The organism is Paraburkholderia sp. A1RI-2L (assembly GCF_048957375.1).
Lineage (GTDB): Bacteria > Pseudomonadota > Gammaproteobacteria > Burkholderiales > Burkholderiaceae > Paraburkholderia.
The window spans coordinates 1-56,451 of sequence record NZ_JARBTA010000007.1 but is presented as its reverse complement, the minus strand read 5'-3'; the positions used below and the strand labels follow the sequence as shown (position 1 = coordinate 56,451).

The following is a 56,451-nucleotide window of genomic DNA, read 5'->3' as shown; positions in this document are numbered from 1 at the left end:
CGCTTCGCGCCGGAAACGCTGACTACCCTCTACCTCAATGGCGGACCAGCCTTTCGACTTCGCGAGTTCCAGGCCAGCCATGAACGTGTCCATCTGCTTGTCTGTGAGAACAATCTCGTTGTTCTCATCGCGCAGCGAAATCGCCTTTTCACCGGGACGACGATAGTTGCCGTTTTCGTCACCGATGAAGCGACCTCCGAGCAGGGTCTTTGCGGCTGGCTTTTGCTGCTCAGGCGTCTGTTGCTCGCCGGCCGGTCGAATCCTGAGCGGTGTCGAATTGTCGTCCGTGCTGGCCGCTGCCGTCGCTTCCAGCGTCTTCAACTGCGGATTCACTTGCCGGATGACGTTGCGGGTTTCTTCTTCGACAAGCTCGCCGGGTGTTGTGATCGGACGAGCGGGCTTGTCTTCGACCGGCTCCGCGTCGCCGCGCGACGCGGCGAGATACGCGCTTTTCGCAGAGTAGTCAGCTTCGGGGGCCGCTGCCGCCTGAACCTGCTGGCGAGCATCAGCTTCGCGGATAACAGACTGCGGTTCGGAATCCGAAACGGGAGCCGCTGCGACCGAAGCGACGGTTGGACTAACGGGCTTCGAGAAGTGCTCGATCAGGTCTTGCGCAGACTGCCCGTTACGCATGCGCGCGTCGATATTCGCGCCGGCACCCAGAAGCTTGTCCACGATTTCGGGATTCATCGAACCAGAATGAAGCGGTGTTCTGCCATCAGCGTCGCGCGCGTTCGGATCAGCACCGGCTGAAAGCAGGAGGTCTACCATTGCCGCATCGCCGCTTCGGGCCGCTGTGTGCAGCGCCGTCGTCCCTTTCGCAAGCTCGATGCCTTCTTTTTTCCAGCCTACGTTGACGTCTGCTCCTGCATCTATGAGCAGCTTCGCAGTGGATGCATTGAGCGCCATATGAATGGGGGCCAACGTGCCGTCATGCATGTTCACGTTGCCGCCCCGGCGAATCAGCTCCGCGAGCAGAGCATCCTTGCCCGTGCGTGCCGCCAGTGCGAGTGCGGTTGCGCCACCGCCAAGCCGTTCCCGCAAGTCGGGATCGAAATTGTGTTCGTTGAGAAGATCAATTGCGCGTTGCTCGCTGCCGCTTTCAATCGCCTCGAAATAATTTTCCCGGAGTCCCATATCGCCTCAAATGTAAAAGATTTATTTCATTCTACGATACAACAAGCGCGCTGGGATCAGCGCGAGATACCACCCCGCGATTGCGTTCGCGTCTGTTCTGACACCAGTGCTGGCCGGAACGGTTCGCGCGGATAACGAATAGCCAGTTCAGCGCCCAGATTCGGGACACGTTCCAGCTTTGCAAGTTCATGGATTACGAGTTGACCACGGCCAACGTTCTGCACCAGATGCATCTCGGTCTGCGCTACTGACGTGCCGACGTATTCCATACCAGGTTCGGCAGCGCTAAGGACGGTCGCCTCCGCACCCATCCGTTCGCGGGCAGTCTGCACCGCGAGCGTGTAACTCGCGCTCAACGATTTTTCGACCGCATCGACACTGCTGGTCATGATCTTATTTGCGCGCCACTCCCGCTCCGCTTCCACGATCTTTTTCGTGGTGCGGGAAACGTGCGCGGGCAACGCTCCGGTCTTTGCCGCTGCTTCGCCAGGTCGAATGCCATCGACAAGCACCATGCGCGCTGCTTCGATTGAGGACGGTGCGAAACGCTTGCCGCCTACCACGGCCTCAAATGTCTTGGCGTCCATTAGCGCTGCCACGATTCCCCCTTTGATAACCGGCCAATTTTAACAGGTATTGGTGTTAACAAAAGTGTTAAATGTGGCTGCGGCGGATCGTTTTCACCAGTGAAAATCCCGGCACGCGGGCCGGGATGGATTTTTTCTTTGAAAGCCAAACGAAACGCCTACATCTCGGACAGTGCCTTTGCGGCCTCGCTCCGTACGTGTTCCAGCCAGGGAAGAACTACGGCAATCGTGAATGAAGCAGCCTGCATGGAAGGAGGAACGTCGGCGGTTTCAAGTCCTACAGCCGCAAGGTCAGTCTGGGAGAAGGCCGTCTTTGCCTGCGCCATCTGCGGCCCTACTGCAACCACACTCGTAATTGCCGCAACCTTCACAACCGATGCTTTCACAACTTGAACCGCACTCATCATGGCCTCTCTCTCGATACCCGTAATGCAACAGAGTATCGTCTCGCATTAACACTACGTCAACACATTTTTAACATCGTTTTAACACGCGCCGTTGGCTCTTGCGCCTTCCGCCGTTTCTGCGCCCCATGAGAAGTTATCGGCACCTCTCGTTACATACTTAAACACAAGTCACAATTAGAAACAGTATACCTGTTGCACAAGTGATAGTGCCAAATGTGCATAAATTGTGGTTGATTTTCACATAAAAAAAAGGCGGGCATCTAGCCCGCCACGCCATCAACCCCGCCGTCTTACTTCGCGGCGATAACCAGATCTTGCGCTACCTTCGTCAGCGTGAGCGTCAGCATTGCTGTCGGCAGCTCGGCTGCGTTCTCACCCAGCGCAGTCAGCACAGCGCGGAGCAACGACTCATCGGCGCGAAACTCAACCGCCAAACTGCGCATCCGCGCGCCCAGTTCCTCAGATTGCAAGGCATGCTGTACGGCAAGCAACTGATCCAGGGATACACGGCCCGAAACGGTCGACGTCGCCGCGGAGTGCATGCGGTGCATGTTGCCGATGCGCTCGTGCCCGCTCAGATCGCTGTTCGGATCGTCGTTCATGTAACTGAGCGGCGACTCAAAACCATTGGCCCCGGCCGGAGTCTGCCGCAGCGACGCAAGCTCGCTTGCGTCCGGGCGATACCCATCATCGTCGTCTGCCGATGCGGCATCACCAAGCAAGGCAGTCAGGGCGGGAGACGGTGCGCTGGCCGCTGCCGGCGAGCCTTTACCCTCTGCTTTCCGGGAGCGTCCAGAAGTGCCCGTGTCAACTTCGGGAGCCGCAGCGCGCTCCGCCGCTTCCTGAGCCGCTGCCTCCTTCATGCGCTTGAACCGGGCTTCAAGTGGCTTCACGTCGTCCGAATCCAGCGGCGTGCCCCGCGCTTTGGCGATTTCGAGTGCTTCATCTTGCAGTTCTTCCGGCAATCGCGTCAGCGCATAAAGAACCCAAGCCTTCGCGACGTAACCCGGCTGGACCCATTTTGCCTGCATGATTGGATCTGCGAACGCCAGATAGCGCGTTACCCACGACGCGGGCTTGTTGAACATCTTGGCAAGGTTCTGCTTGGAGACTTCCCCGGTCTGCACGATCTTGTGGATGAACTGCGCCAGATCATTTTCTTCGAGGTTCGACCGCTGAACGTTCTCTGAAAGCTGGTAAAGGTCCAGATTCACGCCGTCCAGATCATTGCGAATCTTCGCCTCAATGGCGTCGCGGTTGAGAAGCTGGAACGCGCGGGTCCGACGCTCCCCACTCACAACCTCATATTCCCCCTCACCGACTTCGCGAACTGTGATCGGGTGCATGAGGCCGCGTTCTGCAATGTCGTCCGCAAGCTGCTGTAGTTCTTCCTGCACCTTTGGAGCTACCTGCCCGTCAATGGCGTGGAAATCCTTGCGCGGCTGATTCGGGTTGAAACGAATCTTGGACAGCGGAATCATCGGGTACGCGCCTGCGGAAACTTCCGGCTCGGTCCTGTTCACCGTGCCCTTCATGCGTTCGAGCATGCTCTTTTTCATTACATTGTCCTTTTCAGTATTCGGTAAGCGAGGCGTTAGGCGAGTACCTTTTTGCAGAAGTCGAGCCATTCCGCGCGCAGCGCGCCTGGCGATCCACGGTACTGCCAGACAGCCTGCGGCATGTCGTTGTCACGCGAGTCAGCGACGGGAACTCGATCACCGAGTTCGGCAATCAATTCTTTGCGATATTCGTCACGCACGAAGGTAATCGCCTCTTTGTGCGATTTGGACGACTTCTTGATCTTGTTGAGGACGGTTACCCACTTGACGCCCTTGTTGACGTTCGCCGCAATTTTGAGTGCGGCGACAGTATCAGCCGCGCCGATCAGCGAATCAGAATCGGGAATCATCGGAATCACGACCTTGCTGGCCCAGTAGAGCGGTGCCATGTGGCGCAGACCAATTGCGGGCGGCGTATCAACAATAATGACGTCATACGGCAACTTGCGAAGACGGTCCCGTAGCTCCGTTGTCAACACGACGCGATCATTGATTTCATCATCGTGGTCGATTCGGTCGATCTGCGCGTGTCCGTGAAACAGATCGATGCCATGAGTAGTCTTGTGCGGTTCAGGAAATGCGCCCGTGCCAAATAGCTCGTCTGCGCCATTCGTGTAGCAGTGCTTGATACTTTCGTCGCCCATCAGAGACATGCTGACGTTGGCCTGTCCATCGAGGTCAATGACCGCTGTGCGCAGCTTGAGCACGTCGGCAGCAGCCTTTGCGAGATTGAATGAGAGCGTGGTTTTTCCAACGCCGCCCTTCTGCGTTACGACCGGAATAATCTTCAATTTTTTGTCCTCTGCGTCGTTACGGGATGGTCAGGAAGTACCGCCCAGTACGGTCCTGCCCGGTATGATTACTTGGTTTCCGGCTTGCCCAGTTCTGCCACTGCTGCCGGATGCTGCGCGAGCCAATCACGCATCACGTCCTGTGCAGTACGGGCACCGCCTTGTGCAAGGCTTTCTTCCGCAGCGAGTTTCACAAACACGCGCTTTAACTTCGGGTCCATCCGGACCGTTACCCCTTCGGTCGCTTTTTGTTTGGGTGCCATGCGGCCCTCCGTTGACGTCATGCCATCATGATATCATGCCATCAAGCTCACAACAATAAATGTTGCACACAAATTTTCACTGGTGAAAAGCGGTGGGAGGCGGGTGCAAGTCGTCGTCGGGGGCCACGCCGCCTGGAATTGGGCGAGCGAGGTATCAGAGGTTCGCTCGTTGCAGGAGGTCCGATGGGAGGCAATTTAGCGCCAACGCAATGCGTAGCACGTTGAGGATCGTCACATTCCTCTCCCCGCGCTCTATCCTGCCCATATGGCTTCGATCAACGCCCGCGAGGTGAGCCAATGTCTCCTGCGAAATTTCTTTTTCTTTTCTTACCGCCCTGATTGCGGCGCCAAGGCGGCTCAGGTCTGCTGCGAAGTCTGCGGTGGTGGAAGATACCCTTTGCATACGGGCATCCTCGCTTCATCATGCATTTATAGCCACGGCTTTTATGACCCAGTAACAAGGTGCCACACTGCCGGCACGACTAGATGCATGCGCGTCTTGCCGGATGCGAACAACCTAGGCGCGGGTCATTTCGGCGGATATATGTAGGCGACCCACCAATAGATCGCTGTGTAGACAAACGAGGACGCGGATACGTCCAGCTCGCTGGAAAGCCGCATGATTTGCTCTTTCATTGCAGGCGATACCTGGACATTGAAGGTCTTCCAGCCCGTTTGGGAGATCGCCTCGCCGCTTGTCGTCTGGGCGGCGCGCGGCTTTCTCCAGTTCAAAGGCGGAGTTTTCGCCCACGGCTCACTTGCAATGAACTTCTTCAACAAGTCATCATGCATCTGAAGGAGCGTCCCATACTTGAGCATGGCGAGCGACTTCAAATACGTAATGATCTGTGCTGGGCACCGCGTCTGAACGAAGTCAGATTTTTCTGTCTGGGTCATATTTGTAGGGGCGGCGAATGCGAATACAAACCGTTTCGGGGTTCGAACCCATATAGTCAAAAGCGAGCAAGTTATGCGTAATGAATGAGTATACCCACACAGTTACACCACCACATAGTGTGACGTGTGGGTATGGCCCTTACAAGCTTTAACTTCAAGAACCCGGAGTCTCGCATCCGTCCCCGCCCTACTCTTGCCCCTCCGTCTCATTCCACGCCCAGGGCTGCGGAAAAACCATATCTTTTGTCACGAGGATATTGAATCGCGTACCCGGATCGGTCGTGACGGTCGGCTGGATATTCAGGTAGCGCGAAAAGAGTTGCGTGCCGGCCTGCCCCAGTTGCTGCCCGAGTGCCGCCGCGAGAGTCGAGCCTGCCGTTGGCGCCCCGTAGCTGCCGTTCGTGGTCGTCTGAGGGGTTTGCGATAGCTGCGCCGCCGCACTGACGACCGACATAAACACCGCCGCCTTGATGATCGGCCACATGTGATTGTTGACGTCGCCGGTCAGGCCAGCGAAGCCCTGTTCGTCCGCACCGGGCATGCCCTGGAGGTTCAGGCTCGATCCATCGGGAAAGATGACGCGGGACCACACGACGAGCACACGCGACTGCCCAAAGGAAACCTGCGAATCGTATGTCCCGACGAGCGTGGAGCCACGCGGGATCAATGTGTATTGCCCCGTTACCGTATCTTTCACGTTCTCACGCACCTGCGCGCGCAACTGTCCGGGTAAGTCCGAGTTCATCCCGCTGACCATGATCGCCGGAATCAGCCAACCCGCGTTAATCGTGTATTGCGATATCGGCCTGGTTACAGGCTGGAGCAACACATTGTTTATCTGCGCAGCGGCCTGTGCGTCCTTGAGAAACTGCTCCTTGCGCACCTGCTTGTTAGGGTCATCCGACGACGCTTGAACAGGCGCAGGCTGACCAGCGCCGACTCCGCCCGCACCACCGCCAAGCGACGTCAACCGGTCCGCCACTTTCTGAAGCGCAGGCGACAAGCCACCGCCTGCTGACTGATCCTGTCCCGAGAGCGATGAGTCCGCGCCACGCTGGAGCGCTTCCGTCCGGAGATTCTCTGCCCGCTCTGCCGCCATTTGCGCAGGGCTTTTCTCGCGCGGCGTGCCGCGATCCGGGTATCCCCCGGACAACCCTGGCACCTGCCCAGCACCAGCGCCCGCAAGCGGATCACGACCGCCGATGCCAGGTACCCCGGAACTGGCGAGCGCTGCCGATGCCGCACTGGCCGGTAACGGCATTCCCGCAGGCGCACTCGCATCCGGGAAAGCGGTGCCCGATGCGCTCGGCACGCCGTCCGGTGCTTCCGCGACAGCCTTGGGTGTCGTGCCGGTCATCGTCATAGGTACGGATTTTTCATCCTGCTTCTTCTCCGCCTTGGCGGGATTGTCGTTGATGCTCATGATCGCGAACAGGATCAACGCAGCGATCCCCGCACCACCGAAGATGATGGCGTTCTTCACCTTCGGATTCAGCCGTTTATAGTTCGCGGGCTTCGCCTTGAGCGAACCGCTAATCGCGCCTGCGCGCTGCGGCGCGGCGTCGAACGACGGTTCCTGCTTGTTCTCGTTATCGCTCACAGTCGCCCCTTACCAGTTCCAGTGCTTGGTCTTGTCCCAGACGATGGTGACTTTCGTAACGTCCTTGCCGCTGCCAAGGACCAGCACGGCACGACTGAACAGCTTGTCCACGATGAAGTAATTCTCCTTCACACGATAGTTGACCATCGTCGCCGTGCCCGAGTCGTCCAGAACGAGCAAGGTCGGCGTTTCCGTTTTGTCCATCAGCTCCGGTGTCTGGATGAACACCTGCGTGCCATCGTTGAAAACCCGCTCGGGTCGCAGGCGCGAATCGTCACCGCGGATCGTGTAACCGAAGTCCAGCTTGTTCACGTCCATAGCAGGCAGACGCGCAATCGTGCGCGCATCGTCGGCATGTTTGACCGCCGCCGCCTTGTCGCTCGCTTCGTCCCAGTCGTGAACCAGCTTGTTCGGATAGAAGAAGCCGATACGATTCATGTAGTTCGATTCGGTGTCCGACGAGACCAGTTTTAGATCGTAGACCCGTCGATTCGTGTAGAGGATCGCGTTCGACTCGATACCCGTGAGCTTTGGCTTGAAAACGATGTGCTGGACAACCTTGGACGGGTCGCTATCGTCGCCCGACGTCGCCTTGTCGATGGTCCAGTTTGCTGTATCTCCACGGGTGTCATGCAAGAGACGTTCGCCCGGTTCCAGTGTCACGTCACAGGCGCGACGGATGCCACATACAAGGCGCGGCTGATATTCGCCATACGGATAGAGCAAGGTGCCGTCGTCGCTCATGATCGGGCTGATGTTGCCCGTCTTCTGCCACGCTTTCACCGAGTCCATGATCGCCGCGTCGAGGTCTTCGTACTTCTTCGCGCTCGCAGCCTGCACCGCCGTTCCACTAGCCATGACAACAAGGGCAACAACACCCACCATGCGCCGAATCTTCACTTCCACGTTCCTCGATAGATGCGTCACTTAAAGCTCCTTCGTCCAGCTAAGTGTCATGACGTAGAAGCCGGCCGGATTCATCCGAAGCGATTTCTCGTCGCTCACGACAATGATCTTGTCACCCAGATGCCCCTTGAAACGCACAGGGTTGCCGCGTGGTTTGCCGTCGAATCCGATTGCCTGTTCGGTCCATTCGACTTCCCAGTTGCCTTCGGACAGCTTGAGCGCATTCACCACCGTGACGTCGACCGAATAATTCTTGTTGATGACCAGCGGATTGTTGTCGCCCGACATGTGAGCATCAACGAACGCACGCGCTGGCGAATCGTTCGGCAGGCGCATGTATGCGCGCCCCAGGGACTTCTTCTGTGCGTTGTTGTCTGCGATTACCGTGCGCAGGTTTTCGATGAAGTCGTTGACCTCCCGATACTCCTGCGAGGCTCGCGTCGTCGCCTGATCGCTCGTCGCATCGCTCACGACGGTCGAGCGTCCCAGATGGTCAACGGCAATCGGCACCGGGAAGACTTTCGGAAGCGTCGCGCAGTAAATCATTCCCAGAACTGCGAGGCCCGTGACCGGCAACTGGAAAAAGAAAGCGCGTCGCCAGTTCGCCGCGTGCGCCGACAACCGCATCATCCGGTCGTCCCACTGCATCCGCGCGATGGTCCAGGGCGACTGCGCACCGGCATGCCTAGCACGCTCCTCGCCTCCCAACGCTCCTTTGGTCGATTCGACCAACACAGCAAGAGCCCCGTCTATCGCCCCGTCCGACGCGCCCTGTTTTGCTCGTTTCTTAAACATCGCTCTGTATTTTCACCAGTGAAAACAACAAGAAATATTGTACGCATAATAGTAGACGGACGCGCCGTCTACTGCAATAACTATTGCGTAATTAGTCTTGCATGTTGATGTGCATCGAGCCGCTGTTATGCGCGTCCGGGACGAAGCTCTTGGCTCTGTCGAAGTGCTGACCCGTCTGGGCCAGAAGGTCTCGCGCCCTTTGAGTGACGGTCGGTTTATTGTCCGTGTTTCCGCCGTTCTGGTTCGGGCTGTCCATGCCCGGTGCGCTGGGTTGACCGCCGATTGCCGCATTGCTTGCATCGCCGCTCGGTGTTGGCGTCGGGGCACCGCTAGAGGCCGCTTCGCCTCCGCTACCACTCTGGGCTGCGCCCGCAGAAGCCGCGCCCGACGACGCCCCTGCCGAACCAGCGCCGGTCGCGTCACGGGCCGCTTTCGCTGCCTCGATATTGCCTGAGAGGTCGATGGGCGAACGACCACCCGCGCCGGCGGCGGGAAGGTTCATCAGAGCCTTGGACTGGGGCGTAGCTGGGGACATGCCAGAAGGCATATCGCCTCCAACACGCTTGGCTGTCTCCATCGCTGAGCCCCCTGCGCCTCCGCCTGCGCTCGAGAGCGATTCCTTCATTGAGCCGCCGCTCGATGTGGCTTGACCAAGCGCATTGCCGATGTTGCCTGCCAGGCTTGACAGCGCGCCCATGCCTTGCGAACCCTTCCCGAGAAGATTGCCAGCCATCTGTGCGCCACCGAGTACCGCACCGGCACCCATCGCAGCAGCACCACCGACCGAGGCACCGAAAGCCGCCATTTCATTCGCGCTCATGGAACTGGTACCGCCCATGATCGCAGACGCCACGCTTGGCGCAAAAAACCCGAGAAACAGAGTCAGGACACCTGCTGCCATCATGGCCAGGAGCGGCCCCATATTCCCCGTCGTGGAATCGTTGATAGACGCCTGAAGCTGAGGAACAAACGATGACACCACGCCCGCAATCACATAGATGACGAAGATTTTTACCCCCGTGGCCACTGCACCCTGAAACTGCTTGATCGCCCAGTCCCGCGTAAAGGACAGGGCACCGCCTGCGAGAAGGATCGGCGCACATGCCAACAGCAGGTAGTAGTGCAGCAAGGCAGCGAACATCTGCAAACCCAGCACTGCGAACCCCATCACGATAAGCAACTCCGTGACCACCACTGCAATACCGATTGCAGGGTCACCGATCATCGTCCAGGCGGAAGTCCCGTTACTGATCTGGACAGCAATGTCGACGCCAGCGCCGATCATTTGCGACGGGTTCAATGTACCCAGTCCGCTCGCTTTCCCGCCCAGCGTTTCAAAGCCGTGGATGATATTTCCCAGCACAAAGTCTGGCTTCTGGATTGCCCACAGAAAAAAGCCCCATGTCATCATCGACGTAAGCAGAATTCCAATAATCCTGATCGGACCTTCTTCCCCACCGGACAGGACAACTTTCCGCATCTTCATGAACAACTCGACCAGTGCGAGCGTTCCAAAGACATTCAACGCTGCCGATTGCGTGGCTGTCACCCAGTCCTTGCCGGAAGACTGCATCTTGTCCAGCAGGCTCTGCATGATCTGCAACTGCTGTGTCCCGTCGGTCGTCGCGTGTGCGAGTCCGGGCAGAAGCAGCGCAAGCGCCACAAATAGCAATAGGTTTTTTTTCAAGATCGTCACCCGTCGATGTACGCTGTTCTTATTGCGAAGTATTCATGCCCCGCCCCTGAAAGTTCATCAGGGTCGATGTACGGAATTGCTGGGCTGCACCGGCCTGCTGATCCTGCCTGGCCTGCTGCCCGAGCAAGTACGCGTTGTGCGCCTGATCCTGCGCGGCCATCAACTGCGTCAGACGTTGAAGCTGCTCCACCTGATTGACTGCGATCGCATTTCCGACCTGCAACGCATCCATCTGGCCGACCGCGTTCTGCCCTTTTTGCCGCAATGTGTCAATCAACGCACCTTCGCTCTGAATCTGGCTCACGGTCATGCCGCCCGCGTTCAGCGCGTTCTGGATCGACGACTTGGTTGTCGTCCCCCAGTTGACGAGATTGTTCAACAGGCCCGCGCCGTTCGTTTTTGCATATGACGGGTAAAGCGACTGAAACTTCTGCTCGATGTTCGTGGCGTCATAGCCGAGAGCCTGGCCCGTATTCACAACGTCGCGCAGATCGGACAGCATGCTCATCGCTTGCGCCCAAGGGGTATTCGGATCGGTCACAGCATTCTGAATTTCAATTTCAAGCTGCTTCGCCTGTTGGGCTGTCTGCTGCACCAGCTCCAGATTGTTCATAAGCTGCGTGACTTCGGTAGACCCACCCGTACCTGCCACTGACCCGGCATCACAGACCGAACCCATGATCCCGAACAGAAGAACTCCAAATGTGAGACGGTAAGCAAGATTCATCTTGTTGTTCATGTGAGTCTCCTAGTGGTTCGAGCCTGAGCCTGGAGGCGTGCAGTTCACGTAAGGAATGGACAGCACATCGGCGTACTTGCTGTTATCCGTCATGTCTTTCTGGACGAGCGTCCATTTAATTTCGTCGTCGCTGTCATACGCTGGGTTCCAGGTTCCAGCCGCAACGCGCGACGGCTTTAGCGCGTTTAACGTGGCTCGCCGCAGCGCGACCTGGCTTTGTGCCAGCGGGGTGTAGACGCCATGCCCTTCGTAGACTTGCCAACCGACAAACGCGTCGGTTGATCCGAAACTGGCACCGGGAGGCAACGGCACATCGAGATTCATCGTTGCAGGTAGCCCGTTATCGTAGCGGCCAGCAGGCGAGTAAAGCCCGCCGTTGTACGCATCCCAACCGCCCTGGAGGTTCAGAAGGTAAGCAGCGGTCTTGTCCGGGTTGTGCATGCCAACCCACACCAATCCCGGTTGCCCAGGCTCACTGATGATGACGGTATCCCGAAGATGAATCGACCCATCGCCCATGCAAACCAGTTGCGCGGCGGCGTTAGCGGTCCCTACAACCGCCAATGACATCGCAGATGCACAGAGCACACTTCTTATGATCCGGTTCTTCATTCTGTTTCTCCTTGCCTTGTCAGGCCGCGTACTTTTCGAGAATGTATTGGCTATGATTCGATGCAAACTGGTCGTACTGTTCCAGCAGAGAGTCAGAAACACCACGTTCCTTCATCCACTCACGCACCCAGCGACGACCATACTTGTTCCTGAGGTTCTTTGCGTGCTCCATCGACTCAATCCCGGCAGTCGCCACAAGCGAAAGCGCAACCTGTCCCAACTGCAATTCGAACAGGCGTCGCCCGTTGGGCGAAAGGAAGTAGTAGTGCCGCTTCGGTGTGGCCTTTGAGATAAGGAAAATCTGGCGACCGTTCAAACCGAGCGACCGGTAATAGTCGATCTGGGTCTCAGTGTCGGCATCACGGTTCGGTAGCAGGATTTTGGTCATGCAAGCCGAATAGATGGTGTCGCGGATGGGCGACGTATGAACGTCGCCAATTTCCTGGGTCGCAAACACAACCGAAGCATTCGACTTGCGCAATACCTTCAGCCATTCACGGATCTTCTGCTGAAACAGTTCATGTCCCAACATACGCCAGGCCTCATCGAGAACGATCAGCACTGGCGAGCCGTCGAGTTGACGCTCAATGCAACGGAACAGATAGGTCATCACCGGCACAAGGTGCTTGTCGCCCATCGACATGAGTTCGCCCAGTTCAAACACCATAAAATGCGTGGACGCAATGGTGTCTTCTTCCGAATTCAACAGGCCCTTCGCGCCCGAGCCGGTCGTATAGTCTTCGATGATTTCCGAAATTTCCCGGATCTGGCATTCAGCAGCGAAGTTTTGCAACGTGCGCTGTCGCTTGTTTTCGTAAGCGGCCAGCGCCTGAATAGTGCGACGCACTTCCTTTCTGATTTCCGCCGTGATCGTCTGCTTGTTGAGCACCAGAATTTCTTCAATCCATGACTCCGCCCACACACGCTCGCTAAGCTTGTCCACGTTCGCAAGCGGCGCAAATCCGATGGACATGTCTTCGCCGCGAACGTCGTAGTGGACGCCTCCCATTGCCTGATTGAGAACGAACGACGAATAGCCAACATCGAAGCAGAACACCTTGGCGCGCGGATAACGGAACCACTGCGCCATGATGAAGCCGAGCGCCGTTGACTTGCCCGCACCCGTAGGGCCGATCACCAGCGTATGCCCGACGTCGCCAACGTGCAGACAGCCCCGGAACGGCGTACTTCCCGCACTCGCTGCGTAAAACAGCGGCGGAACCTTTCGCTTCTTCGGCGGGTAGCAGTCTCCGATCAGCGGATTCGGGTTTTCTTCCGGGCCTTGCCAGATTGCGGTTGTCGGGAACAGATCGGCAAGATTGAGCGTATGAATCGGCGTGCGCCGAAGGTTTTCGTAGCCGTGACCTGGCAGCGTGCCAAGAAATGCCTCCACCGCATTCATTTCCTCATCGCGCACGACGAAGGACTTTTCACGCAGCGCTTTCACCACAATGTCCGCATACTTGGCCAGCAGGTGCGGATCTTCGTTGTAGAGCACGACCGCCGACGAATACAGCCCGAATCGAACTTGATCGCTATTGCATTCCTGCATGGCAATCTCAGCGTCCTGCGCCATAGCGACAGAATCGAGGTTGATCGGGCCGTTGGGATTGTTTGTGAACTGAGCGACGAAGCCGCGAACGGACTGCCGCCACTTCTTGCGCTTGCTCTCCATCATGGCAAGAGCTTCTTCCTTGCTGAGATAGATGAAACGCGTCGACCACCGGTATTCCACCGGCAGCGTGTTCATGATGTGCAGAATGCCCGCATGCGTACCTGCGGGAGGCATCTCGATACAGATGGTCTTGATGAACTTCTTGCCCACGCGAGGCATCACGCCACCCGAGAAATCCTGATGACCGATGTACACGTCCAGTCCCATCGCGCCGTCCTGCGGCACGATAACGTGTTGCCTGATCCCCGTAGCACACCACAACATGAACGCAGCCTGCGGATCGAGCATGGCATCCCGATTGGTTGCCGTGTTGTGGACCATCACCGGTTCAAGCATCGACATGGATTCCATCTCGATGCGAAGCTCGTTCACAATATCCGCAACGGTCTTTTTAAAATGTGTCAGGTGTTGCCGTCCGATAGGACCAGCCTTCTCCTTGATGTCATCGCTTTCTTCGAAAAGCATGCTTTTCGCCCGCGTCTCCATCAACGTCGGCGGAAGATACGTGAATGTGAAGATGTACTCGCCTTCGAAGTGCATGCCTTCTTCGTTGTACTGACGGCGGCGCTCTTCGTCAATGAATCTGCTGACAGGATCGGGGAAGTAGCCCTCATCCGCGTAGCCCGAACTCTCGATGCGGTGGCCGTTGCAATGGATCATCCAACCCGCGCTCAGGCGCAGCAGCGCCGAGTTGATCCGCTGTGAGATTCCCTCCAGCTCATGCAGCGTTGCTGACTCGGTGTCTTTTCCGCGATACATGAACGACGACATGAGTTCTCCGCCCTTGCCCAGCACAACTCCTGCGTCGATGATCCCCGCATACCGCAACAGGTCGGAGTAACCGAACAGTTTGTCTCGAAACTCGCTCTGAAAAAACATGCTTCCCTCGCATTGAAAAGGCCGGCGTTGCCGGCCCCTTGATTCATTTGAAGTCGTAGACCTGCGGTGTAATCGAATGAATCCGGGCGTGCGCGGGGTAGTAGCTCTGATACTTGAAGTGCCGCCGCAGAATCTTCGACATGTTCGGGTCCGCGTCGCCCATCCGCTTTGCGACAAACAGAAGCGCGACGGTCAGGACAATCCCGATAATCAGCCCAGGCACAATGCCGAAGCCGCCGATGCAGGCGAAGCCCGTACCAATGCCGAGCAGATACGCGGACAAGGTGAGTTCGCGCTCACCCCCCTGCATCATCTGGGGACGAGCGAGTGACCTGTGAACGGGCCTGACGGGTAGCTCGTCCATCAGCACGAAATGGCGGACGGGTTAATCATCTTCACCACCGACGCACCACCGATCAGCAGCGAAATCGCCATCACGATGGACAGCAACGTCTTGGTCATGCCAGTGAGTTCTTCGCCCCAGACCATCTTTGCTCCCGCGCCGAAGAACGAAGCCACAGCAATGGCAAACGCGGCCTTGCCGGTCAGGGCCGTAGCGATGGAACACATTGGCGAATCCCACGGCATGGTGACGCCGGTAGCGAATGACGAGGCCGCGTAGGCGTAAAGGCCGATGAGCAGAGTAATCTGGAGTTTTGCGATACGACTGATGGAAAAGCGGTTCATTTTGCGTGATCCTTGAATAGTTCAATTAATATTGTTAATGCGTTAAACAAAGCGGCGTCGAGTCGTTGCCACCCCCTTTTTAATCGCTACCCGGATCGGCGCGCGCCAGCGCACAATCGAGAACATCACCACCGAAGCAAAGACGGCGGAAATGCCAAACATGCGGGCAATATTGGCCCCGACCGCGGGCGTACAAACCAGTTGGACCATATGGACTCCTAGCAAAGTTTTTCGACGTTAAAACGATCCCGCCCGCTGTCATAGCCGTGGATTCTGGACACGGCAGTGACCTTGCGACCGAACCCGAACTTCTCGATATTGATCACCATGTGAACAGCATCGCCAATCAACGCTCGTTGAGGTAGGGTTGATGCCTCCTGCACCAGGACGTCCAGCCGCGTAAGCGCATCCTCCGGTCTTCCGTCCGAGTGCAGCGTACCCAGACCGCCCGAGTGGCCCGTATTCCACGCCTTCAATAAAGTGAAAGCTGCGCCGTCTCGCACTTCCCCCACGCAAATTCGATCCGGGGTATGTCGCAACGTGGCCTTGAGAAGATCGAGCATCGATGTGAAGTCCGACGTTCGCATGAAGACCACTTCATCAATGGCGCACTGCAATTCCTCGGTATCTTGAAGAATGACCACGCGATCATTGGGCGTTTCTTCTTCAATGGCCTTCATAACCGCGTTCAAGAGCGTCGTTTTCCCCGAGGCCGTTCCGCCCGCCACCAGAATGTTCTTGTGCTCACGCACTCCGACGCGGATTGCCTCTGCCTGTTCGAACGTCATGACGTTCGCTCGCACGTAGTCTGTGAGGCTCATCAGCACGCCCGCTTTCTTGCGCAGCGAGACGAGTGGGCGTGCAACGACAGGCGGGAGCATCCCAGAGAACCGCGAGCCATCGAGCGGAAACTCACATTCCAGCACCGGGTCTTGCGCACTCACGGTCGTACCGACAAAGCTCGCCACGACGCGAATCAGTGACGCGACTTGCTGTGGCTTCAAGACCATCGGCAACTTGACCTTCTCCTGGCCCGCGCGACGCCACCAGATTGACGAATCCGGGTTGATGTTCAATTCCTGCGTCAGCGGATCGTTGAATTTCTCGAGTAGTTCCGCGCCAAGCGTCTGCGCAATGGTCTCTTTCAAACGCCGGTCGCGGGTCTTTTCGGACTCGCTCATTCCGGACAGATCGACTGCGGTATCGGGCGTCGACAGATCGCTCATGCCGCCGCCTTTGCTTTTCGCTTGCGCGACTTCACCGGCCGATCCTTCTCAAGATGCCGTCTGATGAAGCTACTGACGGTAGGCACCGTCGAGTGAATGCCGTTCGATTGCAGGAAAGTGACGATCTGCTGGAGGCTGTACCCGCGCCCGCGCAAAGTCTTGATCTGATCCTCGAACGGGCGCAAAGGCGACGGCTTTCCCCGGCTCTTGGCCGGCGTCTGCTTCATAAATTCATCTACAGAAACTGTCATGGTCTCTTTTATCGTCTGGACACGGGCGTAGCGCACATCGACCGAACACCCGCCCGCGTTTTCACTGGTGAAAATGCATACAACCAGAAGCGAAAGTACGCGAGCGACACAACCTGTCGAGAAATTATGCAATATATGTTGAAGTCGCACAAGGAGCGCTGCATAATTCGTGCGTAATGCAACGGCTAGTCAGCGGTGCATACAATGAATGTTGTTGTCTGTACCACTGGCAACTTAACCAATAAGGTGTGTGCAATGAGGAATCTCGTATTTGCGCTCGCGCTGTGTCCTGCCGTGAGCCACGCTGCGCTCCTGATGGACGGCGGGGTGCAGAAGGATACGACGGCTCCGCCCATCGCGGGCAAAGCCGTCATTGTTCCGGACGCGCCCCACGCGGCCATTACTCCCGCTCCCGCCGCGACCAGCTCGGCGCCTCCGCTGCTGACGCCTCACCCGGCAGCGGCAAGCGCATCCACGAAGCTGGCTGCTGTGATAACCGAGGCTCCCCCTGCCATCGGTCCCGCCATCGAGCCAACTCCAACTCCGGAGATCCAGTTTCAGCTTCGCGCAGGGCAGTCCCTTGAAATCCAGTTGATGCAATGGGCCAAGCAGGCCGGATGGACTCTCACATGGAACACGCCGGATGACTGGATTGTCCCCGGCGACAAGACGTTCGGCTCGGACTTTGTTCAAGCCGCTCAGAGCGTGTTCGAGAACTTGGGGAATAACGGGGCGGATATTCGCGCTGACTTCTGGGTTGGCAACCGCTCCATCGTCGTTGACCAGGCGGGAGCCATTGAATGAAGACCACCTATCGAAATGCCACCGCATTGACCATCATCGCCTCGATGCTCTCTGCTTGCGGCGTTCCGGAGATTTATCACCAACAGTCGGCGCTCACCTCACAGGCGAAAGACAGCATTGCGACCACGCCTCGCAGCCGTCCTATCGTCGTGATTCACGAAGGCTCTCTCCTGATGGGTGAAAAGGTTCGCGCGAGCAAGGCACAGCCTGAAATCTTCGATAACCCTGTCGAATTCCGCGAAAAGCGCGCTCTCACCCTCTCCGAAATTGCCGCCTGGATCGCGCAAACCGTTCACGTCCGTGCGGAAGTGGACCCCTCGGTGCAATCCACCACGCCAGCGGGCACGAACACCCCCATTGCCGCGACAACCGTGTCGAATGGTCCGCTGCCATCCAGCGGTTTCAACGGCGTTCCTGCGCTATCTACCGCGCTTCCCGGCATTGCACCTTCCGCACCCACCGCATCGTTCGCGCCGGCACCGAAATCGTTCCGGTATTCGGGCGACTTCGCCGGTTTCCTCAAGACGGTCGAAGCGCAGTTCAACGTCTACTCGCGATACCGCGACGGCGTTGTGACGTTCTTCCGAACCGAGACCCGAACCTTTACTGTGCCGACCCTCGATGACACGGCCACGATGGGTGGTTCAATCACGACAGGCGACAGCCAGGGCGCATCAACCACCCAAGGGCCGCCGGGGGGCTCGACTACACCATCAACGGCGGGTAGCGGCAGCTCATCAGGCAGCGGTGGACAAACGATGACCCTGCACCTTCAGGCTTCGCCGTGGCTCACCCTGCAAGCCACGGGTCAAGCAATCGCCGGTAATGGCGCAACCGTCGTTGCAGACAAGAATCTCGGCATCCTAACCGTCAATGGCACGCCTCCACAGTGCGATCGCGTTGAAGCGTGGATGAAAAGCCTCACAGCCCAGTACGGCAAACAGGTTTCCATCTCGGTCGACGTCTATCAGGTCCAGGAAACGCACGAAGAAAACTACGGCATGAACCTCAAGGTTGCATACCTGAGCAAGAACGGGCACACGGGCATCACGCTGACCGGCGCGCAGGCACCAACTGTGACGAGCAGCACGACACCCATGACCTTCGGCGCGACCATTCTCGGTGGCACCCTTAGCGGCACGAGCGCGACGATTCAGGCGCTATCGTCACTTGGCAACGTAACGCAGCTTGTCTCGCGTGCCGGTGTGACCCAGAACGGCAAAATGCTCGCACTGCAAGTCGCGAAGAGCCAAGGCTACGTGCAATCGACCTCGACCACGCTTGCAGCGAGTGTCGGCTCATCGACGTCGATCCAGACTGGAACGCTCGTTCCCGGCTTCACCAGCAGCTTTATCCCGAAGGTTATCGACGGACGAATCCTGATCGACTTCGACATGACCCTCTCGGACCTCATCAGGCTTGACACCTTTACGTCCGGAAGCGGCACAAGCCAGTCCAGCGTGCAGTTGCCGCTGGAACAGATCACGCGATTCCAACAGTCCATTGGCTTGAAGCCCGGTGAATCGCTCGTTCTGACCGGCATGCGGCAGCAGAACACAAGCACGACCAACAACGGCGTCGGAAGCGCCTGGAATCCGCTTGCCGGTGGCGGCGTCGATGCTACTTCGGGCAACACCATCATCGCTGTCGTTATCACCGCAAAACTTCTGTAAGAGGCTACACGCCATGAAAAAAGCAATTGTCATTGCCATTGCCGCTCTCTTGCCCCTCATCACCGAGGCAGCAGCGCCGTTGGTAGCTACGCCCGCCACCCTGCCCGCGAGTGCCACACCGACAACCGCCGCTACCGCCATGCCGGTAGCAGCCCCGCCCGCGATGCCGGTTGCAGCCGCGACCGTCGCGCCGACGACCATGACAAACGGCGCTGTAGCGGAACCCTCCGTCGATACCGGAAGCGACCGCCTTTCAGACCTGCAGAAGCGCATTCCGCTGTTGAAGGCGCAGGCCGAAATCGCAGAACTGGAAGCACGAATCCGCACAGCAACCGCGGTGAATCCTGGGGCCACGGCTCCTGCAACGTCGCCCTCCCCAATTGTCGTCACTAGATCACCGAACGCGTCGATGTCTTCCGGCATCGACCTTCTTTCTGTTCGCGGATACAAAGGTCAATACACGGCATCGCTAGTAATCAACGGCGATGTGGTTCAGGTCTCGCCGGGTGACTCGGTAGACGGCGGCTGGATTGTGTCGGCCATTACCGGGTCGGAAGTCCGACTGACGCGCAAAGGCGCAACTCGCGTCGTGAGGATGTAACGTGACCGACACCGTAACCCTTCCAGGAGTCAAACACACCTTCGCGGTCGGTATGACGTGGCGTCACGAAGATGCCATACCGAAGGAAAAGCAGTTGCGCGCCTTGTCTGCCGAAGAAGGCCAATGGGGAATCGTTCGCACAACGAGCACGGGAGCGATTCAGGTAGCTTTTTGCGAGCCTGTCTCGGGCATGCGCGCGCACAATCTGAAGTCGCTCGCAGCCGTCGTCGCAGATCACCACCCGCAACCGTGGATGGGTCTGTATAAGCTCGCAGACGACCGATACTGGTACATCGCAGTGCGGGACGGTCAAGCCGTCATCCCTGGCGGGGATCGTATCGGTACATTCCAGGAAATGGCGCGCGTGCGTGATGCTCACGTATCCGCGCATGGCGAATGGAAAGAAATCGAAGGTACAGCAGCCGACCTCGCAGAAATGGCGCAGATGACGCCCAGCGCGAAGCCGCTAAGGGATATGCAGTCGTCTGCATTGGCCCTGTACGCAAAGGTCGGCTTAGGCACTTTCCTGATTGGCGGTCTCGGCCTCGCCAGCTTCCTTGCATACCAGCATTTTTCCGACGAGACGAACGGCAATACCGGCGCACTGAATACCTCGCGGCCACAGGCGCAGACTGTCAACGTGCAACCGCCCTGGTTGCACGCGCCGATGCCTTCGGCCGTTTTCGAGAACTGCCATCATGCCTGGAGTCGGCAAGACCTCGCGCGAAAGGGCTGGACGCTCACGGGTTGGACATGCACGTCCGCATCCAATGCCGTCTCCATCGCCACAACGTGGGGCCGCAGTGGCGGTCTGGCTGTTGACGCGCCTGGCATACTCTCCACGGATGGTGAAAGCTCGACTGATACAACTACCGAGCCAGCCACCTACGGCGCGCCATCGCCCCAGACCACCCTTGAACCCGCCGCGCGTCGCATCATCTGGTCGCTTGCACAAAGTCTCGGTCTGACTCTCAATCTGTCCGCGCAAACTCCGACCGCTGCGACGCTGCCGGGAGCAGCCCAGCAAGTGCCGCAAGTGCCCTGGATCACCATTCCCGCGAAATTCACATCGGTCGCGCCACCCTGGAGCGAATCACCCAGCGCCTTTGATGCTGCCGATGGCCTGCGCATCAGCAGCGTTGCATGGGATTCGACTTCGCGCGTTTGGGCGCTGGGCGGCACGCTCTACGCGTCCCGTCCCGTGCCCGTGCCCGCGCCTCGTCCACAACAGCGACCGGCAGCAAAAACGGCAGGAGCCTGACAAAAATGAGCGTTCTTAAAATTCGCGGAAAAGAGCCCTTGTTTCAAGACGATACGGCGGAAAAAGTCGCATCACGCGCTGTAAAGCCAATCACGGTCCCGGAGCTTCCGCGAGACCTGCAGCAGCATGTCGTCTATCGGCGCACGATGGGGCGTGCGTTCGGTGAAGTAGCGGTTGACCTTGGCCTGCTCACGGCTGCTCAGGTAAAAGAACTTCTGTTCCATCAGCAGGACGACGGCGGCAAGATTGGGGAAATCGCCAAATCCCTCGACATGCTCAACGACGAGCAGATCGAGCAGGTTCTTGGCGCGCAGGCGATGACGGTTCACGTTGACAGTCGCCACAGTTCGTCGCCGTCTTTCCTTACCTGGATCAACGACGTTTCGAAGTGCGGTGCCGCGCCGAATATCGTAAAGCACACGGCGCAGGAACTCGAAGCGCTCCGTCAGGAGAACGCAGCCAGCGCAGATGAGGGTGACACCGATCTTGCTACGCTCAATCTCGGAAAGCGCATCATCCACGACGCGGCGGCGATGAACGTGTCCGATCTTACGGTACTCATCCGCGAGACCCATGCGGAAATACAGATGCGAGTCAAAGGCGACAACAAGCTCGCGCCGTCGTACACGATGCGCCGTGAGGAAGGGCAGGCACTCATTCGATCCATCTACAACGGCCTGACAACGACGAAGGCAAGTTTCATCCCTAACGAGTTTCAGGATGCCAATATCCACGGTGACGCATTTCCGGGCACAGGCCTTTCGAGCATTCGTATCATTCGCGGTCCTGCATATCCGGTCGATAGCGGCGGTGGTTTTCTAATTGCGCGTCTTCAATATCGGAAGCATGCGAGCCGCTCGACAACGCCCACACGGCCAGTCGCACTCAAAACTCCGCACAAGCCTGCTGGTAAGTTCCATGTACCGGGCTTCACTCCTTTGCAATACCGACTGGTTGAAGAACTCGTTCGCGTTCCGATGGGCGTCATTGCTGTCACCGGTCCGACCGGTAGCGGCAAGACCACGACGATTTACGAAATCATGAAGTATCAGGCGCAGACCGCGCCAGAAAAACGCCAGATCACCATCGAGAACCCGCCAGAGTATCCCTATGACTGGGCGATCCAGCTCGCGGCCGGCGACGATGATTTTCGTGAATTCCTCCGCTACGCGCTTCGTATGGACCCTGACACGATTCTGATGGGCGAAGTGCGAAAGGCCGACGAAGGTGTCGCGGCAATGCAAGCCGCGCTTACCGGCCATACTGTCCTGATGACTGTCCACGTCACCGACCCATACAAGACGCTCACACGGCTGGAGGGACTGGACAAGGATCGTTTGTCGATGGCGACCATCTGCGATCATGAACTGATCGTCGGTTTGATGGCGCAGCGAGTCGTGCCAATTCTCTGTCCTGAGTGCGCACCAAGCCTGCATGAGCGCGACGGATACCTCCCGCAGTACCTGATGAACACGCTGGCTACGTGGGGCGATCTCAAGAAGGTAAGGGTGCGCGGACCCGGCTGTCCCACCTGCAACCATGACGGCATCGTCAGTCGCGAAGCCGTCGCGGAAATCGTACTCACGACTGAGGAATTCATGGCAGATGTGGTCAACCACGGCCTGCTCGCCGCACGCCGCAATCAACGTATGCGCCCTGGGGCTGACAAGTCCATGCTGGGTAATGCAATGGACCGCGTTTTCGCTGGTGAAATTGATCCGGCCGATGTTCAGAAAGAGATGCGAATCGTAGAAAAAGGAGATGGTGTATGAACGGGCTTTTGGGGGGATTCATAAAGCGTGCGGAGAAAAAGCCGACCGCAATGCGCGCAAAGACTGCCCAGACAAAGGCCCCAAAGCTTTCTTGGGGATTGCGCAAGCGTCTGTATCGTCAGACTGCAAGCCAGCTTGAAAACGACGGCGTTTTGCCGAAAGTGCTTGAAGACTTCAGGGACCGACAAACTCGCCGGAACCGCAAGCAAGCTGCCGCAGCGGTCCACCATATCTATCGCCAGGTGAGAGACGGCGCAACGCTCGTTGCCGCTATGGACAGCAACCTCACCGACCTTGAGCGCACGCTGCTGGGTTCGGGAGAGACGGCCGGCAAACTCGCGGAGTCCATGAATCTGATCCTGCGCACTCGCGACATGACCGACCGCATGACGCGCGCGCTGGCCGGGAGCCTTTTCTCGCCGGTCACCTACGCCCTCGCCCTTTACGCCACGCTGGTCTTGTTCGGAGACTACATCGTCCCGCAGTTCGCCTCGACGGCACCGGTCAGCAAATGGACGGGCTGGGCATACGCGATGTACCTGCTCGGCCAGATTGCAGTCGGATGGACAGGCCCGATCCTGCTGGTTCTACTGGTTGCCGCAGTGGGCTTCACGTTGTGGGCTATGCCGCGCTGGACAGGACGCGGACGAACCTTCTGTGACCGGTATGTGTTTCCGTTCACGATCTACCGCGAGATTGCTGGATTTTCATGGCTCGTTGCATTCGCGACGCTAATCAGTGCAGGAGTACCTAACGTCGACGCGCTTGAGACGCAGCTCGCGACCGCATCTCCCTGGCTTCGATCCCGACTACTTCCGATCAAGGCGGGCTTGCGCAACGGTCTGAACATGGGCGCAGCCATGCGTATGTCGGGGTACAACTTTCCGTCGCTCGATCTGATTGACGAGGTAGCCGCATACGTCGATTACGCCGACTTCCCCGTCAAGATCAAGAACGTGTGCGACACGTATGCCGTGACGCTTGAACGCATGCTTCTGTTCAAGGGCATGGTCCTCTCCGCAATCTTCACGGCCATGATGTTCGCCATGATGGCCGTCTTGCAGTTAGGCGCGAACGAGCTTTCCAGTATTCTCTCGACCTCCTACGGCAGCTTCTAGGACGGCAGGCATATAGGCCACATCAAGTCTCGCAATCGTTTGCCGTAAACCTAAACGATGCAGAGGATTTTCAGATGGGAAGCCCTCTTACCAAGCCGCACAAACAACAAATTGTTCAATATTTGTTGCAAGGTGCGTATAACGCACCTACAATACAGTTATGGTGAATGCACTGCTCCACCCTGTTTTGAGCAAGGCGCACCGATCTGAAGTGACGAAGGATTCCCAACCGGAGAAGATAGCGTGAACAAAGAAGTAAACAAGTCCATTAACGCAGCGAAGTTCCTGACCTCCATCGCGTTCTGCGCTGCCCTCGCGGCCTGCGGTGGTGGCGGTGGTAGTGGTGGAAGTAGCTCGCCCGCCTCGACAGCACCCGCAAGCGCGCCGGGTGCGGCTAGTTCGCCTGCACCGGCCAGTTCGCCGGTGACGGGCACTCAAACGACGCCGCAATACGCAGCTAACACCGCGCCACTTGCGATGTTTAATCAGGTGAACGCCTACCGGCAGCAATGCGGTTTCCCGGCAGTCCAGCAAAACACGGTTCTCGATCAAGCTGCACAGGCGCACGCGATGTACCTCGGTCTGAACAGTGTCGTATCGGATACGGAAACGGCTGGACAGCAAGGATTCACGGGTGTCAGTTACCTTGATCGTGCTGTTCATTTCGGATTTCCGTCTGCCGCGATTGGCGGTGGCGTGAGCGCGAATTACTACACCAATTCGACGCTCTCGGAAACGCAGTACGGACAGAATCTGGTGTACGCATGGATCGCGGGCGTGTACCACGCGCCGGTTCTGTTGACCCCGGTTACGACGATGGGTGTTGGCGAATATGAGACGGCGATCGGCGGCTTCCCGGCTGCATGGGGATCGTTGAGCCTTCTGAATCCTTCGATGCAGCAAGTAACGACAAGCGGACCCCTGACATTCCCGTGCCAGGGCACGACCGGCGTTCCGTACAAGGATGCCGCTGAATCCCCGACGCCGCCGAATACATCGGGCGCATGGGGCACCCCTGTCGTGGTAATGGGCAACGCTACCGATACGATTGTGCTGCAATCCGGCACGATGACGGACCCCTCTGGCAACGTCATCAACCTGCAACTGCTCGATTCGGCCAACGACCCGAACAAGCTGATTCAGCCGTATGAGGCCGTGGCTTATCCGGCTACGCCTTTAGCTCCGAACACCACGTACACGGTAAACGTGACCGGCACGATGAACGGCAACACCTTCACCAAGCCGCCTTTCACGTTCACGACCGGGAACATCGTCGGGTAACGAAACCGATCATCCAGCCAAAGGAAAAGCCCCACATTCGCATGTGGGGCTTTTTTGTTTGGTTCCGCAGTCAACAATATCTTTTTCTGCGTAATCCCGTTGGTCACTCACGCGACTGCCCGCGAAAACGCCCCACGCGCTTTGCGCGCGTTGGTTGGGGCGTTTCTCAGTTTGCGCTGTAATTTGATGGATACGACGGTGTTAGCTGCACTCCATCGACACTTCCGGTAGGGCTTAACGCACAGGCACCAAAATAAGTGTTGTAGAGCGTTCCATTAATATCAAACTGCGGGCCTGTGTAAGTACCGAAATACCAGGAGTCCACCGTGTCGGCTGATAGCGGTAGCCCCATACCTACCCGTGCATTATTTATATCGGTGTTCCCAAATGGATCATCGACCGCCATCGTCGGCCAATTCCAGTAGTGGTCGGTATTTGGACCCCACACTATTTGGGAAAAATTCTGGTACTGAGTAAACTGTGAACCGGCCACACCATGCTGGGTACTAAAACCATTGCCAGAAACTGTGACCGTCCCGCTTGCGGCAGCAGCGGTACAAATCGCGGCTGGAGTCTGCTGCGGCTGCGCATTACAGGAATAAACCCACGCGCTACCGTTCCAGGTGGGACCGCTCGCAAAGCCGTACTGACAGGTATTCGGTCCTGGCGCAGGGGGTATCTGGCAGGATAGACCGACCCACGCACTACCGTTCCATGAGGGACCCGTTATCTCCTGCCAGCCGTTCGGGCATGACGGCGGCGCTTGATAGTTGCACTGCGGCGAAGTCCATTTAGACCCGATCCACTGCGACCATGCAATGGTTGTCCAACCAGGGGCGCTTGAGCACATTGGTTGCGGCTGTGGCGCTGCCACGATGGCGGGCGTGCAGGTAGCGTCCTGATAGCCATACGAGCACCGAACTGGCTGCGCGAACGCCGGATGAATTGCGCAGATTAGCACGGCCCCAACCACCAGTTGCCTTGGCATCCTAATCATTTGTTTTGCTTTCCTCTTAATTATCTTAACTAGTAGGAACAATAAGTCGTTGCCACGCCCCACCCCCCCACGCCATTGCCGCTTCCGTCGGTGAAATAAACAGTCCACGGCCCCGCTCCCGCCACCGAAATGTTTGCGGCTGCGGTAGGGTCGATATAGATACTCTGATAGTCGACAAGAATCTGAGGCGTCCCGCCACCCGAGCACGTAGGCGCTGGCACGCCCCAACCGTTCGCTACCGTGTAATAGCCGTAGCGCAGCGCGGTTCCGCCAACCGGGAGCCACACACCACGCTGGCAGGACAGGATCAGTCCGGAGCCGTCAGCATCCCCCGCGATGCCAGTACCCGAGCACGCGGCTCGTGGCCAAGCGACATTGCCAGGCTGCACCGTGCCGTTGGCTACCACGTTGCCGCTCTGGTCCACAGAGAAAAGCTGCGCGTTCCACGGGCTGTTGACGAGGCGGAAAGTGCCGTTGAGGCTTTCGAGGTAAATGGTTGACCCATTTGCACCTGTCAGACCGAGCACGCCACCCTCGCCAACCTGATTGAACGAGACGACCGTCCCGTTCGCGAGCGTTACCGATGGCGCGGCTTTCGAGCCATTAGAGAGCGCCTGTAGCGACTGCGTACTGATCTGGTTCGCGCCGGTGATGTTGTGAGCCGTGCCGCCTACATCTGTCATCCCCAGATCGGTCTGCATGTTGTTCAGTTGGGGCTGACCCGGCACGCTTACCCGATAGAGGTAACTGTTGTTATTTGTCGCGTTCGTATAGGCAAGCAAAGATGCCAGATGACCACTACCGGGGTTTGTGTACCCTGCCAGCGGCACCTGCCACCCTCCGAACGCTCCATAAGCCGAGGTCACGTTGAACGCGGAACCAAGCTGCGTGGCGTAGGGAACGAAGCCGCCCTGTGCTCCCGCCTGCGCCGCAATCTGCACGAGCTGCTTGACGTCCGAAATTGCCGTGCCTCCCTGCGACGTCACAAGTGCCTGCAACTTCCCGGCTACCGGCTGGAGTACCTGCAACTGCCATGTCTGCCCATAGGGATTGGTCGTCCCATAGTTGGCTGGAAGGTAGCCCGCTGCGACGAGCATTGCTGTGGTGATCGTCACTGGCGTGGACGCGGTAGCGACGGCAGCGATGGCCGTTGCATTGTCCTGGGTGTACTGTGAAGCCGCCTTGCTGTAAGTAGAAAGCTGTTGGGCTGTCGCCGCGATCTTGACGTTTGAGACACCCATCTTCGCGTAGTTGAAAAACCCAATCGTGCCGAGCATCGAGAGAGTAAGCGCGACCAGATAACCGTAGATTGCGTCCATTGTTCTTTACTCAGTTTTTGGTCTGGACCCACTCAAGCAGCGACGCCACCGGAATGGACTGCGGGACCGTTGTGACCGAGCCGGTCAAAGCATTAACGGCCTGACCAGCGACGAGAACCTGATACCAGGCCGCGTTGCCGCCGCTATCGCCGCTTACCTGTGAAATCGCACCCGGGGAATTTGGCGCGTAGGCATAGACGTATCGTCCACCGGGCGGTCCCGCTGTCGTAATGCAGCCGCTTCCAGTCGGCGCGATTACGCCAGCAGGCAGCACAACCGGCAGGTTTGCCGAAATCACGCCCGGAGCCGCATACGCCGCTTCAACGCAAGCAGCCGCATACGTCTCAACAGTCTGCGCGTGGGCCAGTGCAGCCGTCTCCCTTGCCCCCGAGAAGCCAGCACCCGGACCCGAGTTGGTCATTTGCTGCATCTGCATCGTCAAACCGACGAAGAACAGCGACGTGAAGATCGGCAGCAGCATGTAGCCCATCAGATTTTCCCCGGGACGTCCGAATTGACTACACGCTTTTGCCTCACAATTTCTGAGGATAACTGTGCATATTCAGCAACACGCAGATTGTTCCGGATCGCCGTCTCGCTAATCGATCCGGAGATAATCAGAGGCTCAACAGTAAGTACCGTCTTCTCCGTCGTGCCGAACTTCGAGCTTGACTTGCTTTGATGGACTACGGCGGATAGCGACTCCCCGATCAGACTTTCATCAAGCCCCGCCTTGCGAACCATGTTTTTCAGGCGTTCAAGCGACGATATGACGTCGTTTCCGTGCAGTGTGGCTGTGACGATATGACCGCTCATACCGGCGAGTACGGCTTCCGCAGCAGCATCTTTGGTGCGGATTTCGCCAAGCATGATGATGGTCGGCGCGGCACGAAGAAGATTGTTGATGGCCGGACCAATATCAGCCTCAGACTGCACTTCTGTCTGATACAACGTACCAACGACATCGCCATTTTTGTAGACGCCTTGCAACATCATCTCGATGGGCTTCTCGATGGTGACTGCCGTACCGCCGAAGCGCTTGAGCCTTGCGACCACCCACGCGCTTTGTGACATGGACTTACCGGCCGCCGTGCCGCCCGTAAATAAATTCAGCCCGCCCTTCATAAAGCTCTCTGACAACAACGCCTCTTGCAACCGTGCTGGAATGCCGAGCAGTTCGAAGGGAATGGGTTCATCGAGCAGGCGACGGCATACGAACAGATCGCCAGATACCGTCTCCAGCCGTGTCGTGCGCAGCGAAACACCCATCCACTCCTGTCGGAAGTCGATACCCGTTCGATGCTGCGCCAGCTCACGTCGCAGCGCGCTTACTTCGCGCTGGCCTTCCGGCTCGATCTCTCGCCTACGCCTGTCCGATGGACTGACCTTGAACCATGCGTCTCCATCAGGTTCCAGATAGAGGTCCGAGAACGGCAAGTCTTTCAGATCCCTGTGCATGCTCTTTGCCTTCGTGAGCGAGGCCGAACCGCGCTGTGCTGTCGCAAGCCGGTAACGGCCTGCGCGTCTTACTGGAATGCAACCGTAATGGTCAACGACGTGCCACATGCAGCGCCTGCGCTGTTTGCGTCAGGTTGATTCGTCGGCGTGAATACCGTTCCGCCAACAGTGAGCGTCACGTAGTCATGAAGTGTGCTGACGACGCTTGCGCACGACTTAGCGGTCTCCGATCCGCCACCGCCGAACGTCACCGTACCGATGGTTGCATTGTTCGAATTGCCGAGCGTCACAGGGTTGCCCCAAGCATCGACCACGGCACCCGCGCGAACCATCGTGTTAGGGAAAATGCCCGCCGTAATCAAAGACGCTTCGTTCGCCGTCGTGAAGTTGGTATAGCCGTTCGCGCTTTGAACGAAGCCGCCGCGCGCGTTCGTCACCAGTTGCGAAATATCACTGCTCACGCGGCTGGCCTTGTCGCCGCCGAACGCGCCGCTGGCGACCGCCGTGACGCCTGCCAGTGCAAGCAAACCCAGAATGACCGCGACCACCGCACCAAAAATTCGCTCCATGACACCCTCTTAATATGAAAATAAAGTTTGAAAATTCTGCCGGTCAGCGGGCTTGCGCCGCTGTAGCTGGATCAATGGCCAACAGCCTGCTGTACACCTTCTGCACGTATGCCACACGCTTGCCAGGCGTTACGGCGTTGTATGCGCCGACTGCCTCCCATGAATTGCCCAACTTCGCGATGTTCTGCGCGAGAATCCATGTGCCCACATATGCGTTCGTGCAGGCATCAAAGAGGTTCGCTTCTGAGACACCGTACTGGGCAAGTTTTGGAAGCCATGCTGAGTTGATTTGCATGAGTCCAATGTCACGCGTCCCGTTGCGGTTGCGGCCCACCCGCGTTGGATTCATGCCCGATTCCTGCACGGCAATGGCCCTCACCAGTGAAGCGTTGACGTGATGAAACGCCGCCGCATTGTCGATGCAATCCGCGTTCACGCCCGCCACGTATAGACACGCGATCACCCCGACAGCCGCATGTATTTTCACGGGACCGAACGCCATATCAATGCACCGCGTCCATTACCGTAATCTCGCGCGTCGCCGTATTCACCCGGAAATCCAGCCCCGGAACCAGATCGGACACCGTGCGAATTGCGCCCATGAAGTCCCCGTTCAGGCTTTGCCCCTGCGCGATCAGATACGGGTTCGATGCGGTCCACTTCGGCTCTTTCCACCCGGCAGTGCGCGCCCAATCGGTCAGCGTTTCCTTGAGCGTCCGATTCGCCGTGAGGGGATAGGCCATCGGCATTGCCGTAATCTGCGCGGTAACAGGTGCCGGCATGATTGCCGCAGCCACAGGCTTCGGAGTTGATGCGGCCGGATCGCTGTCTCTCATCAACTGGTCGATCATCGCAACCGCGTTGTCGCCCGTGATGACCTTTGCTCGCGCCATGTCGAGCACCCGTGCAATCATCTTCATCTGCTCGATTCGTTCCGCCTGCGCCGTAACCTGCGGCTGCACAGGCGGCGGCGCAGGCTGATCGAGCGCGTTACTCGCGTTCGACTGCACTAACTGCGCGTACGCAGCAGGAGTGCCACGGGCGGGCGTGCCCAGGGTCAGACGAACAACACACGAAAAACCCTTCGGACTTTTCATTACCTTACCGTCAGCCGAGGTTGTGACGACGCTTCCGTCGACCCCGTTGTCCAGCAGCCATGCCTTGACGTTCGCCGCGCGCCGGTACGCAATTGAGTCGCTACTATCGCCCGCGTCCCCGCAAGCGGTGATTGTGATTCGGGTTGCGTTCTGCGCGTTGTCGAGCATGTTCGACAGGGCGCGCAGCGCGTCACGCGAAAAGCCGGCGCTGCGACGCACGAATGGGACCGTGACCTGTTGTGTTTCGCTCTGCATGGCCGACATATCGGGCATGGTGCGGATCAGCGCACTGACCGGAGCGGGAGGCGGATTGTCGACCACGTAGTACGAGGCGTGCGCCAAGGACGCGAAGGACGTCAACGTGGCGAGAGCCAGAGGCTTGCGCATCTTCATTCCCTCAAAAGAAATCTTGAATCGGTGCGTAATAATACAATATTTCATGCACAGCGCACGCACACCTTTTACATGCGCGATGAATTTTCACCAGTGAAAACGACTACTCAGCAGATAGAGCAACCACACATGGCCCGCGTACCCGATATAGAGGCTATACCGGGGCAGAAAGCGCGGGATTCCGGCCCCCAATCCGACGATGCCGGAGAACAACACCAGCACTATCAGGATGGGCACAACCATGAAGACGTGCGGAAGGAGACACAGCACGAGCAGGAAGGCACAGCCGACCGCGTACAGTACCCCACCCGTTCTGAACAGACCCACGCAGCACAGAATCAGTCCGATCCCCTGCCAGGCGTAAGAGCCATCGAAGCAAAGCAGCCCACCCGCTCCGAACAGCACGTAAATGCTCATCTCGGCCAGCCTGGCCTTGTGGCTCGACAGCCGATTGATGGCAAACGCAAACAGAAAAGCCGCCAGGATATTCAACGATCCCAGGCGCAACTGCCCCGGAGTGTGATGGATCAACACCTGATAGAACGGCCATTGCGTGAGCAGTCCGAACAGCAGACACGTCGCGACGAATCGCTTCCCATTACGCAGATGGTGGACGAAGCTGTAGGCAAAACACCACGCAAACAGAGGAAACGCGAAGCGCCCGAGCAGCTCCATCGCCGGATACGCCTCATGAAGCAAGGCTTTGTTGACGTGATCCGTCAACATCGACAGGAACGCGAGCAGCTTGAGCAAATCAAGCTGTCCTGGGCTGACCGCCACCGGCTGGACCCGGAACCGATAACGCGTGATAAACGTCGACAAAAGCATGCACTCCCGAACGCAACACAAGTACAATGATTGTACATACTTTATTGCATAAGGACGACAAATTGAAAAAGGCGCTACTCGTCGTTGAATCACCCAAGAAAGCCCGCACAATCCAGCAGATTCTTGGCGAGCAGGATTTCGAGGTCATTGCATCGGTGGGCCACGTCTGCGACTTACCGGCGGATGAAGTTGGCGTCGACACCAACTCGTTTGAATTGACCTATGTGCTAACGCAGCGGGGAAAGGAAGTTTTGGCGCGGATCAAGTCCGCGGCATCCCGGTCGAGTGAAGTCATCCTGGCAACTGACCCGGATCGCGAGGGCGAAGCGATTGCATGGCACATCGCCAACCTCTTGAAGCTCAAGAATGCCCGTCGTGCGATGTTCAACGAAATCACCGCCACCGCGCTAAAAAAGGCACTCCAGACGAGCGGAAAGATCAACGACAACCTGGTGAATGCACGGCAGGCTCGTCGCGGCACCGACCGTCTGATTGGCTATTCCGTAAGCAAACCGCTATCCAATCTCCTGAGCCGCCGAGGCTTGTCCACGGGACGCGTACAAAGCGCTGCCATTGCCTTGCTCGTCGAGCAGGAACGACTGATCCGAAACCACATCTCGCGCGACCACTATACGGTCACCCTCTCGTTTGGTGACGAGTCGGTTTGGGAGGCACGCTGGATCATTCCCGATGACGCCACCGAAACGGCTACACTTCGCGGCAACGCACTCATGAATTACGAGCGCAGCGCCCCTATCTGCATGGACCTCGAAGCAGCGAGCGCAGCCGCCGACGTCGCCACTGTCGTCGTAAAGCAGTTCGTGATGCGCCCTGGAAAGCGCATCCCGCCGCCACCGCTCATCACTTCGACCATGCAGCAGCAGGCCGCCAATCGCTGGGGTTACGATCCAGAAGAAGCGATGACGGCCGCACAAAGCCTTTTTGAAAGCGGGCTCATTTCGTATCACCGCACTGACAATCCGAACCTTTCACAGGAAGGATCTGACGCAATCAGGGCATTTGCAGTCACACAGGGGCTTCCCGTTGCCGTCGATCGCAACAAGTGGCCCTCGCCACCGGGCGCACAGGAGGGGCACGAAGCCATTCGACCTAGCAACATCGAAGTCGAAGAAGCAGGCGAAAACGGTGCCGAGAAAAACCTCTATCGGCTTATCCGATTGCGCGCGATTCAGTCGCAGCTCGCCCCTGCGGAATATTCGGTGTGCGAAATCACGCTGACAGACGAAGCCGGGAAGTATGAATATCGCGCAAGCGCTCGAGAACTTGTCAGCGAAGGGTTTCTGAAATTCGCCACGCTGTCAGGTGCAGGCGAACCGGACAATCCAGATGAGGAACAGCCGGAAGACACCTACATCGCCCTGCCGACCCTGACCAACGGCATGCGCTTGAATGTGATGGACAGCGAAGTCAAAAAGCACCGCACCGCCCTTCCCCGTCGATACACAGTCGCGAGCCTGATGCGAAAGCTCGAAGTGCTCGGCATCGGCCGACCATCGACTTACGCAACCACCTTCGCAACGCTGTCCAGCCGTGGATACGCTGAAAAATCGGACAAGCAACTGACGCCCACGACGGTATGCGAGTTGATTTACGACGCGCTGTATCCGACGTTCTCATACTCAGACCTTGAGTACACCCGCAAGATGGAGGAATCACTCGATGCTGTTGCAGGCGGACGTATGCGCCACGTGGACCTCATGCGCGAGACATGGCGAACGCTCAATGAGGAGTTGAGTAGTTTTGGTTCGGGTTCGCTGCCGCGCCCTGACGCACCAGATACCGTCCCGGAGCCGGTCAAATCATGTCCAAAGTGCGGCAGGCTGATGCGCCTGGGCAAAGGTCGCTTCGGAGAGTTCTGGTCCTGTAGCGGATATTTCGAGAACAAAGCCTGTACCTATACCGAGAGTGTACGTTGATACACAGCACAGACAGCGAGAAACGAATGTCACAGGTTCTGATCGGCAACGACTTCTGGAAACAGCGAAAAGATAACGTGGTTCAGCCTATCTATTGGCGAGAATCCGAAGTCTCGAATCACCACGTAGGTGTAGCAGGCACCTCCGGTGCAGGCAAAACACACTGGATACGGCAGTTCGTCACCAACATGCCGGATGACGTCGAAATCGACATTTTTGACAGCCACGGCGACATTGAAATTCCAGGTGCACAGAGCGTGCTATTTAGCGAAGCCACTCGCTACGGGTTCAACCCTCTCGTCCTCAACCCCGATCCGCATTATGGTGGAGTGCGTCGTGCCGTCAATGACGTCATTGAAGCCATCAACAGCACGTCACGTCGCCTCGGGGAAAATCAGGAAGGTCTGCTACGTCATCTTCTGACTGATACATACATCGCGAGGGGTATCAATCCCGAAAATCCGCGGACGTGGGTAAGGCGTGAAGCGACCCAGGCTGAAATACGCCAGATGATCGAAGCCCAGGACTGGGAATCGTATGGCGGCATCTACCCGACCTTACCCGACGTCATCCGCCTCGCCAAACGGAAACTGAAGGCGCTGTGGATGGGTATTGATGACCAGGACAAGGGAAGCTATGCCCTGAGCGCATTCGATGATTTTTGCCGCTCGATGAACGCCATCACTCAGCTTCGAACGAAACTCGCCAAGAGCAAGGCAAAGGATGACGGCGATCTGGATGCCCTTCAGAAACAGATGAGAGCCGCAAAGACGAAGGCTCTCGAAACTCATGCCACGTTCCTGAACAGCATCGAGACCGGTCGGGAGTTTGAAGACGCCATCAAGTACAGCAGCAAGGACGTACTGTTGAGCGTCATTACCAGATTGGACAACCTGAACGCGACCGGCGCATTCAACCCGAACCCGCCACCCTTTGGAAATGCCCGCATCCGTCGCTACGTCCTGAAGCCGCTGGCCCAGTCCGAGGACGAGCTGAAGATGTTCGTGCGCTTCCGCATGCGCGCCATCATTCGAGAAATGATGCAGCGCGGAGAATCCGGTGGAAAACTTCGACGCCTGATCGTGCTCGATGAGTCGAAGAAGTTCAATGACGAAGACGGCAGCAATCCCATCAATGTGATCGTCACCGAAATGCGCAAATTCGGTCTGGCAATCCTGCTCGCGGGTCAGTCTCCAGCGCACTTCAGTTCCGACTTCATCAAGAACACCGGCACCCTCTTGTTACTCAATCTCGCAACGGATGACTGGAACGAAGCGGCACGCAAACTAAAGATCGAAGTCGATGACCTGAAATATCTGAAGCCGTTGGAAACAGGCGCTGTTCGCATGCTGGAAAAGGGAAAGGCTGCGGCGTTCAGACGGGTCCAGTTCCGATAGCAATTGAAGACGCAATAAAGGGCTGCACAGCCAGCAGTCCTTTTTTATCTTCATGCGGTTTTCGATTCCTGCAATACGCGTCGTGCCGAGCCTTTGCAAGACGACAATCGCGTCGTGGGCTTTCACCAGTGAAAAATTCCTAGCATCGCAACATAGTGCAATATTACTTGCTATACGGTTCATACAAGACGCCGCCGCAACTGAGGCAGTGCGTCACCCATGCACCGTCAACCGCGAAATCGAATGGAACGCGCGGACCAGACAGAATCGCATCCAGCGCCGCTCCTTCGGCTTCAAAACGCACCGGCAGATGCCAACCGGCATCATCGGCCGACGCCATCATTGAGCCGGGACCATTAGCGATGCTCCAGCCTCCATCACGCATCTTCACGCCCCACAGGTCATCGTCCATCAAGGACGCTTCGCGATAATCGTTAGAACACTTCTCTGTCATTTCTTTCTCCCTGGTTTTGCTTCGTCCACCTTCGGCCGAGGGGGGATCGGTTCTGGCACTACAGAGCCGTCTTGAATAAAGCGGCCATCGAGCTTTCCCTTCAATGCCAGTGCAGCCCCTTGCGGCAACAGCAGCGGCCCCCAATCGACAATCCGGTAACACGCCTTCACCTGCTCAACATGCACACCTGCCTGCATCGTCGCCAAGCGGAGCGAAGAAAAGACCGTCTTCTTGTCCAGCCCGGTCGCATCAACAAGCCGAAGGAGCGACGCCCCTTGGTCATCGTCCTGGAGGTTCTGGACAGCAGCCAGGACCATCAAGACCTTTCTGAAATCGCCCTTCCCGTATTGCGGAGGCGACATCTTTACGCTTTTACTCTGAGTCATGATCGGTTTATCGGCTTTGATTGATGGCGACTTTATAACGCGCCATATCAGCCGTGTCGAGGCAACCGCGCAGGAATGGCCTCCCGGCCACTCCACGCGCGCCGATGAGTGATCTACGCGTCGTAGTAGACGTTGGAGGTCAGGTTACGCGCCTGTTCCCCAGCTTCCTCCAGCGACGCAGCGCTGAACAACCTACCGCTCGATGCGCCACGACGCTTGCCGTCTGTCGACGCCCACTGCGACAACACCAACACATACGGCCTGCCGATCTTGTCGAGGCTCACGTATGCTGCCACTGCGCGTGCGATCTGCTGATTCATCATCCACCTCCTTGTTCAAATTGGCCGCGCCCCGCACGGCCCGATTGGACCGCTTACAGCGCCGCTTTCAGATGGAGAGGTTCCACCTTGTTATACACGCAACCGTACTTGAAAAGACGCTCCACGATGCCCGCAATATCCGAGTCAGAAAGTCCCACAAACTCTCCCCCTCGCATCCGAATGTCATCGCCATATCGGATGATCTTCGAACCGTTATAGGACACCGTGAACTCACCCTGAGTAGTAGAAAAACGGTGCCGCTCGATACCTACCTTTGCAGCGTCAAACAAAGCGCAGACAGGGCCAACTTGAGCGTCTTCGCCCGAACCGATTCCCACTGCGAGCACTTCTCTCAGACGCTCTGCGGCATACAGTGGCGACATTGCGCACGGGCCGATTCCGCGCAGGCCTGCGACCTGTACAGAGCGGATAAACCCCCGAGGATCGCGCGCAGTGGAATCCCCGTCATACGTCACATTGACAACCGCTCCCGTGGCGCGTACACGCTCAATAAGAACGTAAAGCTCGTTATCGCTCACCATCTTCTGCACCATCCTTTTTTGGGGCTGTCCGAGTTGTTATGTTAGGTGCGTTGTGCGCACCTAGTCAAGCAATTTATTTTGCACTCCTACATTGACAAGGTGCGCACAACGCACCTAACATGCTTTTAATTGATCAGCAACGGGGGAAACAACGACGATGAAGACCTGCTACTGGCACGGCGACCTCGCCCGCTACACCGGCAAGACGCTCACTATTCATGGTGGTCTGTTCTTCGAGATTGAATTGCTCGAAGGCCACATGAAGGGCCAATTGAAAGTCACACAGCGCGCACCGGACTAACCCAAATGCCCCGCTTCGGCGGGTCAATCTGACAAAGCAGGACGTACCGCAACATGGAAATCATCAGCGTGACCAAAGAAAGCGACGGTAGCGCATGGACTGCCTGCGTGAAGCTGCGCGGCGTGCTGTTCATCGCAGCATACGTTGACAATCGGTTGACCGTGCGCCTCGGCCCTTATAAGCATACGCCGCGCCGACCACGCTGGCTCGAAGGCGCCGTGCGCGAGTGGGCAGAGAAGCAGGTTGCAGGGATCGAACCTGAGTGGATGGACAAACACCGCGTGCTGTACGCAGCCTGACAACAACGCCACTGATTGAGCCGAACACATTGAACCGAAACCCGAGCTTTGACGGGGTAGCAAAAAGGAGAACCACAGAATGAAGCAGAACCATCACCGCTCGAAATGCGCGGTCGAGATTTTGTGCGCCGCCGCTCTCGGCATGCTGGTTGCCGTGCCGCTCATTGTCGCGACCGACGCCCACGCAGAATCTCCTGTCGCGCCGGGAAGTCACCCCGTTACCGTCGTGACCCTTCACAGCGAAGTACGGCCCGCACCTGGCATTGACCAGAAAAGCGCAAAGCCCCAACACCCGCCGATCCAGATCGTAGGTAGAGGCGTCAAGAATGCAGGCGATTCGTGTTGGGAACTCAAGAGTGCAGGCGATTCGAGTTGGGAACTGAATGACAAAGGCCAGATCACGCCGTTATCGGGAGACTGTTACATTCTCCGTTCCGCTGCACCGGGCGAGCGTCCCCCGTCGCTCTAACAGGCATAGCGAGGCAGGGATTCGCACGCCGAACGGCACGCGCGAGAAGTCCTGAATCCGCAGATGACGTACCGTTGCACCGCGTTGGATCGGAAGCGCGATTCCCGCAAATGACTACGGCCTCTGCTGATACAATGACGCGTCTTTTGCGTCAACCGTTCACCCGAACGGAAGAAAACCCCGGAGCGCCCAATTCTCCGGGGTTTTTTGTTTCACGCAGTATTTTCGATCACGGACACTGCGCGTCGCTTATGTCGCCGCTTAGGCTGCATTGAGCCAGAAGCCACCCGCAGAGACGACACTCCCACCTTGGTTCAATCGAAGCGGGATCGGAAGGGCATCCGCACCGAGGACACGTCTTAGCCTCGATACACGCGCAAGGGTGCACACAATCTTTCGAAACGTCATAGTCACCCCCAGCGCCGTGGCACGTTCGACAGTGAGCAGGCCAGCGAGTCAGCCAGGCAGCGCGCGCGTTGAGGACTGCCGCCTCAAGTTCTGCTTCTTCCTCATCCCACACGCGACCTTCGGAGTAGTAGCTCATTGCGGAGGTCTCAGTCGTTCACGGCCAGCACGACCGGAAGATTGAACAACCGTCCCCACGCCGCGAGCGTCGCTTTCTGGATGCCGGGAATGCTCGTCCCATTCGCCCACCACAGGTTAGACGCACCCACAAGCGCCTGCGGATGCAGCATCGCGCTACGCAGCACCGGCCACACCAGCAGTTGCTCATAGCAGATCAGGTAGAGCGTATCGACGCCATCAAGACGGCGAACGCCGGTTCCCGTGAAATCAGCAACGATGTGCCGCGTTTTCGAAAAAGGATTCCACATACCCAGAGGCACCGGAGCGCGATCCGGCCATTCCTGCCCACCTTCCGCCCCTACGGTGTAAAGGGCATTGACCCTACGACGGCTATCCAGTGCGCGATCCGCGCCCAGAACGACCGTCACATCGTTCTTCCGCAGCTCGAAAGCTATGGTGGCCCAGTAGAGCTTGTTCAGATCCCAATCGCCTCCGACCGCTTCCGGCAAAACAATGATGCGAGGCTTGTCTTTCATGGCGACACCGACAGCATCCTGAACGCTTTCAAGCGCTTCCCATCCGTCCGTTCGGCTCAGGTGAGTCTGCACCCCTACCCAGCCACGCGGAGCCGGTGGAGCGGCCCACAACGCGTTAGACAGGACCACTGCCATCATCGCACCCACGATTACCACAATCGACTTATCGAACCTGACTCCAGACGTCGCAACGATTGATCCCCAGCGGACCATAGCGAGCATGGTTGCAGCCATCAACAACAAGCCAAACCAGCCCATGCCGGGGAACCAAAAACCGGCCGACGAAAGCGGATTGGCCCATCCAATCTGCCCGACTGGTGGAATGCTGACCAACAGCAGCGCGATGGATGCTCCGACACAAAGACGTCGCACGGACCAGCATAGCCCCCATACAGTCGCGAGCAGGATTGACGGGGCCAGCCAAACAAAGCCCCCCCACATCATCGACTCAGCCTCCCGAGTGTCGACACCAGCAAAGAAAACGCCGCCACCATGAAATAGGCCGCGGCCCGCTGCGGCGTAATACGCAAGCCCGATCAGGAAGGCATGCCGACGCCCGGTAGACATGCCCCACGCCAAAGCGAATAGTGGCGCTACAGCCATCCATGCGCCGACCCCGGAGTAACCGACATATCCAGCCAGCAGCGCGAGTGCCACCGGCCCAATCCGCCGTATCTGGGCGGTGTTAAGGCGCATTGACGGATAGGCTAGTAGCGCAGTCCACATTATCGGGTCGCCTCCAGGTCCGACACGCGGGCAGCAACGGCCTGCGTATCGTTCGATGCCTTGAAAACCTCGCGCATGATCGTCGTGAAGGTGCTTCCCATAGCGTCGATCGCTTTCTGTTGCTCGACCGTCAGATTGCTTGCGGGTGCAGTCTCATCGACTTGTGCCGATTGACTTTGCGCACGTCCATCAGGCTTTGTCAGCTCTGCTGCCTGGCTGGAATTATCCGGAGACTGGTCGACGTGCTCGCGCGCGCTTGCGCCTATGGCTTCATCGAGTCGAGCCACGACGTTTTGTGCGTCAGCCACACGCAAGTCAGCAGGCGTGAGTGATCCCGGAACCCGTTGCGCAAGTAGTGTTCCGACAAGCGACGGAACTGCCTGCCATACGCGCTCGATTCGCCCACCAAGACGGTTCAGCAGCGTCTCAACCCAATCTGGGCCAGCAAGGTCTTTCGTGAACACAAGAAACGCCCCATCGACCGTCACACCATATTCCTCGTTGGTGTACGCGTTGTAGACGCGCTCGAAGCCGAGCAATTCGAGCTTTGACGTTGACGGCGCGTAAAGATGCGCAATCAGAATCGCATCGTGCGGAAGCACGGCAGCCGCGAACTGGCTCATGCTCTGACCAAGCAGCATTTGCTTGATGATTTCGTGAAGGTTCTCAATCTCCCGTTCGCGAACCATCAAAAGCCGTTCAAGGTCCAGCGACGAAAGATCATCGTCGCTTTTCTGGCGAGGCGTATGCGGTTCCGCGTGGCTGACCCGATGCGGAACTGTAGCGGGTGCCGGTGCCGGTTGACGCTGCTCGCGTGCGACGGGCGCTGCTTCGAGAACGACCGGCTCATCATCGTGATTTCGCACGGACGCTTCATCATCGACAATTTGCCCCCAACGCTCGCGGCTCGATTGATCAACTGGTGGTTCGTCTTCGGTAAGGCTTCCGATCATGAAGCCCGGTTCTGCCTGCGCCACAGGCGAAGCCGCTATGCTGGCCCGCAAGTCCGCGACCTCTGCGCTTGATGGTTCTGGCATCGCTGCTGTCAATGCGAAGTCCGAATACGAAGCCGGTATGCGTCCTGCCATTTCGCGCAGCACTTCTTCCGCGTCACCAGCGCAATACAAAACAGCCGACGACCATTGCATGCGTTGCAGCGCAATGAAAACGTCCCCGTACATCAACGGCATCGGCGCATAGTTGCCGTTCGACGGATGATAGAAAACGACCGTATCGCCATCACAGGCGAGCGTCAGCTTGGTCTCGTCGTGAGTGAAAGGCACGCCTTCATCGCCAGCATCCTCATCGGTGAAACCCGACGATGCGAAAGCACGCGTAATGAAACGCTCGTCTTTTGGCTGTGCCGAGTCCGTTCTCGCCAGAACAGCGAAATAGTCGGCGTGGTTTTCGATAAGTGGGTGTGTCATGAATTCACCGAATAAAGAAATGCGTTGCGAACGTCCCTGCTACCGCAGCCGCAAAGCTGCACGCAGCGACGGCCAAAATCATCTTGCTGGACAGGCTAGGGATAGTCCCCGGCGCACTTCCCTTGCCCGCTTCATTGACTGCCTTGACAAACATCGGTGTCAGTTTCTCCAGCAGCCCCTTTGCGACAATCGTTGCCTGATCTTCGAGCGTGGTGCGATGGATGGTTATTGCCCGCTCCGTTGCTTCGCTGATCTTGGCTGGAAGATCGTTGAACAGGTGTTGATGCACGGCGAGCAGAACAACGACCATCACCAGCGGATCATCGTCGGAGATTCCATAGGTGTCCTGGATTCGTTGCCAGTAGATCGCTTCATCTTTCGACAAAGCCCGCCCTACGAGCTTTTCGACTGCTTGAATGAGACCGCTAGACGGCGTTAGTGCCTCGTCGCCAGCGGAAGTAGCTTCTGCTGTCATACGGATATGCCTTGTTTCAGGTTAGATGTGTCGTCATACATGGGCGTGCTGAAAGTGTCGTTGGCGGCAGCAAGCCAATCCTGGACACGCTTGCGCGATAGCAGCTTTGGGGTAACGACGTCCCGAGCATCTGGAGACCACCGCAGATTCACGAAGTCTTGGGGCAGAAGCCGGAAGCGCTTCAACCGGTCATACTCAAACGCACCCAATGCCGGGAAGTCCAGGATGTTGTTAAAGTCCGAAGCAAATTCCGCATTGAAAGTCTTGAAGCGTTCGGGAGGACCGAAGAACAGGTTGCGAACCGGATAGAGCATCTGGAACCGGGAAGAAAGCTGGCGAAGGTAGTCCAACCCATCGTCCCCGGCGTTCATCACATAGAGAAACTTGAACTGCACATCTATGTCGTCATCGGACTTGGAAAGGCTTTCGGTACATTGAAGCGTCGAATCGAACCAGCCCATCAACTGATCGTCCGCCCCGTCTGGCGTGTTAATGACAACGTGATCGGAAATGCGGAGTTTCCGGTAAAGCTCGTTGAAATAGTCGTCCTCAACCATGCTTTGTGCGCTGTCCGGACGTAAGCGACGAAAATCAAGAACCTTCGCCGGAATACGTCGAAGGCACACTCGATGTACATCAGGAGTCCTGCCGTCTCCGTCGATGACGGAGACACTGTGCTCGCCGCACGCAGTCAGCAGGGTTTGCGTGAGTGCAATCGCCACAGCGCTCTTTCCGACGTTCCCCTTGTTTCCGGACACCATCCAGACAGTGGGCATATTTTCACCAGTGAAAGTGATTAGAGACCCACGAACTCGCGCACATGGTCAAGCGGCGCTTTCGCGTCCACTGTGGTCCACGTTTCGAGCTTGAATTGCTCGCTGTGACTCAAATCGAACGCGGCAGGAAATTTCATGGCCTTCGAGAACGGCATCACGCCATCGAGCGCCGCGAACAACTTCGAGGTGACACGCAGATGCAGCGCCGGAAGCGACACCGTAGTACAGACGCCCTTGCCTTCGAGTTCTGCGCGCAGCGGCGATTCGTCCCACATGAAAAACATCTTTTCTTCGCCGAAAACGAGATTTCGCACGACGACCACCTTCGAGATATGCTGGCCGACGTCATTCAGGCTTTCGCGCAGGAGGTTCACACTGTCCGCAAAGAGATTGATCACCCAGAACATCACGACCTTCGGCGCGCCTGGCACCTTTGTGTTCAGGAACCGGCAGAAGTCAACGAATTCCTTCTGCATGTCTTCACCGATGCCGGCCGGGAGAGAAATGGCGACATGCTTGTCCGGATGAGCCTTGATGAAGTCGATCACGTCCATCCAACCGTCGTCGCGCCGAAGGTTGATCTTCTGGCAGACGGTAGCGCCTGCATACATGCGGTCGACGTCGGGATTGCGTGTATCCGCGTCAATAACCGCCATCGGGATTCCAGCCGCGAGTGCATAGTCAACGAATGACTGCATCCAGAACGACTTCCCTACCCCGCCCTTGTCGCCATGCGCGAGAAAAACTGTTTGACTGAACGGCTTGGAATCGATCTTCGCAACAGCGTCGATCACTTCAGCAGCAGCGGCTTTGGCCATTTATTACCTCAATGAAATAGTTAATAATTTGATGCACAGATTTTCACTGGTGAAAACCCACTTTTCCTACTCGTGTCGGCGCAAGATGCTGGCAATTTCGCTGTTCGCACCCTGCGCAATGAGACCTATCAGTGCGTAGGTCCAGTACGGTTCTACTTCTGCCGATTTGCAGCGCGTAATGATTCGGTTTCGGTGTACCCCCATAAGCTCCGCGAACCTTGTCTGGGAAAACCCGGCTCGCTTCAATGCCTCTTTGAACTCAGCACCCGTCATATCAAACCTCGCTACGCCATGCGACTTGCTGTTCAGCAGGCGCCACTTCGGAGGACACCAGCTCGCGGAGATGACGAACACGCAGTAACGATTCGCTGTCGTCGGCGCTCATTCGTTTAAGCGCTTGGATGACGTCAGTACTAAGACTCGAGAGCAGTACAGCAATGGATGCCTCCGAAACCGGCCGTTCATAGAAGGCCCTGTCGCGTTGTCTCGGCTTCGGCGCAACAGCAAGAATGAACAGGACACCGACGACAGCGAACGTCACGAGAACGCCCGCAGCGCGCCATTGAAGGTAGTGGCCTATCGCGGCAGCAACGAAAACGCCAGCGTCCGCAGCGAGGATGGATTTGTGGGTAGTGCTCCATGCCGGCATCTGTTCCTGCGCAATGGCCTGTTTCAGGACCACCAGATCGCTCTGTCGTATTGGCATAACAATAAATGTTGTGGTTTGTAGCACACCGGGCCGATTCTAGTGGCGATTTGATGCACCCGCAAGTGTTGTGTGTCGGGATTCGGCTTTTTATCTCGGTAAGGCAAGCGGCTTTGCCGCGCGTCAGGCCCGAAGGGCAAAGCTCGCGGGGAGTCGGTGTGCAACGCCGGAACCGCGTCAGCGGCTATCCACACGCCAGTGTGGATAGCGGAGTTGTACACGGACGGGCGCGGGTTTTCCGCTTGCCTCAGATGCCCGGTCGATTGTTAAAGCGTTATAAGAAGTAAACGTTAAAACGCGCGCGCGTGTTACGGCTGTGGATAGGACGAATTTATGTAGACGAATCAGCGCCTTGTAAACACTGCGTGTGGGCGATACCCCGAAAAAGGCGTGGGCGATACCCCGTGAGCCGCGTGGACGATGCCCCGATAAAGACGTGGACGATACCCGAGACTATCCACAGATGCTCATACCGAAGGGACCCCAAAATGACCGGAAAATGGGACCGTGGGCGATACCCCGACCCGATGCAACCCTTATGGGGCTCTAGAAATAGGCCGGATCGCGCTCCCGTGAGCTTTGCAGGCGGCCGATGGCTAGCCAATTCGTCCTGATATATTCCCTTTTTATTGCATGTGATATTGGAGTATTACGCATTTTCACCCCAAAGATTAACCGGCAGAGGACGTCAAGTGTGGACGATACCCCGGTAGCCCGTCAGGAAGCGTGGACGATACCCCGGTAGCCCGTCAGGAAGCGTGGACGATACCCCGATAGGCCCGTCAGGAAGCGTGGACGATACCCCGATAGGGGAACGCTACCCCGAGCATCGGAATACTATCTGGCCCTTGCAAATACGCTCAATGCGCGTATATTGCGCACACTAGTGGAGGGTCAACTCAAGTGGATGGAACCAAGAATCAGGCCGAGCATGGCTTATCGAAGAAAGGCCCGGAGCCTGCGGACATTCGGGCACAAAGAAAGGCGATTGGGCTTTCTCAGACCGCTGCGGCAAGGGTCGTACATAGTGGACTGCGCACCTGGCAACAGTGGGAAGCGGGCGAGCGCGGCATGCATCCAGCGTTCTGGGAGCTATTCCAGTTGAAGACGTCCGCTGTTGAGGCTTCACGCGAAAAGAAAACGGGTCAACCTTCGGAAGACTTATGAGCGAACAACCAGAATTGCCAGAACTTTCCCTGCCTGCTGTCGAGGATAGCGAAGTAGCGAAAGACCATCCCGTAGCGAAATATAGGTCCGCGTCGAACGCCCACCAGGCGGATAAATACGCGCAACTGGATTTCTTCGCTGCCGATTTCTATGACGTGTCGGTTAAAGACGATCGACATACGATGGAGCATCCGTTTTTTAGCCTGAAAACGCAGAAAGACACGGCTATCCGGCACTACACGCATAAGGGAATAGAAATCACCGTCACTCCGAGCGTCGCAGGCATTGCGACGATCTGGGACAAGGACCTGCTGATCTTCGCGACGAGCCAGCTCGTTGAAGGTATCAACCGGCAACGCGGGGACATTCGAAATCGTAAGGTGCGCTTCAGCGCCTACTCGTATCTTCTCGCGACCGGCAAGCAAACGGGGGGAAAGGACTACGCAGCCATCCTGAAATCACTTTCTCGTTTGAAGGGAACGGTTATCGAGACCAACATTCAGGTCGGCGGGAAGATTCTGCGCAAGGGATTCGGACTGATCGAGGATTGGGAGACTGTCGAGGACGCGAACGGGAGCGGCATGGGGTCCATCGAAATTACCCTTTCTGCGTGGCTCTTTGAGGCTGTGCAAGCACTCGAAGTGCTCACGATCAATCGCGCCTATTTCAAGATTCGCGGAGGGGTTGAAAAGCGGCTCTATGAAATCGCACGTAAGCATTGCGGCCGACAAGCTACCTGGTCAATTGGCGAGGAAGAACTGTTCAAGAAAACCGGGTCGACTGGAAGCATTCGCGATTTCAGGCGCATTCTGAGAGAGGTCGTCAAGACGGACTCTTTGCCCGATTACCGTGTGCGGTACGACGAGAATCTTCGCAAGGTGACTTTCTACACGAAGAACATGAAAGCGCTTGGCATGGAGGCGCTTGAAAAGATCGTTGCTGCGGCGTGACCTCGGCGGCTTCCGGCCTTCGGGGTAGCGTTCCCCTATCGGGGTATCGTCCACGCTTCCTGACGGGCCATCGGGGCATCACCCACGTTCGGCGCAGTCGGAAACCTGCCACTTCCGCCGTTCTTCGCAATATGCGTTGTGGATTGTCGATAAAACGGCGCAAAACTAGCACGCACAGCCCATCAATTAGGCAAAGGCCGAACGATAGACGCTGAAAAATGGCGGATATGCCCAGTTTTATATCTATCGGGGTATCGTCCACGCGGCGGCGTCGGGAATCGTCCACGCTCTCGTTTTCACTGGTGAAAATTTTTCGACCGAACCGTCGCACTACTACCACTACGCCCTTCCGCCACCGTCACGATTTTCGACGGCGACCAATGATGCTGGTATCGAGTTCGACAAAATCACCGCTAGTCCTGCCGACCGAAGTAGGCACTGCCTGCTTCCACTCCCTGCGATTCATCATTTCAGTGCCCTTCTCTACTGATTCGACTCCAGCGGCGCTTCTGTATTCCAGTCTGCCGACATAGAGGCGCTGATTGCGCGTGAGCAGCAATCCAGGGATCGCCGGGTGTTCCAGCACTGTATCTCCCAGCACCTCGGGCGGAAGTCCGGCGACCATTTCTATCTGTTCATCTGTGGGGTTTGTGAGGCAATAAGCCGAGCCAGTCGCCGTTGTCGCCTCGAGCGACGACGGCGACTGCGTAGCAGCCGTGACGCGCGAAGGCGCGGCGTTGGCTGCTACGACCGGCGCAACCAGCGCCGGCGACGTTTTTTGCGGGCGCGATAGCGCCTCAGAATTCGCTGACGTCGCAGGCGTCGCCTGCGACGTCAGCGTTCCCGATCCCATCAAGGGATCGGGCGGCGCAAAACTCCGCGAGGACGTTCCTTTATCGGTCTCTGAATTTCCCGACCCGTCACTGCTTTCATCCCCTTCGGTTGATGCTTCCGAGGGCGGCGCACTCACAGCGGATTTTGCGTCTAGGGTAGGTGCTGGCAATCCTGGGGCGTTACCGATTGACGGTACTGCTGAGAACGCGTTGATTGCCGTCGCCGCGCGACGGTCCCCCTCTGCCGATACCGCCGAGCGAATAGCCTGCTTGGTCGCCTGTATATCGCGAGTCCGGTCTACTTCAACCGTCGTTTTCTCTGCAACGTCGATAACACGCTCCATGCGCTTCAAGTATTTCTGGCATTCGTCCAGCATATCGAGCAGGCATTCGTTGTAGTACGTCCGAACCGTCGCCAGTGCGATTGGGAAGCCCGCCTGATTGAGTACCCGGTGGAGTTGGGCGAAAGACATGCCGCGCTGTCGCATCACGTATAGCTTGGGCATCATCTCCTTGAAAACCGTCCGATAGCTGTATTCGTCGGGATCAACCGCCACGGCAGCTACTTCGAGGCTCACGCCGATAGCGTGCTTATCTACGATGCCGATCTTGCGATTCGGCTTCTGAATGACTGTCATTCAAGCCCCCTGCTTTGTTGTCTGCTGTCGCTCGGCGTCGAGCTTTTCGAATGTTTTGCGAAGCATGGTCAATTCGATTTCGACTCCGCCTGCCGCGAAGATTCGCTGGATTTTCGCGAACGTCACGCCTGCTTTTCGCATCGTCGCTATCTGATCCAGCACCACACCAACAGCGGCTTCCGCGTCAGCAATCTGTCTTTCCTTTCGCGTCAGGATTCGTAGCGAAGTGATCCGCTCCTTGTCTTCTAAGCTAATGCTTTTGGTCCGCACGCGGCTTACGTCACTTCCCAGCTTGGCCTTCATGCTTTCTCAAGTCGTTGTCGACTGCCTGAAACTTTGATGGCTGCAACATACCATTTGCGCCCAATTTAGTCCAAAAAAACAGCAACAACTAATGCAAGTTCCGTCACACTGGCGTACATTTCTTCCTCAGCGGTTCGCCTCGAAGGCGTCGAAAAAGTGTCGGCAACCTACGGTTGCCGAATAGCAAAGCCGACTACCTTTCGCCGCTATCGCGTCCCAATTTCGTCTTCAAATCATCTTCAAACCATGTGAATCCGCAAAACGAATTCTGGGACAGGATGCCAGGTGTGGCCACAAACTGAAGTTTGCGGCCCCAACGGGGTAATGGCTAGGTCGCTTCGCGCCCGTCGCCATTACCCCTCCTGGGGATGCTCAGGGCTTCGCCCCGAGACCCCGCTTCGCGAAAACTGCAAGCCGCCGCGGCAGCGCAGCGGATGGAGAACACTAGATGGGTTTCAGACAGAAGGACGGGCCGAATGCGACCGTCACAAAGAAATTTCGCGTCACGCCGGAAGACGCGATAGAGATTGAAGCGAAGGCTCGCAAGAGCGGCCTCACGTTTTCCGAGTACGTCCGACGTTGTGCGCTCGGGCGGCGTACTGCCGCGCGTTACGACGCCGACGCAGTTGAGGCAATCACGCGACTGGCCGAGGCGGTTGGACAACTGCGCAACGCCGTTGCCAGCGGCGACGCGCAGTTCGACGGCGAGAATTTCCGGCTGATTGGAGCCGAGTGCGTCAAGACTTTGGAACGGATGGTCTGACCGTGATTGCAAAGCAAATCGCAAACCGACATGACGGGCATTCCGATTTCGGCACGCTGGCGAAGTACATCACCAGTGGGATGACCGACGCGCAGTTGAGCCAATTGGCAACGGATCTTCCGGGTTTCGGACAGCTCACGCAGTATGTTGCGCAGGAGACGGATGACGCAGGTAAGGAAAAATGCGTCGCCGTCAGCATGAACCGCCTTTTGTCGGTCGGAGCCGCGCCGGTCCAGTTCTTCCAGACCGCCAATAGAAACCCGAGCGTGAAGAATCCGGTAATCCACCTGGTTGTGAGTTGGCCGGAACACGAACGCCCGTCCTACGATGCGGTCTTTGCCGCGAGCCGGGACGTGCTCAAGTCGTTGAACCTGCATGAGCACCAGTGGCTCATGGCGATTCACAATGACACCGACAATCTGCACTGCCACATCGAGGTCAGCCGAATCCATCCGGAAACCTTCAAATCGCAGCATTTGCCGTGGATGCATAAAACGTTGCATCGTGCAGCGCGAGAAATCGAAATCAAACATGGCTGGTCCCACGACAACGGACTATTCGTTGTGCGTGAATTGCCCGATGGCAGGAAATTCGTTGTTCCGAATGACGCCTACAAGGAAACCAAAGGCATCAAGCACGAAGCCTATGTTCAACGACTCGACCGTATGGAAGCGTGGTCGGACGAGCGCTCCCTTGTCGACCATTGCAGGGACGTTGTTACCAACGAACTGGTCTCGACAATCGCGGCCGGCAAAGACTGGGACGCTGTTCATAGCGTCTTCGAAAAGCACGGCATGCGAATCGAAAAGGCGGGGAGTGCTGCATTCCGGCTTGAGGCGATGACGCCCGATGGCGAGATCGTGAAACTACCTGTGAGTAAGGCATTGCGAGCCGTAAAGTTTGGTGAGGTCGAAAGCGTAATCGGTCCATTCAAACCCAGCGGAAAGCCTCTCCAACCGGCAGTCACGGCGCAGTCGCAGGCAACTTCGACAGCGCAAACGACGGGAAAGGCCGCACCGCCTAAACGAGATCCCTTGAAGCGAGAAGCGAGGCGCCTGGAACGAGCCGCCGAAAGAACGGCGCTGATCGAGCGGTTTAAGGCCGAGCAGAGTATGACCAAGGCGAATCGCGCGGAATCGGACGCAGCGCTGCGCACGATAACAACCGAGAAGAGAGCACAGGTCTCAGCGCTCAAGCAGGCATTGGCCCGTCAGCGACATGAGGCGAGGCAATCAGCGTTGGACCCCAGCCAACGGAAGGCGCTTTACAGTCTTCTGGCCTTCGAGCGTGCGCGCGAGCTCGCGCGCATCAGCGCCGAAGCCGAACAGAAACGCGCGCTTGTTATAGCTGCCCGCGTTCCTTCTTTGTCGTGGCGGGCGTGGCTGGAACGTGAGGCCAAGGAGGGCGACGCGGCTGCACTCAGTGCGCTGCGTGGCATCGTGTACCAGGAGCGCCGCGACGCGAAGAAAGCTGGTGTGACGCTCCCAGCCGATGAATCGGTGGAGGACGATCCGGAGAAGGTGCTCGCGGAATTGCTCGCCCGAGAACGCGAGGAAGATGCGATAAGGTCAGCACAGCCCAATCGAATCCGCGCGCATCAGTCCGAGGCATTGATGCGGGAAATCAGCGGTTTGCGCTGGAAAGTGACCAACAATGGAAACGTCGAATATCGCCGGGAATCTGGCGCGACCGTCTTCGTGGATAAAGGAAACAAGCTGACCTTTGACCGCAAGATTGTCACCGACGCGGACCTTGCGCTGGCCCTGTTCCATGCGCGCGAGAAATGGAGCGGCGGCATCGTGCTGACGGCAGGCGACACCGTATTTACGCAGCGCATGGTGAAAGCGGCGGTCGCGGCTGGGATCACTGTCAAGAATCCCGAGCTACAGCAGATGCAGGCGGCGTTCCAGGCACAGCGGGATGCAGCAGATGGAATCGTTGCTTCCAAGCCGACACGCGGAAATGGCCAGACGAAGCCGAATCAGGGAGGCAGCAGTAGCAGCAGCAGCAAACGCCGCCGCTAGGGAATTTTCACCAGTGAAAATATGCAAAGGGCGGATCAGGGAGACCCCCGACCCGCCCATTTGGTTTGCAGATGGAAACGAATCTTCGCTCGCAACTAACCGTCTGCCGCGACCGTAACCCTCGAAGAATCAGGCCCAGAAGCTCCGATGACCCTTGTGAGCACCGAACGCCATCAGGAAGGCAACGACAGCGAGCAGGACATGCGGGACGATTCCAGCATGAAAGCCTGTTGCGATTTGCCAGCCTGCTACACCCCAGGTCAGGCTCAGAACCACCGACAAGAGACCACCGAGATATGGGACACGAAGTGCAGCAAGGAGACCGAGCGCAACAGCGATGAAGGCGATCCATGAGTGCAGGGCGAAGCCGAGCACGCCAGCTATGAAGACCACTTCGATATTCACCAGCTTGGACGCGTCATAGTCGCGGCGCGCCTGATTCATTGCTTTGGTCAATTCAGCTTGGGTCATCTTATTCCCCATCTCTTATCACTTACCACCATTATGACGTCATGATATTATGATGTCAACAACTATTTGAGTGTTTACGCCTGCGCCTACTGCGATTTTCACTGGTGAAACTATGTAGACGGCAGCATTCCCCGAGCGAACTTCTCCATCGGCTCCCAGCGCTCGTTGATTTCGATGTGAGTGTACTGGGAAGTGGTCGCGATAGAAGCATGCCCCAGATTGTCTTTCGCGTGTGCCGGCGACGTTCCGAGACGGATGGAGTGAGTGGCGTGCGTATGGCGCAGCCAATGCCCGCTTGCACGACGCAAATCCTCTGCGGCCTCTGAATCACCCAGGAGACGCGCGGCCTGCGTGAAAATCCGCTTATACGTTTCCCCAACGGTCGATGCAGACAGCAACCCCGCACGGTCATTGCCGTCAAGGCGACCAACAAGCGGAATCGGGTCTTTCGATGCCGCAAGGGCAATGAGCGACCCTGTATAACCTCGCGACAGTAGATACGCGCGTAACGCGTCGACAAGCGGGGTTGGCAAAGGCACCTTGCGACTCTTTTTGCCTTTGCCGATCACGCGCAGATACCACCGCAATGACACATCAGTCGGATCAGCCGCTTCGAAGTGTTTCAAGTCCTGGACCTTTGCGCTTGCGATTTCCGAAACCCGCAATCCGCCAAAACAGCCCAGCAGCAGTAAGAACCGGTCACGAAATGCAGTCGGTGACAATGCCGCGGCTTCTTCCGAATACGCGCCGTTGATGAGGAAGTGCCACTGGCCGATGCTAAGGCTACGGTCGGACGGATCGCGGTCCCCACCGGGTTCGGGGCAGGTCCCCGATGACACCTTGACTCCCCGAAACGGGTTTGACGCCAGATAGAGTTGGCTCGTCAGCCAGCCACAAAGGCTGCTTGCCGCTGCGATTGCCATCTTGCAGCTTGACGCCGACAGTGGCCCGGTGAATGGTCGCCAAGCTGGGGACCAACGCTCCGCGCCGTGCGGACCCACCCAGACGTCCGCAGGCTCCGGGTTTAAAAGGAAGTCCCGGAACGCTCGCGCGTCATCGGTATTAAGCGATGACAGCGCTTTGCCCCGCGCGAAGATCGACCAAAGCAGCAGGCGTTCTGCCTGAGTGCGATAAGCACGCCACGTATGGGGTTTGTGTTCAAAATCCCGCAACCAGCTATAGATCGCCGCGTAGTCGTTGTTCGCGTCGATCTGCTTGCGCTCAATCGGCGCGCGATTGCGGCCCGTAGAGCCGTCAAGCGAGGCGGGGACCGTCAGAGCCTCCAGTGGAGCGATAGAGGCCGTGGGCGCACGCGTGAACGCTTCTGGCGTTGTAGCCTGGAGTTGTCGGCGCGGAACCAGCGCGCGTTGTGAGAGGACATGGCCAATGCTGTCCGAGTGACCCGTTAGCCAGCTAGTCACGCGGGTAGCCCGCTTTTCACCAAGACCGGCGATTTTGGTCCACCACCTATGTCCGTCGCGATTGCAACGGTTCACCAGATCATCGAGCGTATAAATCTGTGCAGCATTGAGCCGAGCAGCCAGGGCTGGCTCAAGCCAGCCTACGATCATGTGATGCAGCTTCGGTGTATCGACTAGACTGACTTCAAGCGACCGAAGCGCCGCGAGCTGGCGCACGCGCAGGCGCTCTTTTGCACCTGATGCACGCCGGTCGGCAGCGACGGGCCGATCCCGCTGCGCTTCCTCAAAATACGCGATCAGGTCAGACTCGGACAGCACGCCTTCCGGATCGAACTCAGCGGCAAACGTCTCGAGTGTTTGCTCGTTCGACGCTTCCGCCGACGCTCCGGAAGCGGCCGGAACCGGGATAGGGCCAAGACCGAGAAGTAGAGCGCTTCGCCGGTCGCCGCTGCGCGTTGCGGCGAGCGTGAGAGTCTGTCTGATCCACTTGAACTCAGACCGGATCGACCGGACGTCCCTGGGCGAAAAGTGCAGATACCGTTCTGCGGCCTTGTCGATTTCCACGCCTTCGAGATACGCACGATAGAACGCGAAATGATCGGCTCCGACCTTCCGGCGCTCGCTGCTTTTTCTAGTCATTTGTTCGGCAAGTGATTGATTGCGCTGGGGAAAAATGAAGTGTAACGAAAAATCCCCCAGTTGTGACGAAAAAAACAGCACCCGTGATAAGTACAGTTATCAACGATGCTGGTTGTGTCTGAGACGTTCGTTGGTCGCGTCCGTAACTCAATGAGCGCATGGGTATGCCGATCCTGATTGATTCGCGTGACCTGATGCTGGCGACGCTGCGTCGGCGCGCATTCTCGGATAAGGATTGGTTGTTTCAGTGGAAGTACGACGGCTACCGGTGTCTGGTGAAAAAACAGCGCGAGCGGGGTGTCGAACTCGTCAGCCGGGAAGGCAAATCGCTTAATCGCTCCTTCCCCGAGGTTGTCGCGGCGGTTGCAGCCCTACCTGGTGACTTCGTGTGGGACAGCGAACTTGCGGTCGGTGGTGCGCGCGGAGAAGAGGCATTTGCCCAGCTCCAGCAACGGGCCAGAACGAACTCGCCTAAGAGCGTGCCCGCAGCCGTGCGACGCTGCCCCGCGCGAATCTTTGTGTTCGACATGCTGGTATCGGAAGGCGTTGACCTACGCGGAAAGCCCCTGGTTGAGCGCAAGGAGATGCTGCGCGACTCGTTCGAGGACACGTCCACGCTGGTTTATGTGACGGACGTGGAGGGCGTAGGTGAACTCGCTTTTGAGCAGGCTCAACTTCACGATTTTGAGGGAATCGTCGCAAAGCGTAAGGCATCGACCTATGTGCGGGGCCGCTCGCTGAATTGGATCAAGGTCAAGAACGGGTCGTATACCCGCCGTGCCGCACTGGGTTTTGGCGCGAGCGCGAAGGGTGGGTGAATGTCCCTGGGACGCGTCGGCAGCAGCAAGGAATGAACGCGGTCGCCGTTTTCACTGGTGAAAATCACCAGAGCCAACCCAATGGGCGGCGGCGGCGGTGGCGACGACGACAGCGCGCTGCATCAGCGCGACTACCTGCGCTTCGATGCAGTGTTCGTCTTTGAAACGCTCCCGAGCGATGCCTGACCGTCCTGATAGCGCACGCGCAGCAGGGCGTCGGATGGCATGAAAGCATTTGCGTCATGGTATCCGAGCGCGGCGACGTCATGAACAACTGCATCATTGCGTCCGATGTTTTGCACCGCATGACGCTCGGTGCGATAAACGATGGGTCCGCAGTATTCACCCTTGAACGTGTCCGTTTCCTGCAAGACAAGTCCATTGTCGGATGCAAACGCTTTGGCTTCCTGCGCCGAGAGCGCGCGGATTGCGCGAAGCTCGTTGAAGTACGACTGCACGACGTCCACCGCATGCTCAAAAGTCGGGGTGTAATCGCGCGTGTCGATGGCGTTGAAGCGGTCCATCATCGCTTGCGGCGGCGCCTCAAGTGCAGCCCCAAACCTGTCCAGGTGCCGATACAGGAACGGTCGTGCATGCGCGAGGGTATCCGGTTCATGCTCGATGACCATCGACAGGTCGAACAGGTCGCGAGGGGTGCCCTGGTCGCCACGGTGGTACATCTTTTTGGCGACGATTTCGGCTGCCGTCTCCACATTGACCGGTCGGTCAAAGAGCGTCCACGTTTCGTATGCCTGCGCGTCCGGAACCAAGTTAGGCGAGGCTACGAAGTCGATTTCTCCATGTTCTAGCTGTAGTTTGATGAACGAATGGGACTCACGATATTGACCGTCGCACATATTCTCCGCCACCGAGCTAAGGCGTGGGTTCACATATCCCAGCGCTTGTGTGTCGGGCACAAAGAAATCGATGTCCTTACTCACCCGATGGTTGTGCCGGAGCATCAGCACAGTGCCACCACCAAATGTGAAAAATGGATTGGATTTGCCGTACTTCGCGATCTCATCAACGAGCGTCAGGGCGTTTGGCAGGAGAGTCTGCCAAAGCCCTGACGGTAGTTCTTGAGGTTGGCTCATGCCCAGAGTTCCTTGCGGGTAATTGAGTGGCGTTGCGCGAGCTTCGTGACGTTGGCCCAAATCTCGGTCGGCGGGCGATGCTCCTGCTGCGCCGCTTCCTGAACAGCCATAACCACATAATCAAGCGGCGACTCGTCAAGGAAATGGCCGACATGTGCCTCAAAACCTGACGGCACCTCGGCGGTCGCAAGCGTGCGCTCAAGCATTTCCTGAGTCAGCTCCCCACGGTAGCTCACGCTCGCGTTCTTTGCGGCCATCCACAGGGCACGCTTCGGTTTGTTCGGCGTAGGAACGAACGCCAGGCCGAGCACTTCCATAACCTTGGCGACCCGTTCAAAGCCCAGATCATTGGTGCCCGCTTCGAGCGTCTGAATGGCGCGGGGCGATTGCTGCGCCATCCGGGCAAGGCGCTGTTGCGTCAGGCCAAGGGTGCGCCGCCGCTCGCTCACCAGTTTCCCGAGGGATTTAATGTCCATAGCCATACTGAAAACCTCCGCTCTCAGTATAGGCCCGGGTGCATGAACACGCAAAATTTTGCGTGTCACGGGTGCCAGTTTTGGAGGCGGATGACCCGACCATCTGTCTCTATTTTCAGGCCGCGATTGATCATGAGAGCCTGCGTGCCAAGATGCACGACGAGGGACAGGAACTCGTCGTGGTCCATCGCAAGGAAATCGCGCACCGCAGCCGTCCTCGCAAAGTCCTTTTCATGCAGGAGCACGTCAACGCGTGTCTTGCGCCCTGTGCCCGGTAAAACGCTGAGAGCAACAGCTTGCTCCAGCGCGCTACGTGATGCGTTTGCGCCCATCGCGATCCCCCTTTTGAGCGGCTAGATACGATTAGAAGTCGAGGGTGATCCTCGGCCAGAGACGTGTGCCAGCCTTGGCAAACAGGCGGCTATGCTCTGCGCCGTGAATTTCAACAGCGACTGGTGTCGCGCCGGTCCTGGCAACCAGCCATTCAAGCCCCGGCTGGTCGGATTGGCGTTGCCCCGAGGGCGAAATGGACCCTTCCGGAAAGACCATGACGTTGGCACCGGAAGCGATAGCGCGCCGAAGCGAACGGATGCCAAACGGTGCTGTCGCGTCGATTGGGACAACCGAACCGAAGCCCATGCGCGACAGGAACCCGAGGCCGATACGAGCGGCCCACGAGCGGCGCGAATAGTCCGTGTCTACTGCGAACACGAGCGGAACCGGACTGGCCAGGGCGACGATGATTCCGTCAAGCAGTGAAACATGGTTTGCATGGACCACAGCACGCCCACGGCGCAAGGCAGCGCAAGCGTTGGTGCTGTATTGAACCTGTACCCTGAGAGCGCGCAGGCCGAACGCGGCGATGCAGTGCTTCACGACCTT

The 56,451-nt window shown here is 57.7% G+C and carries 62 protein-coding genes (1 of these 62 only partly in view); 16 read left to right on the top strand and 46 right to left on the bottom strand.

Going from position 1 to position 56,451, the window contains the following annotated elements; translation table 11 throughout:
• From PWP93_RS36590 to PWP93_RS36495, 20 genes are all read right to left on the bottom strand, one after another.
• Nucleotides 1-1,137, bottom strand: partial view of an ankyrin repeat domain-containing protein gene (locus PWP93_RS36590; RefSeq protein WP_421048358.1) — the 5' portion only. It extends 402 nt beyond the left edge of the window; only the first 1,137 of its 1,539 coding nucleotides appear in the window; its start codon is at nt 1,135-1,137; its stop codon lies beyond the left edge, outside the window.
• Nucleotides 1,138-1,193: 56 nt separating this feature from the next.
• Nucleotides 1,194-1,724: a KfrB domain-containing protein gene (locus PWP93_RS36585; protein ID WP_421048357.1), complete on the bottom strand. Its 531-nt coding sequence runs from the start codon at nt 1,722-1,724 to the stop codon at nt 1,194-1,196.
• A 158-nt stretch (nt 1,725-1,882) separates the two neighbouring features.
• Complete coding sequence (locus tag PWP93_RS36580; protein ID WP_421048356.1) at nt 1,883-2,131, bottom strand: hypothetical protein; 249 nt, start codon at nt 2,129-2,131, stop codon at nt 1,883-1,885.
• A gap of 290 nt (nt 2,132-2,421) precedes the next feature.
• Nucleotides 2,422-3,690 carry a ParB/RepB/Spo0J family partition protein gene (locus PWP93_RS36575; protein ID WP_421048355.1) on the bottom strand — a complete coding sequence of 423 codons (1,269 nt, stop codon included), beginning with the start codon at nt 3,688-3,690 and terminating at the stop codon, nt 2,422-2,424.
• 35 nt (nt 3,691-3,725) lie between these two features.
• Complete coding sequence (locus PWP93_RS36570) at nt 3,726-4,481, bottom strand: ParA family protein (RefSeq protein ID WP_421048354.1); 756 nt, start codon at nt 4,479-4,481, stop codon at nt 3,726-3,728.
• A 68-nt stretch (nt 4,482-4,549) separates the two neighbouring features.
• Nucleotides 4,550-4,744, bottom strand: a complete 195-nt coding sequence (locus tag PWP93_RS36565) for a hypothetical protein (RefSeq protein WP_421048353.1) — start codon at nt 4,742-4,744, stop codon at nt 4,550-4,552.
• A gap of 154 nt (nt 4,745-4,898) precedes the next feature.
• Nucleotides 4,899-5,147, bottom strand: a complete 249-nt coding sequence (locus PWP93_RS36560) for a helix-turn-helix transcriptional regulator (protein ID WP_421048352.1) — start codon at nt 5,145-5,147, stop codon at nt 4,899-4,901.
• Nucleotides 5,148-5,272: 125 nt separating this feature from the next.
• Nucleotides 5,273-5,641 carry a hypothetical protein gene (locus PWP93_RS36555; RefSeq protein WP_421048351.1) on the bottom strand — a complete coding sequence of 123 codons (369 nt, stop codon included), beginning with the start codon at nt 5,639-5,641 and terminating at the stop codon, nt 5,273-5,275.
• A 187-nt stretch (nt 5,642-5,828) separates the two neighbouring features.
• Complete coding sequence (locus tag PWP93_RS36550) at nt 5,829-7,241, bottom strand: TrbI/VirB10 family protein (protein ID WP_421048350.1); 1,413 nt, start codon at nt 7,239-7,241, stop codon at nt 5,829-5,831.
• A gap of 9 nt (nt 7,242-7,250) precedes the next feature.
• A complete protein-coding gene (gene trbG / locus PWP93_RS36545) occupies nt 7,251-8,168 on the bottom strand; it encodes a P-type conjugative transfer protein TrbG (protein ID WP_421048349.1) in 918 nt (305 codons plus the stop codon).
• Complete coding sequence (locus PWP93_RS36540; RefSeq protein WP_421048348.1) at nt 8,169-8,942, bottom strand: VirB8/TrbF family protein; 774 nt, start codon at nt 8,940-8,942, stop codon at nt 8,169-8,171.
• A gap of 91 nt (nt 8,943-9,033) precedes the next feature.
• On the bottom strand, nt 9,034-10,629 hold the full coding sequence (gene trbL, locus PWP93_RS36535) for a P-type conjugative transfer protein TrbL (protein ID WP_421048347.1): 1,596 nt from the start codon (nt 10,627-10,629) through the stop codon (nt 9,034-9,036).
• A gap of 28 nt (nt 10,630-10,657) precedes the next feature.
• A complete protein-coding gene (gene trbJ / locus PWP93_RS36530; protein ID WP_421048346.1) occupies nt 10,658-11,377 on the bottom strand; it encodes a P-type conjugative transfer protein TrbJ in 720 nt (239 codons plus the stop codon).
• A 9-nt stretch (nt 11,378-11,386) separates the two neighbouring features.
• Nucleotides 11,387-11,989, bottom strand: coding sequence for a hypothetical protein (locus tag PWP93_RS36525; protein WP_421048345.1), 603 nt, complete (start codon nt 11,987-11,989; stop codon nt 11,387-11,389).
• Between the two features lie 19 nt (nt 11,990-12,008).
• Entirely contained in the window at nt 12,009-14,543 is a 2,535-nt protein-coding gene (locus tag PWP93_RS36520; RefSeq protein ID WP_421048344.1) for a transporter, read from the bottom strand.
• A 43-nt stretch (nt 14,544-14,586) separates the two neighbouring features.
• Entirely contained in the window at nt 14,587-14,907 is a 321-nt protein-coding gene (locus tag PWP93_RS36515; RefSeq protein ID WP_421048343.1) for a VirB3 family type IV secretion system protein, read from the bottom strand.
• The gene (locus PWP93_RS36510) at nt 14,907-15,230 is read right to left on the bottom strand and encodes a TrbC/VirB2 family protein (protein WP_421048342.1); all 324 of its coding nucleotides are present in this window, start codon (nt 15,228-15,230) and stop codon (nt 14,907-14,909) included. The genes PWP93_RS36515 and PWP93_RS36510 overlap by 1 nt, the downstream gene beginning before the upstream one ends.
• 42 nt (nt 15,231-15,272) lie before the next feature.
• Entirely contained in the window at nt 15,273-15,440 is a 168-nt protein-coding gene (locus PWP93_RS36505) for a hypothetical protein (RefSeq protein ID WP_421048341.1), read from the bottom strand.
• 8 nt (nt 15,441-15,448) lie between these two features.
• On the bottom strand, nt 15,449-16,456 hold the full coding sequence (trbB, locus tag PWP93_RS36500) for a P-type conjugative transfer ATPase TrbB (protein WP_421048340.1): 1,008 nt from the start codon (nt 16,454-16,456) through the stop codon (nt 15,449-15,451).
• Nucleotides 16,453-16,707, bottom strand: a complete 255-nt coding sequence (locus PWP93_RS36495; RefSeq protein WP_421048339.1) for a hypothetical protein — start codon at nt 16,705-16,707, stop codon at nt 16,453-16,455. Before PWP93_RS36495 ends, trbB begins: the two co-directional genes overlap by 4 nt.
• Nucleotides 16,708-16,962: 255 nt before the next feature.
• On the opposite strand from PWP93_RS36495, the gene PWP93_RS36490 reads away from it, so the two are divergent.
• From PWP93_RS36490 to PWP93_RS36460, 7 genes are all read left to right on the top strand, one after another.
• Nucleotides 16,963-17,511, top strand: a complete 549-nt coding sequence (locus tag PWP93_RS36490) for a toxin co-regulated pilus biosynthesis Q family protein (protein ID WP_421048338.1) — start codon at nt 16,963-16,965, stop codon at nt 17,509-17,511.
• Complete coding sequence (locus tag PWP93_RS36485; RefSeq protein ID WP_421048337.1) at nt 17,508-19,184, top strand: pilus assembly protein PilN; 1,677 nt, start codon at nt 17,508-17,510, stop codon at nt 19,182-19,184. Before PWP93_RS36490 ends, PWP93_RS36485 begins: the two co-directional genes overlap by 4 nt.
• 13 nt (nt 19,185-19,197) lie before the next feature.
• Nucleotides 19,198-19,785, top strand: a complete 588-nt coding sequence (pilP, locus tag PWP93_RS36480) for a type IV pilus biogenesis protein PilP (RefSeq protein WP_421048336.1) — start codon at nt 19,198-19,200, stop codon at nt 19,783-19,785.
• Nucleotide 19,786: 1 nt separating this feature from the next.
• Nucleotides 19,787-21,046, top strand: a complete 1,260-nt coding sequence (gene pilO2, locus PWP93_RS36475) for a type 4b pilus protein PilO2 (protein WP_421048335.1) — start codon at nt 19,787-19,789, stop codon at nt 21,044-21,046.
• Nucleotides 21,047-21,051: 5 nt separating this feature from the next.
• Nucleotides 21,052-22,818, top strand: coding sequence for an ATPase, T2SS/T4P/T4SS family (locus PWP93_RS36470; protein WP_421048334.1), 1,767 nt, complete (start codon nt 21,052-21,054; stop codon nt 22,816-22,818).
• A complete protein-coding gene (locus PWP93_RS36465; RefSeq protein ID WP_421048333.1) occupies nt 22,815-23,936 on the top strand; it encodes a type II secretion system F family protein in 1,122 nt (373 codons plus the stop codon). The genes PWP93_RS36470 and PWP93_RS36465 overlap by 4 nt, the downstream gene beginning before the upstream one ends.
• A 243-nt stretch (nt 23,937-24,179) precedes the next feature.
• Nucleotides 24,180-25,217 (top strand): CAP domain-containing protein, encoded by a 1,038-nt coding sequence (locus tag PWP93_RS36460; RefSeq protein WP_421048332.1) that lies wholly within the window; start codon nt 24,180-24,182, stop codon nt 25,215-25,217.
• Nucleotides 25,218-25,383: 166 nt separating this feature from the next.
• On the opposite strand, the gene PWP93_RS36455 is transcribed toward PWP93_RS36460, so the two are convergent.
• The 8 genes from PWP93_RS36455 to PWP93_RS36420 form a co-directional block, all read right to left on the bottom strand.
• Nucleotides 25,384-25,623 carry a hypothetical protein gene (locus PWP93_RS36455; protein ID WP_421048331.1) on the bottom strand — a complete coding sequence of 80 codons (240 nt, stop codon included), beginning with the start codon at nt 25,621-25,623 and terminating at the stop codon, nt 25,384-25,386.
• Nucleotides 25,624-26,243: 620 nt separating this feature from the next.
• Nucleotides 26,244-27,533, bottom strand: a complete 1,290-nt coding sequence (gene pilV / locus PWP93_RS36450) for a shufflon system plasmid conjugative transfer pilus tip adhesin PilV (protein WP_421048330.1) — start codon at nt 27,531-27,533, stop codon at nt 26,244-26,246.
• Between the two features lie 10 nt (nt 27,534-27,543).
• Entirely contained in the window at nt 27,544-28,023 is a 480-nt protein-coding gene (locus PWP93_RS36445) for a hypothetical protein (protein WP_421048329.1), read from the bottom strand.
• The gene (locus PWP93_RS36440) at nt 28,023-28,991 is read right to left on the bottom strand and encodes an ATPase, T2SS/T4P/T4SS family (RefSeq protein WP_421048328.1); all 969 of its coding nucleotides are present in this window, start codon (nt 28,989-28,991) and stop codon (nt 28,023-28,025) included. The genes PWP93_RS36445 and PWP93_RS36440 overlap by 1 nt, the downstream gene beginning before the upstream one ends.
• 68 nt (nt 28,992-29,059) lie before the next feature.
• Nucleotides 29,060-29,539, bottom strand: a complete 480-nt coding sequence (locus PWP93_RS36435; protein WP_421048327.1) for a type 4 pilus major pilin — start codon at nt 29,537-29,539, stop codon at nt 29,060-29,062.
• A gap of 64 nt (nt 29,540-29,603) precedes the next feature.
• The gene (locus PWP93_RS36430) at nt 29,604-30,062 is read right to left on the bottom strand and encodes a lytic transglycosylase domain-containing protein (protein WP_421048326.1); all 459 of its coding nucleotides are present in this window, start codon (nt 30,060-30,062) and stop codon (nt 29,604-29,606) included.
• 1 nt (nt 30,063) lies between these two features.
• On the bottom strand, nt 30,064-31,044 hold the full coding sequence (locus PWP93_RS36425; protein WP_421048325.1) for a hypothetical protein: 981 nt from the start codon (nt 31,042-31,044) through the stop codon (nt 30,064-30,066).
• A gap of 93 nt (nt 31,045-31,137) precedes the next feature.
• Complete coding sequence (locus PWP93_RS36420; protein WP_421048324.1) at nt 31,138-31,872, bottom strand: TraX family protein; 735 nt, start codon at nt 31,870-31,872, stop codon at nt 31,138-31,140.
• Between the two features lie 68 nt (nt 31,873-31,940).
• Between PWP93_RS36420 and PWP93_RS36415 the strand changes: the two genes are divergently transcribed.
• Both PWP93_RS36415 and PWP93_RS36410 read left to right on the top strand, forming a co-directional pair.
• Nucleotides 31,941-33,815: a DNA topoisomerase gene (locus tag PWP93_RS36415; protein WP_421048323.1), complete on the top strand. Its 1,875-nt coding sequence runs from the start codon at nt 31,941-31,943 to the stop codon at nt 33,813-33,815.
• A 26-nt stretch (nt 33,816-33,841) separates the two neighbouring features.
• Nucleotides 33,842-35,212, top strand: a complete 1,371-nt coding sequence (locus PWP93_RS36410) for a hypothetical protein (RefSeq protein WP_421048322.1) — start codon at nt 33,842-33,844, stop codon at nt 35,210-35,212.
• Between the two features lie 163 nt (nt 35,213-35,375).
• Here PWP93_RS36410 and PWP93_RS36405 read toward each other — a convergent pair whose 3' ends face one another.
• From PWP93_RS36405 to PWP93_RS36390, 4 genes are all read right to left on the bottom strand, one after another.
• Complete coding sequence (locus PWP93_RS36405; RefSeq protein WP_421048321.1) at nt 35,376-35,666, bottom strand: hypothetical protein; 291 nt, start codon at nt 35,664-35,666, stop codon at nt 35,376-35,378.
• Entirely contained in the window at nt 35,663-36,052 is a 390-nt protein-coding gene (locus PWP93_RS36400) for a hypothetical protein (RefSeq protein WP_421048320.1), read from the bottom strand. The genes PWP93_RS36405 and PWP93_RS36400 overlap by 4 nt, the downstream gene beginning before the upstream one ends.
• A 113-nt stretch (nt 36,053-36,165) precedes the next feature.
• Nucleotides 36,166-36,372, bottom strand: a complete 207-nt coding sequence (locus PWP93_RS36395; RefSeq protein WP_421048319.1) for a hypothetical protein — start codon at nt 36,370-36,372, stop codon at nt 36,166-36,168.
• Nucleotides 36,373-36,425: 53 nt separating this feature from the next.
• A complete protein-coding gene (locus tag PWP93_RS36390; protein ID WP_421048318.1) occupies nt 36,426-36,914 on the bottom strand; it encodes a hypothetical protein in 489 nt (162 codons plus the stop codon).
• Nucleotides 36,915-37,071: 157 nt separating this feature from the next.
• On the opposite strand from PWP93_RS36390, the gene PWP93_RS36385 reads away from it, so the two are divergent.
• The 3 genes from PWP93_RS36385 (at nt 37,072) to PWP93_RS36375 (ending at nt 37,983) form a co-directional block, all read left to right on the top strand.
• Nucleotides 37,072-37,215 carry a hypothetical protein gene (locus PWP93_RS36385; RefSeq protein ID WP_421048317.1) on the top strand — a complete coding sequence of 48 codons (144 nt, stop codon included), beginning with the start codon at nt 37,072-37,074 and terminating at the stop codon, nt 37,213-37,215.
• A gap of 53 nt (nt 37,216-37,268) precedes the next feature.
• Nucleotides 37,269-37,514, top strand: coding sequence for a hypothetical protein (locus PWP93_RS36380; protein ID WP_421048316.1), 246 nt, complete (start codon nt 37,269-37,271; stop codon nt 37,512-37,514).
• Nucleotides 37,515-37,593: 79 nt separating this feature from the next.
• A complete protein-coding gene (locus tag PWP93_RS36375) occupies nt 37,594-37,983 on the top strand; it encodes a hypothetical protein (RefSeq protein ID WP_421048315.1) in 390 nt (129 codons plus the stop codon).
• 554 nt (nt 37,984-38,537) lie between these two features.
• Here PWP93_RS36375 and PWP93_RS36370 read toward each other — a convergent pair.
• The 6 genes from PWP93_RS36370 to PWP93_RS36345 form a co-directional block, all read right to left on the bottom strand.
• Nucleotides 38,538-39,701: a hypothetical protein gene (locus tag PWP93_RS36370; RefSeq protein WP_421048314.1), complete on the bottom strand. Its 1,164-nt coding sequence runs from the start codon at nt 39,699-39,701 to the stop codon at nt 38,538-38,540.
• 68 nt (nt 39,702-39,769) lie between these two features.
• Complete coding sequence (locus tag PWP93_RS36365; protein WP_421048313.1) at nt 39,770-41,197, bottom strand: hypothetical protein; 1,428 nt, start codon at nt 41,195-41,197, stop codon at nt 39,770-39,772.
• 4 nt (nt 41,198-41,201) lie between these two features.
• On the bottom strand, nt 41,202-41,672 hold the full coding sequence (locus PWP93_RS36360) for a hypothetical protein (protein ID WP_421048312.1): 471 nt from the start codon (nt 41,670-41,672) through the stop codon (nt 41,202-41,204).
• Nucleotides 41,669-42,448 carry a hypothetical protein gene (locus PWP93_RS36355; protein WP_421048311.1) on the bottom strand — a complete coding sequence of 260 codons (780 nt, stop codon included), beginning with the start codon at nt 42,446-42,448 and terminating at the stop codon, nt 41,669-41,671. Before PWP93_RS36355 ends, PWP93_RS36360 begins: the two co-directional genes overlap by 4 nt.
• 20 nt (nt 42,449-42,468) lie before the next feature.
• On the bottom strand, nt 42,469-43,266 hold the full coding sequence (locus PWP93_RS36350) for a hypothetical protein (RefSeq protein ID WP_421048310.1): 798 nt from the start codon (nt 43,264-43,266) through the stop codon (nt 42,469-42,471).
• A 274-nt stretch (nt 43,267-43,540) separates the two neighbouring features.
• Nucleotides 43,541-43,999, bottom strand: coding sequence for a hypothetical protein (locus PWP93_RS36345; RefSeq protein WP_421048309.1), 459 nt, complete (start codon nt 43,997-43,999; stop codon nt 43,541-43,543).
• A gap of 1,136 nt (nt 44,000-45,135) precedes the next feature.
• Here PWP93_RS36345 and PWP93_RS36340 point away from each other — a divergent pair.
• The gene (locus tag PWP93_RS36340) at nt 45,136-46,089 is read left to right on the top strand and encodes a replication initiator protein A (protein ID WP_421048308.1); all 954 of its coding nucleotides are present in this window, start codon (nt 45,136-45,138) and stop codon (nt 46,087-46,089) included.
• Nucleotides 46,090-46,447: 358 nt separating this feature from the next.
• Here PWP93_RS36340 and PWP93_RS36335 read toward each other — a convergent pair whose 3' ends face one another.
• Nucleotides 46,448-47,560, bottom strand: coding sequence for a hypothetical protein (locus PWP93_RS36335; RefSeq protein ID WP_421048307.1), 1,113 nt, complete (start codon nt 47,558-47,560; stop codon nt 46,448-46,450).
• Complete coding sequence (locus PWP93_RS36330) at nt 47,561-47,863, bottom strand: hypothetical protein (RefSeq protein ID WP_421048306.1); 303 nt, start codon at nt 47,861-47,863, stop codon at nt 47,561-47,563.
• 448 nt (nt 47,864-48,311) lie between these two features.
• Here PWP93_RS36330 and PWP93_RS36325 point away from each other — a divergent pair, with 448 nt between their 5' ends.
• Nucleotides 48,312-48,626 carry a plasmid mobilization protein gene (locus PWP93_RS36325; RefSeq protein ID WP_421048305.1) on the top strand — a complete coding sequence of 105 codons (315 nt, stop codon included), beginning with the start codon at nt 48,312-48,314 and terminating at the stop codon, nt 48,624-48,626.
• Between the two features lie 2 nt (nt 48,627-48,628).
• Nucleotides 48,629-50,650 carry a TraI/MobA(P) family conjugative relaxase gene (gene traI / locus PWP93_RS36320; RefSeq protein ID WP_421048304.1) on the top strand — a complete coding sequence of 674 codons (2,022 nt, stop codon included), beginning with the start codon at nt 48,629-48,631 and terminating at the stop codon, nt 50,648-50,650.
• A 129-nt stretch (nt 50,651-50,779) separates the two neighbouring features.
• On the opposite strand, the gene PWP93_RS36315 is transcribed toward traI, so the two are convergent.
• Nucleotides 50,780-51,121, bottom strand: coding sequence for a hypothetical protein (locus tag PWP93_RS36315; RefSeq protein ID WP_421048303.1), 342 nt, complete (start codon nt 51,119-51,121; stop codon nt 50,780-50,782).
• A gap of 110 nt (nt 51,122-51,231) precedes the next feature.
• The gene (locus PWP93_RS36310) at nt 51,232-53,262 is read right to left on the bottom strand and encodes a phage integrase family protein (RefSeq protein WP_421048302.1); all 2,031 of its coding nucleotides are present in this window, start codon (nt 53,260-53,262) and stop codon (nt 51,232-51,234) included.
• A gap of 83 nt (nt 53,263-53,345) precedes the next feature.
• On the opposite strand from PWP93_RS36310, the gene PWP93_RS36305 reads away from it, so the two are divergent.
• Nucleotides 53,346-53,999, top strand: coding sequence for a DNA ligase (locus PWP93_RS36305; RefSeq protein WP_421048301.1), 654 nt, complete (start codon nt 53,346-53,348; stop codon nt 53,997-53,999).
• Nucleotides 54,000-54,130: 131 nt separating this feature from the next.
• Here PWP93_RS36305 and PWP93_RS36300 read toward each other — a convergent pair whose 3' ends face one another.
• The 4 genes from PWP93_RS36300 to PWP93_RS36285 form a co-directional block, all read right to left on the bottom strand.
• Nucleotides 54,131-55,093, bottom strand: a complete 963-nt coding sequence (locus PWP93_RS36300) for a nucleotidyl transferase AbiEii/AbiGii toxin family protein (protein WP_421048300.1) — start codon at nt 55,091-55,093, stop codon at nt 54,131-54,133.
• Entirely contained in the window at nt 55,090-55,575 is a 486-nt protein-coding gene (locus tag PWP93_RS36295) for a helix-turn-helix domain-containing protein (RefSeq protein WP_421048299.1), read from the bottom strand. The genes PWP93_RS36300 and PWP93_RS36295 overlap by 4 nt, the downstream gene beginning before the upstream one ends.
• Before the next feature lie 59 nt (nt 55,576-55,634).
• Nucleotides 55,635-55,901 carry a hypothetical protein gene (locus PWP93_RS36290; protein WP_421048298.1) on the bottom strand — a complete coding sequence of 89 codons (267 nt, stop codon included), beginning with the start codon at nt 55,899-55,901 and terminating at the stop codon, nt 55,635-55,637.
• Nucleotides 55,902-55,932: 31 nt separating this feature from the next.
• Nucleotides 55,933-56,451: 1-acyl-sn-glycerol-3-phosphate acyltransferase (locus PWP93_RS36285; RefSeq protein WP_421048297.1), on the bottom strand; the 519-nt coding region annotated here is incomplete at its 5' end.

Excerpts from the sequence above, each read along its gene's own strand:
- PWP93_RS36585 (WP_421048357.1), bottom strand. The coding sequence starts at position 1,724 with ATGGACGCCAAGACATTTGAGGCCGTGGTAGGCGGCAAGCGTTTCGCA.
- PWP93_RS36580 (WP_421048356.1), bottom strand. The coding sequence starts at position 2,131 with ATGATGAGTGCGGTTCAAGTTGTGAAAGCATCGGTTGTGAAGGTTGCG.
- PWP93_RS36575 (WP_421048355.1), bottom strand. The coding sequence starts at position 3,690 with ATGAAAAAGAGCATGCTCGAACGCATGAAGGGCACGGTGAACAGGACC.
- PWP93_RS36565 (WP_421048353.1), bottom strand. The coding sequence starts at position 4,744 with ATGGCACCCAAACAAAAAGCGACCGAAGGGGTAACGGTCCGGATGGAC.
- PWP93_RS36560 (WP_421048352.1), bottom strand. The coding sequence starts at position 5,147 with ATGCAAAGGGTATCTTCCACCACCGCAGACTTCGCAGCAGACCTGAGC.
- PWP93_RS36555 (WP_421048351.1), bottom strand. The coding sequence starts at position 5,641 with ATGACCCAGACAGAAAAATCTGACTTCGTTCAGACGCGGTGCCCAGCA.
- PWP93_RS36540 (WP_421048348.1), bottom strand. The coding sequence starts at position 8,942 with ATGTTTAAGAAACGAGCAAAACAGGGCGCGTCGGACGGGGCGATAGAC.
- trbJ (WP_421048346.1), bottom strand. The coding sequence starts at position 11,377 with ATGAACAACAAGATGAATCTTGCTTACCGTCTCACATTTGGAGTTCTT.
- PWP93_RS36525 (WP_421048345.1), bottom strand. The coding sequence starts at position 11,989 with ATGAAGAACCGGATCATAAGAAGTGTGCTCTGTGCATCTGCGATGTCA.
- PWP93_RS36520 (WP_421048344.1), bottom strand. The coding sequence starts at position 14,543 with ATGTTTTTTCAGAGCGAGTTTCGAGACAAACTGTTCGGTTACTCCGAC.
- PWP93_RS36515 (WP_421048343.1), bottom strand. The coding sequence starts at position 14,907 with ATGGACGAGCTACCCGTCAGGCCCGTTCACAGGTCACTCGCTCGTCCC.
- PWP93_RS36510 (WP_421048342.1), bottom strand. The coding sequence starts at position 15,230 with ATGAACCGCTTTTCCATCAGTCGTATCGCAAAACTCCAGATTACTCTG.
- PWP93_RS36505 (WP_421048341.1), bottom strand. The coding sequence starts at position 15,440 with ATGGTCCAACTGGTTTGTACGCCCGCGGTCGGGGCCAATATTGCCCGC.
- trbB (WP_421048340.1), bottom strand. The coding sequence starts at position 16,456 with ATGAGCGATCTGTCGACGCCCGATACCGCAGTCGATCTGTCCGGAATG.
- PWP93_RS36495 (WP_421048339.1), bottom strand. The coding sequence starts at position 16,707 with ATGACAGTTTCTGTAGATGAATTTATGAAGCAGACGCCGGCCAAGAGC.
- PWP93_RS36490 (WP_421048338.1), top strand. The coding sequence starts at position 16,963 with ATGAGGAATCTCGTATTTGCGCTCGCGCTGTGTCCTGCCGTGAGCCAC.
- PWP93_RS36485 (WP_421048337.1), top strand. The coding sequence starts at position 17,508 with ATGAAGACCACCTATCGAAATGCCACCGCATTGACCATCATCGCCTCG.
- pilP (WP_421048336.1), top strand. The coding sequence starts at position 19,198 with ATGAAAAAAGCAATTGTCATTGCCATTGCCGCTCTCTTGCCCCTCATC.
- PWP93_RS36470 (WP_421048334.1), top strand. The coding sequence starts at position 21,052 with ATGAGCGTTCTTAAAATTCGCGGAAAAGAGCCCTTGTTTCAAGACGAT.
- PWP93_RS36465 (WP_421048333.1), top strand. The coding sequence starts at position 22,815 with ATGAACGGGCTTTTGGGGGGATTCATAAAGCGTGCGGAGAAAAAGCCG.
- PWP93_RS36455 (WP_421048331.1), bottom strand. The coding sequence starts at position 25,623 with ATGGCGGTCGATGATCCATTTGGGAACACCGATATAAATAATGCACGG.
- pilV (WP_421048330.1), bottom strand. The coding sequence starts at position 27,533 with ATGGACGCAATCTACGGTTATCTGGTCGCGCTTACTCTCTCGATGCTC.
- PWP93_RS36445 (WP_421048329.1), bottom strand. The coding sequence starts at position 28,023 with ATGGGCTACATGCTGCTGCCGATCTTCACGTCGCTGTTCTTCGTCGGT.
- PWP93_RS36440 (WP_421048328.1), bottom strand. The coding sequence starts at position 28,991 with ATGCACAGGGATCTGAAAGACTTGCCGTTCTCGGACCTCTATCTGGAA.
- PWP93_RS36430 (WP_421048326.1), bottom strand. The coding sequence starts at position 30,062 with ATGGCGTTCGGTCCCGTGAAAATACATGCGGCTGTCGGGGTGATCGCG.
- PWP93_RS36425 (WP_421048325.1), bottom strand. The coding sequence starts at position 31,044 with ATGCGCAAGCCTCTGGCTCTCGCCACGTTGACGTCCTTCGCGTCCTTG.
- PWP93_RS36410 (WP_421048322.1), top strand. The coding sequence starts at position 33,842 with ATGTCACAGGTTCTGATCGGCAACGACTTCTGGAAACAGCGAAAAGAT.
- PWP93_RS36405 (WP_421048321.1), bottom strand. The coding sequence starts at position 35,666 with ATGACAGAGAAGTGTTCTAACGATTATCGCGAAGCGTCCTTGATGGAC.
- PWP93_RS36400 (WP_421048320.1), bottom strand. The coding sequence starts at position 36,052 with ATGACTCAGAGTAAAAGCGTAAAGATGTCGCCTCCGCAATACGGGAAG.
- PWP93_RS36395 (WP_421048319.1), bottom strand. The coding sequence starts at position 36,372 with ATGAATCAGCAGATCGCACGCGCAGTGGCAGCATACGTGAGCCTCGAC.
- PWP93_RS36390 (WP_421048318.1), bottom strand. The coding sequence starts at position 36,914 with ATGGTGAGCGATAACGAGCTTTACGTTCTTATTGAGCGTGTACGCGCC.
- PWP93_RS36385 (WP_421048317.1), top strand. The coding sequence starts at position 37,072 with ATGAAGACCTGCTACTGGCACGGCGACCTCGCCCGCTACACCGGCAAG.
- PWP93_RS36380 (WP_421048316.1), top strand. The coding sequence starts at position 37,269 with ATGGAAATCATCAGCGTGACCAAAGAAAGCGACGGTAGCGCATGGACT.
- PWP93_RS36375 (WP_421048315.1), top strand. The coding sequence starts at position 37,594 with ATGAAGCAGAACCATCACCGCTCGAAATGCGCGGTCGAGATTTTGTGC.
- PWP93_RS36365 (WP_421048313.1), bottom strand. The coding sequence starts at position 41,197 with ATGACACACCCACTTATCGAAAACCACGCCGACTATTTCGCTGTTCTG.
- PWP93_RS36360 (WP_421048312.1), bottom strand. The coding sequence starts at position 41,672 with ATGACAGCAGAAGCTACTTCCGCTGGCGACGAGGCACTAACGCCGTCT.
- PWP93_RS36355 (WP_421048311.1), bottom strand. The coding sequence starts at position 42,448 with ATGCCCACTGTCTGGATGGTGTCCGGAAACAAGGGGAACGTCGGAAAG.
- PWP93_RS36350 (WP_421048310.1), bottom strand. The coding sequence starts at position 43,266 with ATGGCCAAAGCCGCTGCTGCTGAAGTGATCGACGCTGTTGCGAAGATC.
- PWP93_RS36340 (WP_421048308.1), top strand. The coding sequence starts at position 45,136 with ATGAGCGAACAACCAGAATTGCCAGAACTTTCCCTGCCTGCTGTCGAG.
- PWP93_RS36335 (WP_421048307.1), bottom strand. The coding sequence starts at position 47,560 with ATGACAGTCATTCAGAAGCCGAATCGCAAGATCGGCATCGTAGATAAG.
- PWP93_RS36330 (WP_421048306.1), bottom strand. The coding sequence starts at position 47,863 with ATGAAGGCCAAGCTGGGAAGTGACGTAAGCCGCGTGCGGACCAAAAGC.
- PWP93_RS36325 (WP_421048305.1), top strand. The coding sequence starts at position 48,312 with ATGGGTTTCAGACAGAAGGACGGGCCGAATGCGACCGTCACAAAGAAA.
- PWP93_RS36315 (WP_421048303.1), bottom strand. The coding sequence starts at position 51,121 with ATGACCCAAGCTGAATTGACCAAAGCAATGAATCAGGCGCGCCGCGAC.
- PWP93_RS36305 (WP_421048301.1), top strand. The coding sequence starts at position 53,346 with ATGCCGATCCTGATTGATTCGCGTGACCTGATGCTGGCGACGCTGCGT.
- PWP93_RS36300 (WP_421048300.1), bottom strand. The coding sequence starts at position 55,093 with ATGAGCCAACCTCAAGAACTACCGTCAGGGCTTTGGCAGACTCTCCTG.
- PWP93_RS36295 (WP_421048299.1), bottom strand. The coding sequence starts at position 55,575 with ATGGCTATGGACATTAAATCCCTCGGGAAACTGGTGAGCGAGCGGCGG.
- PWP93_RS36290 (WP_421048298.1), bottom strand. The coding sequence starts at position 55,901 with ATGGGCGCAAACGCATCACGTAGCGCGCTGGAGCAAGCTGTTGCTCTC.